The sequence below is a fragment of the Blautia sp. AM29-29 genome (assembly GCF_003480555.1).
GTDB classification, from domain to species: domain Bacteria; phylum Bacillota; class Clostridia; order Lachnospirales; family Lachnospiraceae; genus Fusicatenibacter; species Fusicatenibacter saccharivorans.
In genome coordinates this window covers 445-58,115 of the sequence record NZ_QUJD01000012.1, presented here as the reverse complement: position 1 = coordinate 58,115, position 57,671 = coordinate 445, and the positions used below count along the sequence as shown (strand labels likewise).

At 48.6% G+C, this 57,671-nt stretch carries 52 protein-coding genes, 1 tRNA gene, 2 pseudogenes, 1 CRISPR repeat array and 1 riboswitch (1 of these 57 running past the window's edge); of the genes and pseudogenes, 46 read left to right on the top strand and 9 right to left on the bottom strand.

The window, feature by feature from the left end:
• The 3 genes from DW769_RS10205 to DW769_RS10195 form a co-directional block, all read left to right on the top strand.
• A protein-coding gene (locus DW769_RS10205) for an alpha-L-fucosidase (RefSeq protein WP_273693494.1) crosses the window boundary here: on the top strand, positions 1-9 show its 3' portion. It extends 1,290 nt beyond the left edge of the window; 9 of the gene's 1,299 nt are visible here — the last part of the coding sequence; the start codon falls outside the window, past its left edge; it ends in the stop codon at positions 7-9.
• A gap of 27 nt (positions 10-36) precedes the next feature.
• A complete protein-coding gene (locus tag DW769_RS10200) occupies positions 37-1,050 on the top strand; it encodes a glycoside hydrolase family 18 protein (protein WP_118660427.1) in 1,014 nt (337 codons plus the stop codon).
• Positions 1,051-1,203: 153 nt separating this feature from the next.
• Positions 1,204-3,741, top strand: coding sequence for a transglutaminase domain-containing protein (locus tag DW769_RS10195; protein WP_118750351.1), 2,538 nt, complete (start codon positions 1,204-1,206; stop codon positions 3,739-3,741).
• A 48-nt stretch (positions 3,742-3,789) separates the two neighbouring features.
• Here DW769_RS10195 and DW769_RS10190 read toward each other — a convergent pair whose 3' ends face one another.
• Together DW769_RS10190 and DW769_RS10185 are read right to left on the bottom strand one after the other, a co-directional pair.
• On the bottom strand, positions 3,790-4,392 hold the full coding sequence (locus tag DW769_RS10190) for an HAD family hydrolase (protein ID WP_055264774.1): 603 nt from the start codon (positions 4,390-4,392) through the stop codon (positions 3,790-3,792).
• A complete protein-coding gene (locus tag DW769_RS10185) occupies positions 4,389-4,625 on the bottom strand; it encodes a hypothetical protein (protein WP_118750335.1) in 237 nt (78 codons plus the stop codon). The genes DW769_RS10190 and DW769_RS10185 overlap by 4 nt, the downstream gene beginning before the upstream one ends.
• Positions 4,626-4,816: 191 nt before the next feature.
• On the opposite strand from DW769_RS10185, the gene DW769_RS10180 reads away from it, so the two are divergent.
• The 14 genes and pseudogenes from DW769_RS10180 to DW769_RS17305 all read left to right on the top strand — a co-directional run.
• Positions 4,817-5,218 carry a hypothetical protein gene (locus DW769_RS10180; protein ID WP_022463182.1) on the top strand — a complete coding sequence of 134 codons (402 nt, stop codon included), beginning with the start codon at positions 4,817-4,819 and terminating at the stop codon, positions 5,216-5,218.
• Positions 5,219-5,239: 21 nt separating this feature from the next.
• A complete protein-coding gene (locus tag DW769_RS10175) occupies positions 5,240-6,079 on the top strand; it encodes a DUF5685 family protein (protein ID WP_022463183.1) in 840 nt (279 codons plus the stop codon).
• Between the two features lie 6 nt (positions 6,080-6,085).
• Complete coding sequence (locus tag DW769_RS10170; protein ID WP_055221390.1) at positions 6,086-6,793, top strand: DnaJ domain-containing protein; 708 nt, start codon at positions 6,086-6,088, stop codon at positions 6,791-6,793.
• 288 nt (positions 6,794-7,081) lie between these two features.
• Positions 7,082-8,461 (top strand): aminopeptidase, encoded by a 1,380-nt coding sequence (locus tag DW769_RS10165; protein ID WP_055221450.1) that lies wholly within the window; start codon positions 7,082-7,084, stop codon positions 8,459-8,461.
• Between the two features lie 25 nt (positions 8,462-8,486).
• Positions 8,487-9,836 carry a hemolysin family protein gene (locus tag DW769_RS10160; RefSeq protein ID WP_179973095.1) on the top strand — a complete coding sequence of 450 codons (1,350 nt, stop codon included), beginning with the start codon at positions 8,487-8,489 and terminating at the stop codon, positions 9,834-9,836.
• An 8-nt stretch (positions 9,837-9,844) separates the two neighbouring features.
• Positions 9,845-10,321, top strand: coding sequence for an Lrp/AsnC family transcriptional regulator (locus DW769_RS10155; protein ID WP_118750350.1), 477 nt, complete (start codon positions 9,845-9,847; stop codon positions 10,319-10,321).
• A 110-nt stretch (positions 10,322-10,431) separates the two neighbouring features.
• On the top strand, positions 10,432-10,938 hold the full coding sequence (locus DW769_RS10150) for an SEC-C metal-binding domain-containing protein (protein WP_055221393.1): 507 nt from the start codon (positions 10,432-10,434) through the stop codon (positions 10,936-10,938).
• 82 nt (positions 10,939-11,020) lie between these two features.
• Positions 11,021-11,572, top strand: a complete 552-nt coding sequence (locus DW769_RS10145) for a 4'-phosphopantetheinyl transferase family protein (RefSeq protein ID WP_022463189.1) — start codon at positions 11,021-11,023, stop codon at positions 11,570-11,572.
• A 57-nt stretch (positions 11,573-11,629) separates the two neighbouring features.
• Complete coding sequence (spoIIIAA, locus tag DW769_RS10140) at positions 11,630-12,637, top strand: stage III sporulation protein AA (protein ID WP_055228503.1); 1,008 nt, start codon at positions 11,630-11,632, stop codon at positions 12,635-12,637.
• A complete protein-coding gene (locus DW769_RS10135; protein WP_055221399.1) occupies positions 12,637-13,152 on the top strand; it encodes a stage III sporulation protein AB in 516 nt (171 codons plus the stop codon). Before spoIIIAA ends, DW769_RS10135 begins: the two co-directional genes overlap by 1 nt.
• Before the next feature lie 27 nt (positions 13,153-13,179).
• Entirely contained in the window at positions 13,180-13,374 is a 195-nt protein-coding gene (gene spoIIIAC / locus DW769_RS10130) for a stage III sporulation protein AC (protein ID WP_022463192.1), read from the top strand.
• Between the two features lie 29 nt (positions 13,375-13,403).
• A complete protein-coding gene (locus tag DW769_RS10125; protein WP_055221401.1) occupies positions 13,404-13,787 on the top strand; it encodes a SpoIIIAC/SpoIIIAD family protein in 384 nt (127 codons plus the stop codon).
• A complete protein-coding gene (locus DW769_RS10120; RefSeq protein ID WP_055221402.1) occupies positions 13,774-14,940 on the top strand; it encodes a stage III sporulation protein AE in 1,167 nt (388 codons plus the stop codon). The genes DW769_RS10125 and DW769_RS10120 overlap by 14 nt, the downstream gene beginning before the upstream one ends.
• Positions 14,912-15,043, top strand: a pseudogene (locus DW769_RS17305) (DUF6783 domain-containing protein); the annotation flags it as partial. The gene DW769_RS10120 and the pseudogene DW769_RS17305, both read left to right, overlap by 29 nt.
• Here the strand turns inward: DW769_RS17305 and DW769_RS17300 are convergent.
• A pseudogene (locus tag DW769_RS17300) lies at positions 14,993-15,121 on the bottom strand (DUF6783 domain-containing protein); the annotation flags it as partial. The pseudogenes DW769_RS17305 and DW769_RS17300 sit on opposite strands and share 51 nt — an antisense overlap.
• A gap of 14 nt (positions 15,122-15,135) precedes the next feature.
• On the opposite strand from DW769_RS17300, the gene DW769_RS10115 reads away from it, so the two are divergent.
• The 3 genes from DW769_RS10115 to DW769_RS10105 are packed head-to-tail and all read left to right on the top strand — an operon-like array spanning position 15,136 to position 16,997.
• Positions 15,136-15,690, top strand: a complete 555-nt coding sequence (locus DW769_RS10115; RefSeq protein ID WP_022463195.1) for a stage III sporulation protein AF — start codon at positions 15,136-15,138, stop codon at positions 15,688-15,690.
• Positions 15,691-15,694: 4 nt separating this feature from the next.
• A complete protein-coding gene (locus DW769_RS10110; protein ID WP_118720181.1) occupies positions 15,695-16,264 on the top strand; it encodes a stage III sporulation protein AG in 570 nt (189 codons plus the stop codon).
• Positions 16,265-16,277: 13 nt separating this feature from the next.
• Positions 16,278-16,997 (top strand): SpoIIIAH-like family protein, encoded by a 720-nt coding sequence (locus tag DW769_RS10105; protein WP_022463197.1) that lies wholly within the window; start codon positions 16,278-16,280, stop codon positions 16,995-16,997.
• Positions 16,998-17,068: 71 nt separating this feature from the next.
• On the opposite strand, the gene DW769_RS10100 is transcribed toward DW769_RS10105, so the two are convergent.
• On the bottom strand, positions 17,069-17,737 hold the full coding sequence (locus DW769_RS10100; protein WP_055221407.1) for an energy-coupled thiamine transporter ThiT: 669 nt from the start codon (positions 17,735-17,737) through the stop codon (positions 17,069-17,071).
• 65 nt (positions 17,738-17,802) lie between these two features.
• A riboswitch (TPP riboswitch) is annotated at positions 17,803-17,912 on the bottom strand.
• Between the two features lie 152 nt (positions 17,913-18,064).
• Between DW769_RS10100 and DW769_RS10095 the strand changes: the two genes are divergently transcribed.
• The 5 genes from DW769_RS10095 to DW769_RS10075 all read left to right on the top strand — a co-directional run bounded on the left by DW769_RS10095 (position 18,065) and on the right by DW769_RS10075 (position 23,156).
• Complete coding sequence (locus tag DW769_RS10095; protein WP_055221409.1) at positions 18,065-18,682, top strand: DUF4867 family protein; 618 nt, start codon at positions 18,065-18,067, stop codon at positions 18,680-18,682.
• A gap of 108 nt (positions 18,683-18,790) precedes the next feature.
• Complete coding sequence (locus DW769_RS10090; RefSeq protein ID WP_055221457.1) at positions 18,791-20,257, top strand: L-fucose/L-arabinose isomerase family protein; 1,467 nt, start codon at positions 18,791-18,793, stop codon at positions 20,255-20,257.
• 124 nt (positions 20,258-20,381) lie between these two features.
• Complete coding sequence (xylB, locus tag DW769_RS10085; protein ID WP_055264758.1) at positions 20,382-21,851, top strand: xylulokinase; 1,470 nt, start codon at positions 20,382-20,384, stop codon at positions 21,849-21,851.
• Between the two features lie 21 nt (positions 21,852-21,872).
• Positions 21,873-22,760, top strand: coding sequence for an AraC family transcriptional regulator (locus DW769_RS10080; RefSeq protein WP_118750334.1), 888 nt, complete (start codon positions 21,873-21,875; stop codon positions 22,758-22,760).
• A 96-nt stretch (positions 22,761-22,856) separates the two neighbouring features.
• Complete coding sequence (locus DW769_RS10075; RefSeq protein WP_022463203.1) at positions 22,857-23,156, top strand: YerC/YecD family TrpR-related protein; 300 nt, start codon at positions 22,857-22,859, stop codon at positions 23,154-23,156.
• A 59-nt stretch (positions 23,157-23,215) separates the two neighbouring features.
• Here the strand turns inward: DW769_RS10075 and DW769_RS10070 are convergent, their stop codons facing one another.
• Positions 23,216-23,836 (bottom strand): DUF1836 domain-containing protein, encoded by a 621-nt coding sequence (locus tag DW769_RS10070; protein ID WP_022463204.1) that lies wholly within the window; start codon positions 23,834-23,836, stop codon positions 23,216-23,218.
• A 178-nt stretch (positions 23,837-24,014) separates the two neighbouring features.
• Between DW769_RS10070 and pcrA the strand changes: the two genes are divergently transcribed.
• Positions 24,015-26,243 (top strand): DNA helicase PcrA, encoded by a 2,229-nt coding sequence (pcrA, locus tag DW769_RS10065; protein ID WP_118750333.1) that lies wholly within the window; start codon positions 24,015-24,017, stop codon positions 26,241-26,243.
• A 67-nt stretch (positions 26,244-26,310) separates the two neighbouring features.
• Here the strand turns inward: pcrA and DW769_RS10060 are convergent, their stop codons facing one another.
• Positions 26,311-27,195, bottom strand: coding sequence for an N-acetylmuramoyl-L-alanine amidase (locus DW769_RS10060; RefSeq protein ID WP_118750332.1), 885 nt, complete (start codon positions 27,193-27,195; stop codon positions 26,311-26,313).
• 190 nt (positions 27,196-27,385) lie between these two features.
• Between DW769_RS10060 and DW769_RS10055 the strand changes: the two genes are divergently transcribed.
• Positions 27,386-28,042, top strand: a complete 657-nt coding sequence (locus DW769_RS10055; RefSeq protein ID WP_147398266.1) for an NAD(P)-dependent oxidoreductase — start codon at positions 27,386-27,388, stop codon at positions 28,040-28,042.
• Between the two features lie 2 nt (positions 28,043-28,044).
• The gene (locus DW769_RS10050; RefSeq protein WP_055221420.1) at positions 28,045-28,566 is read left to right on the top strand and encodes a phosphatase PAP2 family protein; all 522 of its coding nucleotides are present in this window, start codon (positions 28,045-28,047) and stop codon (positions 28,564-28,566) included.
• Here DW769_RS10050 and DW769_RS10045 read toward each other — a convergent pair.
• On the bottom strand, positions 28,502-30,064 hold the full coding sequence (locus tag DW769_RS10045; RefSeq protein ID WP_055228513.1) for a PucR family transcriptional regulator: 1,563 nt from the start codon (positions 30,062-30,064) through the stop codon (positions 28,502-28,504). The genes DW769_RS10050 and DW769_RS10045 overlap by 65 nt on opposite strands.
• 335 nt (positions 30,065-30,399) lie before the next feature.
• Between DW769_RS10045 and DW769_RS10040 the strand changes: the two genes are divergently transcribed.
• From DW769_RS10040 to DW769_RS10015, 6 genes are all read left to right on the top strand, one after another.
• A complete protein-coding gene (locus DW769_RS10040; RefSeq protein ID WP_158568382.1) occupies positions 30,400-31,347 on the top strand; it encodes a diacylglycerol/lipid kinase family protein in 948 nt (315 codons plus the stop codon).
• Positions 31,344-32,216 carry a glycerophosphodiester phosphodiesterase family protein gene (locus DW769_RS10035; protein ID WP_022463211.1) on the top strand — a complete coding sequence of 291 codons (873 nt, stop codon included), beginning with the start codon at positions 31,344-31,346 and terminating at the stop codon, positions 32,214-32,216. The genes DW769_RS10040 and DW769_RS10035 overlap by 4 nt, the downstream gene beginning before the upstream one ends.
• A 72-nt stretch (positions 32,217-32,288) precedes the next feature.
• Positions 32,289-32,960, top strand: a complete 672-nt coding sequence (locus DW769_RS10030) for a phosphatase PAP2 family protein (protein ID WP_118750331.1) — start codon at positions 32,289-32,291, stop codon at positions 32,958-32,960.
• A 246-nt stretch (positions 32,961-33,206) separates the two neighbouring features.
• Positions 33,207-37,004 carry a phosphoribosylformylglycinamidine synthase gene (locus tag DW769_RS10025; RefSeq protein WP_118640968.1) on the top strand — a complete coding sequence of 1,266 codons (3,798 nt, stop codon included), beginning with the start codon at positions 33,207-33,209 and terminating at the stop codon, positions 37,002-37,004.
• Positions 37,005-37,282: 278 nt separating this feature from the next.
• On the top strand, positions 37,283-37,810 hold the full coding sequence (locus DW769_RS10020; RefSeq protein WP_055228517.1) for an RNA polymerase sigma factor: 528 nt from the start codon (positions 37,283-37,285) through the stop codon (positions 37,808-37,810).
• Positions 37,811-38,033: 223 nt separating this feature from the next.
• The gene (locus DW769_RS10015; RefSeq protein ID WP_118640966.1) at positions 38,034-39,092 is read left to right on the top strand and encodes a lactonase family protein; all 1,059 of its coding nucleotides are present in this window, start codon (positions 38,034-38,036) and stop codon (positions 39,090-39,092) included.
• Positions 39,093-39,176: 84 nt separating this feature from the next.
• On the opposite strand, the gene aroC is transcribed toward DW769_RS10015, so the two are convergent.
• The gene (gene aroC / locus DW769_RS10010; protein ID WP_118640964.1) at positions 39,177-40,283 is read right to left on the bottom strand and encodes a chorismate synthase; all 1,107 of its coding nucleotides are present in this window, start codon (positions 40,281-40,283) and stop codon (positions 39,177-39,179) included.
• Between the two features lie 218 nt (positions 40,284-40,501).
• On the opposite strand from aroC, the gene DW769_RS10005 reads away from it, so the two are divergent.
• Genes DW769_RS10005 through DW769_RS09995 form a run of 3 tightly spaced genes read left to right on the top strand, consistent with a single transcriptional unit; the run spans position 40,502 to position 44,118 of the window.
• Positions 40,502-41,365, top strand: coding sequence for a hypothetical protein (locus DW769_RS10005; RefSeq protein ID WP_118640962.1), 864 nt, complete (start codon positions 40,502-40,504; stop codon positions 41,363-41,365).
• Positions 41,366-41,380: 15 nt separating this feature from the next.
• The gene (pyk, locus tag DW769_RS10000; RefSeq protein WP_118750330.1) at positions 41,381-42,817 is read left to right on the top strand and encodes a pyruvate kinase; all 1,437 of its coding nucleotides are present in this window, start codon (positions 41,381-41,383) and stop codon (positions 42,815-42,817) included.
• A 23-nt stretch (positions 42,818-42,840) separates the two neighbouring features.
• Positions 42,841-44,118 carry a diaminopimelate decarboxylase gene (locus tag DW769_RS09995; protein WP_117510246.1) on the top strand — a complete coding sequence of 426 codons (1,278 nt, stop codon included), beginning with the start codon at positions 42,841-42,843 and terminating at the stop codon, positions 44,116-44,118.
• Between the two features lie 157 nt (positions 44,119-44,275).
• Here DW769_RS09995 and DW769_RS09990 read toward each other — a convergent pair.
• Positions 44,276-44,358: transfer RNA gene (locus tag DW769_RS09990), tRNA-Leu, on the bottom strand.
• A 413-nt stretch (positions 44,359-44,771) separates the two neighbouring features.
• On the opposite strand from DW769_RS09990, the gene cas9 reads away from it, so the two are divergent.
• The 9 genes from cas9 (at position 44,772) to radA (ending at position 57,409) form a co-directional block, all read left to right on the top strand.
• Positions 44,772-48,749, top strand: a complete 3,978-nt coding sequence (gene cas9, locus DW769_RS09985; RefSeq protein WP_118750329.1) for a type II CRISPR RNA-guided endonuclease Cas9 — start codon at positions 44,772-44,774, stop codon at positions 48,747-48,749.
• A complete protein-coding gene (cas1, locus tag DW769_RS09980) occupies positions 48,746-49,612 on the top strand; it encodes a type II CRISPR-associated endonuclease Cas1 (protein WP_117814296.1) in 867 nt (288 codons plus the stop codon). Before cas9 ends, cas1 begins: the two co-directional genes overlap by 4 nt.
• Before the next feature lie 11 nt (positions 49,613-49,623).
• Positions 49,624-49,929, top strand: coding sequence for a CRISPR-associated endonuclease Cas2 (gene cas2 / locus DW769_RS09975; RefSeq protein ID WP_118640958.1), 306 nt, complete (start codon positions 49,624-49,626; stop codon positions 49,927-49,929).
• Positions 49,926-50,600, top strand: coding sequence for a type II-A CRISPR-associated protein Csn2 (gene csn2 / locus DW769_RS09970; RefSeq protein WP_117510242.1), 675 nt, complete (start codon positions 49,926-49,928; stop codon positions 50,598-50,600). Before cas2 ends, csn2 begins: the two co-directional genes overlap by 4 nt.
• A 63-nt stretch (positions 50,601-50,663) precedes the next feature.
• A CRISPR array of direct repeats spans positions 50,664-51,492; the repeat unit is 36 nt; unit sequence GTTTGAGAATGATGTAAAAATGTATGGTACTCAAAC.
• Between the two features lie 225 nt (positions 51,493-51,717).
• The gene (locus tag DW769_RS09965) at positions 51,718-52,482 is read left to right on the top strand and encodes a type III pantothenate kinase (RefSeq protein WP_118595508.1); all 765 of its coding nucleotides are present in this window, start codon (positions 51,718-51,720) and stop codon (positions 52,480-52,482) included.
• A 79-nt stretch (positions 52,483-52,561) separates the two neighbouring features.
• Positions 52,562-52,948 (top strand): GntR family transcriptional regulator, encoded by a 387-nt coding sequence (locus tag DW769_RS09960; protein WP_117510240.1) that lies wholly within the window; start codon positions 52,562-52,564, stop codon positions 52,946-52,948.
• A 16-nt stretch (positions 52,949-52,964) separates the two neighbouring features.
• Positions 52,965-55,439 (top strand): ATP-dependent Clp protease ATP-binding subunit, encoded by a 2,475-nt coding sequence (locus DW769_RS09955; protein ID WP_117762143.1) that lies wholly within the window; start codon positions 52,965-52,967, stop codon positions 55,437-55,439.
• A 103-nt stretch (positions 55,440-55,542) separates the two neighbouring features.
• A complete protein-coding gene (locus DW769_RS09950; RefSeq protein WP_118640956.1) occupies positions 55,543-55,956 on the top strand; it encodes an endosialidase in 414 nt (137 codons plus the stop codon).
• 73 nt (positions 55,957-56,029) lie between these two features.
• The gene (radA, locus tag DW769_RS09945; protein WP_118640954.1) at positions 56,030-57,409 is read left to right on the top strand and encodes a DNA repair protein RadA; all 1,380 of its coding nucleotides are present in this window, start codon (positions 56,030-56,032) and stop codon (positions 57,407-57,409) included.
• Positions 57,410-57,671 lie beyond the last annotated feature (262 nt).

Sequence of the window (57,671 nt, the reverse complement as noted above, 5' to 3'; positions counted from 1 at the left end):
AATGAGTAAAACGATTCGGACAGAGGAGCTTATGAGATGAAGAGAATAATTGGCTATGTAAATACGGCGGATTTAAATCATATGCGAGAAGAGGATGTGCGGGCACTTACCGTGATCAATATTGCATTTGGTCTGATCCGGGACGGAGAAGTTGTATGGGATGCAAAGGATGCACGGGATGGAATAGTATCCATTCGGAAAAGCAACCCAGAGCTGAAAATTGTATTGTCCGTAGGAGGCTGGGGAGCAGACGGCTTTTCCCAGTCGGCGAGAACAAAAGAGGGAAGAGAGCGGTTTGCTGCGAGTGCGCTTGCAATTGTGAAGGAGTATGGTCTGGACGGTATTGATATTGACTGGGAGTATCCGGGCACATCGCTGGCAGGAATTGCGTCGGACAGATCGGATAAAGAGAATTATACGCTGCTTCTGGCGGAGCTTCGGAAGACACTGGACGCGTACAGAGAAGGCATGCTTGTAACGACAGCAGTCGGCGGAGATGTTTATTTTGCACTGCAGACAGATATGAAGGAGGCCTCCCGGTATCTGGATTATGTGCAGCTGATGACGTATGATCTGCAGGGCGGTTTCCAGAAGGTGACGGGACATCATGCGGCGCTGTATCACAGTGAGGGAAATTTGTTTGACGCATGTGTGGAGAAGGCGGTGAACGGTTTTGCAAATGCAGGCGTTCCAATGGAGAAGCTGATCCTTGGCGTACCGTTTTATTCCAGAAAATGGGATGGAGTAAAAGGCGCCGGATGCCGCAACGGGCTTGGAATGGAAGCAGAGACGGTCGGAGGATATGGCGGTGACTATGGCGAGCTCAAAGAGAGCTGGATCGGAAAGAGGGGATTTATCCGGTATTGGGATGAGCAGGCAAAGGTTCCGTATCTGTTTGACGGGGAAACATTTATCAGCTATGAGGACTGCGAGTCGCTTGGGGTGAAAATTGCGTATCTGAAAGAAAAGGGCATGGGGGGCATTATGTTCTGGGAGTATAAATGCGATCCCAGCGGAGAATTACTTTCATTTATAAAGAAAAATATGTAGCGTAGTGACCCACAGCCGGTATGTGAAAAGGCTCCTCGCTCCGGTGTTCCTGAAAAATCGCAAGGAATCCTTTTTCACATGGCGTCTGCCGCCGGTGGGCGGATGTACGTTGTGGAGACGGATAGAAAAAAAGAGGAAGGGATAGATAGAATCATGATCTCAGAAAATTTAAGAAAATATGCAACGGAAAAATTTGAGAGACGGAGAGAGCTTCTGGCTCCGGTGATGCCTGTTATCGAAGAAAAATTAAAACAGTGCAGTGAGGAAGAGGCTGTGCTGATGAAGTTTCTGTATGGTACGATGCCGGTAAGGGATGCGGGAGAATATGGATTTGACCTTTTTCTTTCGTACGTGAAGCATGCGCTGATGCTGCGGGAGAAGGTGGCATGGTGTAAGGAACTGCCGGAGGATGTGTTTGTAAACTATGTGCTGTATGACCGGATCAATTCCGAGGACATTACGGACTGCAGACCGTTTTTTTATGAGCAGATTATGGGGCGTGTAGCCGGAATGAGTCTTTTAGAGGCGATTCTGGAGATTAATTACTGGTGTGCGGAGCATGCGACGTATGAGGCGACGGACGGCAGAACGGCATCTCCGATGACAATGTATCGGAGTGGAAAGGGACGCTGCGGCGAGGAGTCTACGTTTGCAGTTACGGCGTATCGGAGTGTCGGTATTGCGGCGCGGCAGGTTTATACACCGAGATGGGCACACTGTGATGACAATCATGCCTGGGTTGAGGTGTTTGTGGACGGCGAGTGGCATTTCCTCGGCGCCTGTGAGCCGGAAGAAGTGCTGGATACCGGCTGGTTCTCGGGGCCGGCGAATCGGGCAATTCTGATTCATACGCGGAACTTCTCGGATTATGTGAAGGAAAGTAAAGAGGAGTATCTTGGAAAAGAAGGAGCGCTGTACTACTTTAACCATACGGATTTTTATGGCAGAACGAAGCTGGTGAAGATCCTTGTGAAGGATGAGAATGGAAAACCGGCTGCCGGAGCGCATGTTGCGGTTGAAATCCTGAATATGGCAGAGTTTTTCCCGGCTGCAGTGATGACGGCGGATGCGGACGGAGAAGTTCGGATGACACTTGGCCTTGGCGATATCCGGGTACGGGCATTTGACGGAATACGCCGGGCGGAAGCCATGATGCGGATTGAGGAGGAGGATTCGCTGGAACTGGTGCTGCAGGAAGAGGCGGTTCCGTCAGCGGATGATACGTGGCAGACGCTGGAAATCCGGGCACCGAAGGAAGTGCCGGTACGGAATGTCGTTGCCACAAAGGAGCAGAAGGAGCGCAATGCGGCACGGATGGCAGAGGCGGAACGGCTTCGGAAGGCACGGTTTGCAGCATGCTTTGATGAGAAAAAGGCTGCTGCGTATCCGGAAGCGGAAGAGATTTTCCACCGGGCAGGAGAGAATTTTGAGGAGGTTTATACATTCCTTTCCAAAGATGAAAATCCGAACCGGAAGAAGCTGCTGTTTTCGCTGGCTTTAAAGGATGCGAAGGACTTGAAGGCATCCGTTTTAGAGGATCATCTCGACTGCGAGCAGGGGGATCTGCCGGAGGAGATTTTCAGGAAGGATCTTCTTTGCCCGCGTATTTTCCTCGAGGAGCTGACGCCGTATCGGAGCATGATCCGCGGATTTTTTGAAGAGGAGACAAAACGCAGCTTTGTGGAGCAGCCGGAACGGATTCTGGATTATCTTAAGAAGAATATTACCTTCCATGCAGAAGAAGAGTATGACACGATCATGGCAACACCGGTCGGCGTCCTTACGATGAAACAGGGAAGTCCTCTGGCGCAGAAGATTCTGTTTGTGGCAATCTGCCGGAGTCTCAATGTAGCGGCAAGACTGAATCCGGTGACCCTGGAGCCGGAGTATTACCGTGATGGGGCATTCCACAGTGTGGAAACAGAAGCTGCTGTTTTGAAGGATGAAACGGAAAGTGCGGTTCTGACACTGAATGCGGAGGATGGAAGCGCATGGAAGTATTATCAGACGTGGACCATCGGAAAGTGGAACGGAACAGTGTTTGAGACGCTGAATTACGAAGAAACCGCATTCAATGGCAAAACACTGGCTCTGACCCTGGAGCCGGGCTGCTATCGTCTGATTACAAGTATGCGTATGCCGAACGGTGACCAGCATGCCGCATACCGCGTGTTTGAACTGAAGGCGGGAGAAGCAAAAGAGATTTATCTGGAAACCGTGAAAAAAGAGCTGGATGAGCTGTTAGAGCACATCGAACTGCCGGAGATCACGCTGGAGGATCTGGATGGAAAGGCGCATACCCTGAACGATCTCACCAAAGACGGCCCGATCCTTCTGGCCTTCCTCGGAACCGGAGAGGAGCCGACCGAGCATGTTCTGAATGAGCTGATCGAAATCGCAGAGAAGTGGAACGCAAAAGACGCTGCCATGGCAGCCGTGCTCCGCACGAAAGCCGACCTGGAAAACACGACTTTCCAGAAAGCCCGCGCAGCAATCCACAACATGTCCCTCTACCTCGACCCATCCGACGACGCCCCGGCGATCGCCGAAAAAATGGGAATCGACGCAGAAAAACTCCCACTGCTGATCCTCGCATTGCCGGGAAACATCGGCGGACGCGCTTATGCCGGATATAACGTCGGCAGCGTCGGACTGATGCTGCGGCTGATGGAAGAGGCGGCGAAAGCGTAAGTTAATACTAAAAAACAGGCTGACGCACGAATGCGGCAGCCTGTTTTTTTAAAGAACGCCCAGTTTTTTCAACTGTGCTACGCCATCTTCATATCCCATAAAATGAATTCCATGAATCCCTGCCTGCTCTGCGGCCTCGACGTTTGCTTTGGTGTCGTCGAGGAATACGCAGCGGTCCGGGGTGAGGGAGAATTTCTGGATCAGGTGCTGGTAGATCTCCGGTTCCGGTTTTGTTAAATGGCAGGTGTAGGAGAAGAGGGTTCCGTCCATGTAGGGGAGGAAGGGCATTTTCTCTTTGGTGCGCTCGAAGAGGTCTCCGGAGTAGTTGGAGAGGATGTAGAGGCGGTAGCCTTTTTCTTTTAAGGAGCGTACCCAGCTTTCTGCATACGGCAGCGGGGTGATGGTTTCCTCGCAGTGGGCGAAAACCTCTTTGATTTCTTCGGTGTATTCCGGGGCGAGGGAGCAGAATCCTTTTACAATCTCCTCTGGTGCGAGAATTCCGCGGTCGAACTGGCGCCAGTAAGGGCCTTCGAAGGTTGCGGCGGCGATTGCTTTCGTCTTTTCCGGACCGAAAGCAAAGCGTTTCAGATAGGACTCGTAGTCCCAGTTGACGAGTACGCGGCCTACATCAAAAATAATGGTATCAATCATGACTGTTTTTCTCCTTTGTCTGATTTGTCGTTCTCATCGCGGTGCGACAGAACCTTGGCAACCAGCATCATGGCATAGATGAGCACTGGTGCGGTAATTGCACAGTAGAGGCAGACCGTCAGCGCCTTGTGTGCAAACGGCGTGTCGATAAACGCAAAAATCATGGCGCCAAGCCCGAATCCGATCAGGACCGCGATGGCGAGAAGGGCGCCGATCTGTTTGAGTCGTTTCATAAAAATCTCCGATCGTTTACTGAAAATAAAATATAAAGAAACATAACCAAGTGTAGCACAGTTGAAAAGAAACATCCACCGCAAGTTTTAAGAATTTTTTAGAAAAAATTAATGGCGCTTTCGATTGCTTTTTTCCCTCAAAAGGGATAGAGTATTGGCATATACTTTGAAAAAGGAGAAACGAGAACAAAATGGATAAACTGAAAGAAAAACTTTCCCGCCTGATGTACGGCCGCTACGGCATCGATCAGCTGGGCAATTTTATGATGTGGGCGGCAGTTGCCATGATGATTTTCGGGGCGGTTGTACGGAGCTCCCTTATCTACACCCTGGCACTCGTCCTGATCGTCTGGGCGGATGTGCGCATCATGTCCAAGAACCATTCCAAACGGTATGCGGAAAACCAGAAATTCCTGGAACTGAAAAACCGCGTCGTCGGATTCTTCCGAGGCGGAACCCGTGCATTCAAGGATAAAGAGCACTGCTACTTCCGCTGCCCGTCCTGCCATCAGCAGGTGCGTGTGCCGAAAGGAAAAGGGCACATCGAGATCCGCTGCCCGAAATGCGGAACAAAATTCATCAAAAACACCTGATAAAAAGGAGCAGTGCGATTCATGTTTGGTTATGTGACCATCCGAAAGGATGACCTGAAAGTCAAAGATTACAATAAATATCAGGCATACTACTGCGGTCTGTGTCAGGATATCAAAGAGGCGTATGGAAAAAAGGGTCAGGCGATGCTGACGTTTGATATGACATTTCTTTCCATCCTGCTGACCGGGCTTTATGAGTGTGAGACAAAAGAAGAGGAGCATTACTGCTTTCTTCATCCCGGCAAAAAACATAAATGCCTGCGGAACAAATACACAAAATACTGCGCAGACATGAACGTGCTGCTCGCCTATTACAATCTGCTGGATGACTGGGAGGACGAGAAAAACTACGCGGCGTTTACAGTGGCAAAGGCTTTGAAAAAATCTGTGACACGCATCGAGGCATCGTATCCGCGCCAGACGAAAGCAGTGCAGGATTACCTCGAAAAGCTGCATGCATGCGAGAAGGAAAACAATCCAGACCTCGATCTTGCGGCGGGCTATACCGGAGAGGTGATGGCGGAGATCTATATTCCGGAGGAGGACATCTGGAGCGATGATCTGCGCCAGGTCGGCTTTTACATCGGAAAATTCATTTACCTGATGGATGCGCTTGATGACGTGGAAAAAGATAAAAAGAGCGGAAACTACAACCCGTTTCTGTCCATCGCAGATCAGCCGGACTTCGAGGAAACCGCAGAAAAAATCCTGCTGATGATGACGGCGGAAGCGTCGCGTGCATTTGAAAAACTTCCGATCCTGGAAAATGTAGACATTCTGCGAAATATATTGTATGCTGGTATCTGGGAAAAATACGAAATGCGAAAAAGCGCAAAAGAGCGCCAAAAAGAGGAGAAATAAAGACTGATGACAGATCCATATGAGGTGCTGGGCGTGTCCCGCGGGGCTTCGGACGATGAAATCAAAAAAGCATACCGAAAACTCAGCCGGACGTATCACCCGGATGCCAATATCAATAATCCGAATAAAGCAGAAGCAGAAGAAAAATTCAAACAGGTGCAGCAGGCGTACAAACAGATCATGGATGAACGCGAGCACGGCACCTCGTACCAGAGCGGAGGTTCGTCGTATGGCGGAGATGCTTACGGCGGCTATGGCCCGTTCGGCGGCTTCGACCCATTCGGCGGCGCGTACGGAAACGGCGGCTCCGCACGGAATGATTATGGAAATTCCGAGCAGGAAATGCGGCTGCAGGCGGCAGCCAACTACATCAACAGCGGCCACTTCCGCGAGGCGATGAACGTGCTGAACGACATTTCCGACCGCAGCGGAAAATGGTATTTCCTGCATGCGATCGCAAATTCGCGCCTCGGCAACAACATCAATGCCGTGCAGGATGCCGAGATGGCAGTCAAATTAGAACCGCAGAATCTGCAGTACCAGCAGCTTTTAAACCAGCTCCAGGGCAGCGGCCAGTGGTATTCCGACATGGGAAGCGGTTACGGCTATGAGAGAAGTGCAGGTGATCTCGGAAAATGGTGCTGTGAATGTATGGCAATCAATGCCATCTGCAATTGCTGTTGCTGCGGCGGAAGAGGATTTTTCTGCTGTTGATCAAAAAATAATTACAAGAAATGTATAAAAGTGAACATTCAGGGGAGAATAACAGTGTCATCGAAATTCCCCTGTTCGATGATACAAAAGAAAAATAAGGAAATACTTATCCTCCCCTTAAAAGCCCCGCTGCAACCGAAAAAACGGTTCGCTGTGGGGCTTTTTTCTAACAGCCGAAAGTCCTTGTTTTTCCCATCAAAACAGATTATAATGAAAGAGATCGCAATTATGACCGGAGCAAAAAAATACGAACGGATCATAGAAAGAAAACAGAAAGAGAGAAAAGCTATGGAACGAAAAACAGCATGGAATGAGTACAAGAAAAAAGATATGAAAAAGCTGGAAAAATTAAACGCCGGCTACCGCGCATTCCTGGATCACGGAAAAACGGAGCGCGAGTGTGTAAAGGAAAGTGTACGTCAGGCAGAAGAGGCCGGATACGTAAGCCTCGACACCTATGTAAAAGAAAATCGTGCGTTAAAACCGGGTGACAAGGTTTATGCTGTATGCATGAAGAAGGCCATTGCCCTGTTCCAGATCGGAACAAAGCCTCTGACAGAGGGTATGAATATTCTCGGTGCGCACATCGATTCTCCGCGTCTTGACGTAAAACAGAATCCACTGTATGAGGACAACGGATTTACATATCTTGATACCCATTATTACGGTGGCATCAAAAAATGGCAGTGGGTAACGCTTCCGCTTGCAATCCACGGTGTTGTAGCCAAGAAGGATGGCGAAGTAGTGGATGTAGTCATCGGCGAGGATGATAACGATCCGGTATTCTGTGTGACAGATCTCCTGATTCACCTTTCCAGAGAGCAGCAGACCAAACCGGCAAGTACGGTAGTAGAGGGCGAGAACCTCGATCTTCTGATCGGAAGCCAGCCGCTGGAAGGAACAGAGAAAGATGCAGTGAAAGCCATGACCTTAAAGCTCTTAAACGACAAGTATGGCATCGAAGAAGAGGATTTCCTCTCCGCAGAGCTTGAAATTGTACCGGCAGGAAAAGCGCGTGAGCTTGGTATGGATGCCAGCATGATTCTTGCATACGGCCAGGATGACCGTGTATGCGCATACACTTCTCTTGTCGCAATGCTCGAGGTGGAAGCACCGGAGAAGACATCCTGCTGCCTGCTCGTAGACAAAGAGGAGATCGGAAGCGTCGGAGCAACCGGCATGCAGTCTCATTTCTTCGAAAACACCATGGCAGAGCTGCTTGCACTTGCAGGTGAGGGAACGGAGCTTGCACTTCGGAGATGTCTGGCTTCTTCCAGAATGCTTTCTTCCGATGTAAGTGCAGCGTTTGATCCGTTGTATGCAGCAGCATTTGAGAAGAAAAACGCTGCATTTTTCGGAAAAGGTATCGTAATTAACAAATTTACAGGAGCAGGCGGAAAGAGTGGCTCAAACGATGCCAATGCAGAGTACGTCGGAGCTCTTCGCGCTATCTTTGATGATGCAAAAGTAAATTGGCAGACAGCAGAGCTTGGTAAAGTTGATGTCGGAGGCGGCGGAACCATCGCCTACATCATGTCTCTGTACGGTATGGAAGTGATTGATTCCGGTGTACCGGTTCTCAGCATGCATGCTCCATGGGAAGTAACCAGCAAAGCAGATGTTTACGAGGCCAAGAAGGCCTATGTGGCATTTTTGAAAAACGCATAAATAATATTGAGGAGGTTTGAAACGTTTGGACAGTGACATAGTCGGCAGTATTCTTTTGCAGGTCGTATTGATAGCGGTCAATGCGGTATTTGCCTGCGCGGAGATCGCTGTGGTCTCCTGTAACGACGCTAAACTGGAAAAAATGGCACAGGAGGGAAACAAGAAAGCGGCAAAGCTGTTCCGTCTGACGGAGCAGCCGTCGCGTTTCCTCGCAACCATACAGGTTGTCATCACTCTCTCCGGATTTTTAGGAAGTGCTTTTGCGGCAGAAAACTTTTCGGGCAGATTCGTCTCGGTCCTGGTGGATGCGGGCGTGCAGATCCCGGAAAAGACGCTGGATGCCATTGCCGTCGTGCTGATTACGCTGCTTTTATCCTATATTACCCTGATTTTCGGTGAACTCGTGCCAAAGCGTCTTGCGATGCACAACTCTGAGAAAATCGCACTTGGCGTATCCGGTCTTGTGACCACCGCCTCGAAAATTTTTGCCCCGCTGGTCGGACTTTTAACGGTATCGACAAACGGTATCCTGCGCCTTTTCGGCATTGACCCGAACGAGGACGATGATCAGGTAACAGAGGAAGAAATCCGGATGATGGTAGATGCCGGCAGCGAAAAAGGTACCATCGACAACGAAGAAAAAGATATGATTCAGAACGTATTTGAGTTCGATGATCTGACGATCGACGAAATCTGCGTCCACAGGACCGATGTGGATCTTCTGTGGGTGGAGGATTCGATTGAGGAGTGGGAGCAGCTCATCCATGAGAGCCGCCACTCGTATTACCCGGTCTGCGGCGAAACTGTGGACGATATCATCGGCGTTCTGGATGCCAAGGATTATTTCCGGCTTCGCACCAAGGACCGCGATCATGTCATGAAAGAAGCAATCAAACAGCCTTATTTTGTTCCTGAAAACATCAAGGCTGCCACGCTGTTCCAGAACATGAAAAAGACCGGCAACTATTTTGCCGTGGTTCTGGATGAGTACGGCGGCATGGATGGAATTATCACCGTGCGTAACCTGATCGAGCAGCTTGTCGGGGACTTGAATGATGAGGCGGAGATCGGGCAGCCATCGGAAATTGAGCTGATTTCCACAGACACCTGGAAAATCATGGGAAGTGCCTCGTTGGATGATGTGGCGGAGGAACTGAAGATCAAACTGCCGGTCGATGAATATGAAACGTTCGGCGGCTACATTTTCGGCGAACTCGGTGCGGTTCCGGATGACGGCAGCCAGTTTGAACTCGAGACCGACGATCTCTGGATCAAGGTCATGCGGGTCAAAGAACACCGCGTGGAAAATACGGTGGTAAAGAAACTGCCTCCGAAAGAAAAAGGAGAGCAGGAGGAACGTAAGGAGAGGGAATGAAACGTGAATTGGATACAGCAGACCGGAAAATTGTGGAACTGCTGCAGGAAGATGCAAGGCTTCCGCTCAAAAGTATTGCAGACAAGGTAAGTCTCACTTCGCCGACGGTTTCGGCGAGAATCGACCGCCTGGAAAAGGACGGGGTGATCACCGGCTACCGCGCGAGTGTGAACCCGGAGGTTTTCGACTATCGGATCAAGGCATTCATCAATCTGGAGGTTGAGCCGGTGCGGAAAAAGGAATTCTATCCGTACATCACTAACTGCCCGAATGTGATCGAGTGCAACTGCGTGACCGGCGACTATTCGATGCTGATGGAGGTTGTGTTCCACACGACATCTGAGCTGGATCAGTTTATCGGCCAGCTTCAGCATTTTGGAAGAACGAAGACGCAGATCGTGTTCTCTACATCGGTGGAACACAGAGGAATTCCGCTCGGCGATACCAGAATCCCGATTCTGGAGCAGGAAGAAGAAAAAGGTTGATTTTCTGCGGACTTTCCGATATACTAAAGCGTGTTACAAAAACCGGAATCCCGCTAGGGGACGGCGCGAAAAAACGTGCTCAGAGAAACAGATAAAGGATGGATAATAACATGAGTTTATTACAGAATTGGCGTGATATCGCCTATAATCAGGAAGCAGACAAAAAACAGCTCCAGCAGTTCTGGACCAATTATTTCCTGATTGAGAAAAACATTTACGAGCAGCTTCTTTCCAACCCGGATGAAGTGGTAAAAGGAACCGTAAAAGAGCTGGCAGAGAAATACAAAGTGGACGTTATGACCATGGTTGGTTTCCTGGACGGCATCAACGACAGCCTTGTGATCCCGAACCCGATCGAGGAGATGGAAGAGGATACCGTTGTTACACTGGCTTACGATAAAGAGCTTCTGTACAAAAACATGGTAGACGCAAAAGCAGACTGGCTGTACAACCTGCCGATGTGGGATGAGATCTTCACAGAAGAGCAGAAGAAAACGCTTTACATGGAGCAGAAAAAATCCGGCACTGTAATCAAGGGCAAAAAAATCGGAAGAAATGATCCATGCCCGTGCGGAAGCGGAAAGAAATACAAATACTGCTGCGGTAAAAACGCATAAGAAAGAATTTTCGAGAAGAGACCGGGGAGCCGAAAGTTGAAAGGCTTCGCGGTCTCTTTTTCTATGAAGAGGGAGAAGCAGGATGCAGGAGACGGTAGTTTATCTGAAAAAAATTACACAGCCGGAGGGCGAAAAAAAAGAGCTGGAACGGGAACTCTCGCAGTGCGGATGGGAGCTGTTCCGGATGGGAATGCAGGAACAGTATGGGCTGGATGGAGAAAAGATAACGATCGAACGGAATGCGCACGGAAAACCGTACCTGCCAGGGCATCCGCAGATCTGTTTTAATATTTCTCATTCGGGGGAATACGCTGCCTGCGCTTTTGCTTCCATTCCGATCGGCATGGATCTGCAGCAGCACCGCCGCGCTGCCTGGGAGCGTATGGCAGAACGGTATTTTTCCGCCGAAGACCAGAAACGCCTTGCCGCAGCGGAGAATGCTGAAACGCTGTTTTTCCGGATCTGGACCGAGGAGGAGAGCTACGGCAAGTGGAGGGGAACCGGTCTTTCGGGTTCTCTTGGAACGGAAAAGAAAGAGGGCTTCTGCACACATTTCAGTCCGGAGAAAGGATATGAAGGCGCCGTCTGGGCAGCGGAGCCTGTGAAAATCTGCATGAAAAGAATAGAACCATAAAAACCGTGCATAACCTGTCCCGCCATCTCATATATATAACGATAAGAGGTGGTGAAGATGAAAAGGACAGGAAGACAAAAGGATATTGTTACGCCAGAGAAAAAACAGGAGCAAAGGGAACTTTTGCGCCTGTTTTCTGCGAATATACGGAAAATTCTGAAAAACACAGATCTGCTGGCCGATGACCTGCAGGAAATCCGTCTGCGGACCGGCGCGCCGCTTCTGGTGGTCGCAAAGGATCAGGAGTACTTTCTGACCCCGGACGGAGCACTGACCGGGGAGTGGGAGAAAGGTTATCCCGTCTCACCGACGGATATCCGCGATACGATGGATTACATAGGAAGTTTTTCCCTCTACGCCTACGAGGATGAACTGCGGCAGGGTTTTCTGACCGTGGAGGGCGGCCACCGGATCGGCATTGCCGGAAAGACGGTAATCGAAGGGGAAAAGGTGAAAGGCATCAGCCATATATCCTGCATCAACGTGCGGGTTGCTCATGAGAAAAAGGGCTGCGCGGACCGAGTGATGCCGTACCTTTGGGAAGACGGCCGTTTCCTGCACACCCTGATTGTCTCCGCACCCGGCTGCGGCAAAACGACGATGCTGCGCGATATCATCCGCCAGATTTCGGACGGGGAGTCGCCATATCCGGGGTTGACCGTCGGTGTGGTCGATGAACGGAGCGAGATCGCAGGCTGCTATCTCGGCGTTGCGCAGAATGATGTCGGCATCCGCACCGATGTGCTCGACTGCTGTCCGAAGGCGGAGGGCATGATGATGCTGATCCGCGCCATGTCGCCCGATGTGGTGGCAGTCGATGAGATCGGAACGGGCGAGGACATCCGTGCGATCGAGTCCGTCGTTAACTGTGGGTGCAAGCTGCTCGCGACCGTGCATGGCAATTCCATGGAGGATATGAAGCAGAAGCCTCTCCTGAACCGCCTCGTGGAATCCCACGTTTTCGAGCGGTACATCGTGCTGGATGCGAAACCCCACGCCGGAAGTGTACAGGCTATTTTTGACGGAAGAGGAACGACACTGTACCGAAGGGAGGCGTTTCTGTGATGCGGCTTGCAGTTTTACTGGCGGCTTCTCTTGCCTGCGTCGGGATCGGCTTTGCAAAGAGTGCGGCGCTGTCGGCCCATGTGAAAGATCTGGAAACACTGCAGAAAATTATCCAGTATCTGCGTGGAGAGATTGTGACGGCGGCTTCCCCGCTGCCGGATGCGTTCTGGGAGACGGGAAGGCGGATGCGGGATCCGTACCGGGATTTTTTACAGGATATTTCTGAGGATATGCGCCGCCCGGACGGAAAGACACTGCCGGCGATTCTGGAAGAGAATACGGCAGTCCACCTGGCGGACACACGCCTTACAAAAGAAGAAAAAGAAGAGCTGCAGGAGGCCGGATGCAGCCTTGGCACTGGGGACCGCGCCATGCAGAAGGCGAATCTGGACCGGTATGAGGCACGCCTTGTGCAGCGGATCGCGGAACTGCAGAAAGGATTGCCGGAAAGGAAGAGGCTCTGTCAGAGTCTTGGAATCATGGGAGGCCTTTTTTTATTTTTGATTCTGGTTTAGGGCGTGTCTGAAAATGGAGGAGCAGGCGTGGAGGTCGGGATTCTATTTAAAATCGGGGCAGTCGGGATTCTGGTATCGGTCCTGTGCCAGGTATTAAAACACAGCGGCCGGGAAGAACAGGCATTTCTTGCAAGCCTTGCCGGTCTTGTGCTGGTGCTGTTCTGGATTCTTCCCTATATTTCCGCGCTGTTTGAGGACATCAAACAACTGTTTACAATTTAAGAGCAGGGAGAAAAAACGGAGGGGATCATATGGATATACTTCGGATCGCTGCGCTTGGCACGGCGGGCGTGCTGCTTGGAATCACAGTAAAGGGAGCAAAGCCGGAATTTGCCCTTCTTGTGACGGTCGGTGCCGGCCTCTGCATTCTTGCCGGGACCGTCGGAAAAATGCAGTATCTGCTCGGCATGCTCGCACAAATGAAATCGTATCTCCCGGTGGACTCATCGTATCTGAATACGCTGCTGAAAATGCTTGGGATCACGTATGTGGGACAGTTTTCCGCCGGGATCTGTAAGGATGCGGGCTATTCTTCCATTGCAGGGCAGATTGAACTGTTCGCCCGCCTGGCGGTCCTTGCCGTCAGTATGCCAGTGCTGCTCGCTCTGCTGGAAACGGTTCATGATTTTCTGTAAAAAAGCCGGATGGGGCATGGCGCTGCTTTTTCTGTGTCTCATTTTCGGAACGGGAAGAACGCAGAAAATCGAAGCAGCGGATACCGAAACGGATCAGGCAGCAGCAGCGCAGGACGAACTTCTTGCAGAACTCGACTTCGATGCAATCCAGCAGGAAGTGGACAGCCTGCTGTCCAGCCAGCAGTTTTCTTTTGCCGGTACGGTGCGTTCTCTTTTGCAGGATGGCGATCCCTTCCGCACCTTCCGTGCCGGAAATGCCGTTCTCTCCTGTGCCAAAACAGCATTCCTTGCGCAGAAGGGGCTGATGAAGGAGCTGTTTCTCCTCGTTCTGGCAGGCGCGGTGCTCGGCAGTTTTTCCTCTCTCTTTGAAGGAAAACAGGTCAGGGACGCCAGTTTTTATATGGTCTATCTGCTTGCGCTTGCACTGATTCTGAAAAATTTCCAGTCGAGCGGGGAAAACCTGAAAGCTGTCATCACATCGCTGGTCGCTTTTATGCGGATCCTGACGCCATCCTACTATCTGGCGGCCGCGGCCGCCGGGGGCGCATCATCAGCCGTGATGTTTTATCAGATGCTCCTTCTAGTGATTCTAGCTGTCGAAAAGCTTCTGCTCGCCCTCGTCCTCCCGATGATCCATATCTATCTGCTCATCGCCCTTGTAAACGATCTTTCCGGCGAGGAGATTTTGTCCCATATGACAGAGCTGCTGGAAACCTGCGTGAACGGCCTTTTAAAATCGTCGCTCGGCGTACTTGTGGGAATGCAGATGATCCGGAATCTGATCGCACCGGCGCTCGATTCCCTGCGGCAGATGGCACTCTGGCGGACTGCCGGAATGATTCCTGGCATCGGAAATGCGGTGAATGCTGTAACCGAGTTGGTGGCAGGATCCGCGGTGCTGATCCGCAACTGCTTTGGCGTGACGGCAATGCTGGTACTGCTCGCAGCAGGCATGGTCCCCGCCGTTCAGCTTCTCGTTTCGGGTCTTTCCTTCCGCCTTCTCGCCGCGGCGGCGCAGCCCGTCTCGGACAAGCGGATCGCGGGATGTCTTGCGGCGGCAGGAAAAGGATATGCGATGCTTCTGCGTCTCCTTCTGACCGTAGAAGTCCTGTTTCTGCTGACGATTGCAATCCTGGCGGGAACTTTTTCCTAGAGCTTGTCTGAAAAAGGCTTTTCGTGAGCTGCGAGTCCCAGTTTGTGGGAGATTTTATCCGAATGAGGGCGGCGTAGCGGGCTACGGCAACCGAATGAGGGTAAAATATACCGCAAAGTGGGGCTTGCAGCTTGCGGAAATGGTTTTTCAGACACGCTCTAGCGTGTAGTTGGGCAGGCAGCGGCGGGAGGCGGCATGGTAGAAGAGATTCTGCAGTGGCTTAAGAATATTTCAATTTTTCTGATTTTTATGACAACTGTGCTGAACCTGATCCCGGAGAAGGAGGACAAGAAGCCGGTTCAGTTTTTTCTTGGAATTGTGATGGTACTGATTTTTTTCCAGCCCGTGCTAAAAGCGGGAGGTTTGGAGCAGAAAATGGCGCAGACGCTCGACCGTCTGACGCTGGAAGAGGAGGCAGCAGCAATGGAAAATGTACAGATTCGTGCAGAAAGCTTTGAAAAACAGTATTACGTGGGCGCCTGGGAAAAAGAGACGGAGCGCCAGATCCGGATGTATCTGTCAGAGAGCGGCATTCCGGGGGCAGCCGTTTCGGTAACGCTGGAGCCGGGAAACACCGGTGAGGCAAAAGAGATCCGCATTGAAGCGCCGATGCGGCAGACGAGCATTTACCGCGAAGAACAGAAAAAACAGCGGGAAATGCTCGATGAAAAGCTGACAGAGATCAAAAGTGTTTTAAGTGAGGTCTACGGAACCGATCCGGCGCATATTATGGTAGAGATTTCGGAATAGGCCTATGAGGGAAAAGGCAGCGGCGTTTTTCCGGAAACAGAAAAAGGAGCAGTGGATGCTGTACTTCCTGCTGGCGGCAATCGGCGTTGTCCTGCTGCTGCCGACGGGAACAAAAAAGACCGGTGAGGAGACAGAACAGCCGCAGGAGACGGCTGCGCGTCCGGCGGGAGATGCGGGAGCATCGGTGCAGGAGGAGATGGAACAGCGCCTTTGTGACGCACTTTCCCAGATGGACGGTGTGGGCGCAGTGCACGTCGTGGTGACGCTGGAATCCACAGGAAAAAAGATTGTGGAAAAAGATGTTCCAACGCGGAGCACAACGGAGGAAAACAAGAAGGGAGAGGAGACCGGAAGCGTTACATCCTCGTCGCAGGATGAGGCAACTGTCTATGAAAAGACACAGAACGGGGCCGAGACACCGTATGTGGTTTCCGAGGAGTACCCGGCAGTGCGCGGCGTGCTCGTTATCGCAGAAGGCGGGGGAAACCCGGTGACGATACAGGAGATTCAGGAGGCCGTGATGGCATTATTTCAGGTGGGCGCAAATAAGATTAAAGTAGTCAAAATGAAGTAAAGGAGTCAAATGCGTGGAAAAATTAGAACAGGAAATGAATGCACCTGAGAAAATGGCAGAGACACCATCGCCGAAAAAGACGGCCGGGAAAAAGAAAAAATTCCGGAAAAACCAGGTCATCATCACCGCCCTTGCGATCATGATCGCCGTTGCCGGATACATCAACTATGCGGACAGCACCCTGTCCACCAAAGGAACGGCAGACGGAACCACCGCAGACACAAGCACCGTATTAAAAGACATCTCCAGCCTTGACACCGACATCACCGATGAGGTGGACGCCGGAGCCGCTGGCGATTCCTCGCGGACCATCACAGAAACACCGGGAGAGGCTGTCCTTGCCGGGGCATCTACATACATGGCCCAGGCCAGAATCGACCGGGAACAGATCCGTTCCCAGAATAAAGACACCTTAAACGAAATCATCAACAACACCAACCTCTCCGAAACCGAGCGCCAGAGCGCCGTCCAGAGCATGGTGGAAATGACGGAACTCGTAGAAAAAGAGTCGGCAACCGAACTCCTCCTCGAAGCCAAAGGCTTCACCGACGTCGTCGTAAACCTGACCGGCGAAACCGCCGACATCGTCGTTCCGATGAAAGAAGTAACCGAGGAACAGCGTGCCCAGATCGAAGACATCGTAACCCGCAAAACCGGAATCGGCGTAGAAAACATCGTCATCACCCCCATGAGCTCCGCCGCCGACACAGCCGCAGAGGAGAGTGCTCAGTAAATTTTGATATCCACGTAAAAAATCCGGAAACGCAAAATCATGCGTTCCCGGATTTTTTTACGTAATTCTATTTAATTTGCACCATGTGCCGTTCTTGCAACCGTCTGCAGTGCTTTCTTCACCGGCGGCAGCGAGATCAGAATCACCGTCAGCACACCTTCAGCCAGCAGATAGCTGTAGTTGTAAATAATCGGATACAGCGCCTTCAAAGACTGCGGGAAATTCTCCGGCATATAATCCATCCAGTACAGATACCCGCCTAACGTATGGAAAAATCCCCTCGCCAGCACAGCCACAATATACCCGATCAGCAGCCCGTTTTTCTTCTTTCCAAAGAATCCGGCCACACCCAGCGCCGCAAACGCAAACACATAATCACAGCACACCTGGAATAGCGACAGCACATACGGCCCCTGGATAAACTGCAGCAGTCCATAAGCAAAACCAACGAGAATACCCGTCTTCGCCCCATACCAGTTCGCAATCAGCACAATAAACAGCATCGAAAACAACGTAACCGATCCCCCGTACGGCAGCTCAAACACCTTCACATACGAAGTCACAAACGCCAGCGCCATCCCCATCGCACAAAACGCCAGCTTCCTTGCATCCATTCCCGTCCCCTTACTCTTCTGAGCAGAAAGAACCGAAGCAATCACCACCAGCGCCACCATCAGCACCACGCATCCAACATAACCGGCCGTCGTCAGTCCGCCGTCAGCAGTAACAAAAAAACTCATAAAAAAACCTCCTTCGCATTCCGCTTGGAGGGGCTCACATAAAAACACAGTCCCGAATCACCTCCGAAACCACGTTCCAGCTTCCCTACGCAGGAATTATCCCGTTCAGGTAGTGAGGGTCCGTGAGCTTATCCCTGTCCCACGTTCTCAGCCAAAGGCTCCCCTAGCGTCTTATTATTTTAACGTATTAAAGTATACCAACCTCCCCCTTATTTGTCAACCCGTCCGTTTTTTCATCCAAATACATGTTGACAAGAAGTACATACAAGTGCTATATTACAATTAGTTCAATCATTAAACTAATTGTACGAAAGGAGCACCAACACAATGCAGATTCTGAAAGTAACAGACGAAGCATTCCGCCAGTACGGCAAAGTCATCAAAGACCTCGACGTCAGCGACATCATCACCGCCATGTCCGAGACCCCATGTCCCGACGACGTAGTCTACGAGCCTTCCATTGAAAGCCTCGAAGCCTGCAAAAGCGCCCAGTCCGTATCCGACAGCCTCTACGGCGGCATGCCGATCCAGATCGGCTACTGCAACGGCCACAACCATTTACTGAACGCCGTAGAATACCACCGCGACAGCGAAATCAACATCGCCGTAACCGACCTGATCCTGATCCTCGGAAAAGAACAGGACATCACCGAAGACCACACCTACGACTCATCCAAAATGGAGGCCTTCTTAATCCCGGCCGGAACCACCATTGAAGTCTACGCAACCACCCTCCACTACGCACCATGCAACGTGGCAGCCAGCGGCTTCAAATGCGTCGTAGTCCTTCCAAAAGGAACCAATACCGACATCACCCTGGAAGAAAAACACACCCCGGAAGACGACCTGCTCTTCGCCAGAAACAAATGGCTCTTAAGCCACCCGGATGCAAACATCGCTGGAAGCGTAGCAGGCATCAAAGGAGAAAACCTCTCGGTAAAATAAAACCAGAGACAAAACCAGAAATCAGAAACACTGCCCCAAAAGAGCAGTTCTGAACATAAAAAGAAACCAAAAACCAAGAAAACCCAAAAAGGAGGATCTTCAAAAATGATCAACAATACACCGGAAATCAAATTAGGTATCGTTGCAGTAAGCCGTGACTGCTTCCCGAACAGCCTTTCCGAGAACAGAAGAAAAGCAGTCGTAAAAGCATACGACGGAGAAATCTACGAATGTCCAATCATCGTCGAGAATGAAATCGACATGATGAACGCACTCGAAGACCTGAAAAAAGCAGAGTGTGATGCACTTGTTGTGTACCTTGGAAACTTCGGACCGGAGACCGAGGAAACCCTGCTTGTAAAATACTTCGACGGACCTTGCATGGTAGTAGCAGCAGCAGAAGAGACCGGCGACGACCTTGTAGGCGGACGCGGCGATGCATACTGCGGCGTTCTGAACGCAAGCTACAACCTGAAACTGCGCAACCTGCACGCATACATTCCGGAGTACCCGGTTGGCGATGCAGAAGACGTAGCAGCCATGATCAAAGATTTCGTACCGGTTGCAACTGCAGTTGTAGCTGTTAAGAACCTGAAAATCATCAGCTTCGGACCGCGTCCGACCAACTTCCTGGCATGTAACGCACCGATCAAACAGCTGTACAACCTCGGCGTAGAAATCGAAGAGAACTCCGAGCTTGACCTGTTTGAAGCATTCAACAAACACGCAGGCGACGAGAGAATCCCGGCAGTCGTAGAAGATATGGCAAAAGAGCTCGGCGAAGGAAACCTGAAACCGGAAATCCTGCCGAAACTGGCTCAGTACGAGATCACCCTGTTAGACTGGATCGAAGCACACAAAGGCTCCAGAAAATACGTAACCCTGACCGGAAAATGCTGGCCGGCATTCCAGACACAGTTCGGATTCGTTCCTTGCTATGTCAACAGCCGTCTGACCAAGATGGGCATCCCGGTATCCTGTGAGGTAGATATCTACGGAACACTGTCCGAGTTCATCGGAACCGTTGTATCCAAAGACACCGTAACACTCCTCGACATCAACAACACCGTTCCGAAGGATATGTATGAGAGCGAAATCAAAGGCAAATTTGATTACACCCTAAAAGATACCTTCATGGGATTCCACTGCGGAAATACCGCTTCCACCAAACTGGCATTCTGCTCTATGAAATATCAGATGATCATGGCAAGAACCCTTCCGGAAGAAGTAACACAGGGTACCCTCGAGGGAGATATCGTTCCTGGAGACATCACCTTCTATCGTCTGCAGAGCACATCTGACGCAAAACTGCGCGGATACATCGCAGAGGGCGAGGTTCTTCCTGTAGCAACACGTTCCTTCGGAAGCATCGGTATCTTCGCTATTCCGGAGATGGGCAGATTCTACCGTCACGTACTGGTAGAGAAAAACTATCCGCATCACGGCGCAGTAGCATTCGGACACTTCGGAAAACCGTTATTCGAAGTATTCAAAATGCTCGGTGTCGAAGTAGATGAGATCGGCTACAACCAGCCGAAGGGTGTTCGTTACCCGACAGAGAATCCGTGGGGCTAATCCGTTCCGGAAGATTCACTGAAAAATAAGAAAGATATGCAGTAACGCATAAGCAAAAGGGCGGAGCAGAGATCTAGGTCTGCTGCCGCCCTTTTTGAAAAAGAGTAGAAAAAGGAGATTCGACATGTATTTTATTGGTGTTGACCTTGGTACTTCCGCTGTCAAACTGCTTCTGATGGACGAGGAAGGCAAAATTGTAAATATTGTATCGAGAGAGTACCCGCTGTATTTCCCGCATCCAGGCTGGTCTGAGCAGAAACCGGAAGACTGGTGGGAGCAGAGTAAAGAGGGAATCCGCGAGCTGGTAAAAGACGTAGACAAATCCCAGGTAGCCGGCATCAGCTTCGGCGGCCAGATGCATGGCCTTGTCATCCTGGATGAGAACGATAACGTCATCCGCCCGGCGATCCTCTGGAACGACGGCCGTACCGCAAAACAGACCGATTATCTGAACACCGTAATCGGAAAAGAAAAACTCTCCGAGTACACCGCAAACATTGCATTTGCAGGCTTTACCGCACCGAAGATTCTCTGGGTGAAAGAAAATGAGCCGGATAACTTCGCAAAAATCTGCAAAATCATGCTTCCAAAAGATTACCTGGCATACCGTCTCTCCGGCGCATTCGTAAGCGACTACTCCGATGCATCGGGCATGCTTCTGATGGATGTCAAGAACAAATGCTGGTCAAAAGAGATGGCAGAAATCTGCGGTATTTCCCTGGAGATGCTTCCGGAGCTCCATGAGAGCTTTGACGCTGTCGGAACCTTAAAACCGGAAGTAGCAGCAGAACTTGGACTGCCGGAGACCTGTAAAGTTGTAGCAGGAGCCGGAGACAACGCAGCAGCCGCAGTCGGAACCGGAACCGTAGGCGACGGCATGTGCAACGTTTCCCTTGGTACAAGCGGAACCGTATTCATTTCCAGCAGCAAATTCGGCGTAGACAGCCACAATGCCCTGCACGCATTCGCACACGCAGACGGCCACTATCACCTGATGGGATGCATGCTGAGTGCAGCTTCCTGCAACAAATGGTGGATGGATGAAATCATCCGCACAAAAGAATATACAAAAGAGCAGGAGAACATCACAAAACTTGGCGAGAATAATGTCTTCTTCCTGCCGTATCTGATGGGCGAGCGTTCCCCGCACAACAACCCGGATGCAAGAGGAACCTTCATCGGCCTGACTATGGACACCACAAGAGAGGATATGACCCAGGCTGTTCTCGAGGGCGTTGCCTTTGCGATCCGCGATTCCTTTGAGGTAGCAAAATCCCTCGGCATCCAGATCGAGAGAACGAAAATCTGCGGAGGCGGTGCAAAGAGCCCGCTGTGGAGACGCATGATCGCAAACGTGCTGAACATCAAAGTGGACCGTATTGAGTCCGAGGAAGGCCCGGCACTTGGCGGAGCCATGCTGGCAGCCGTTGCCTGCGGTGTCTTTTCATCCGTAGAAGAGGCGGCAGAAAAAATTGTTCGTGTGACAGAGACCATCGAGCCGGAACCGGAACTGGTTGAGAAATATGAGCACCAGTATCAGAAATTTGCAAAGATTTATCCGACCGTAAAAGATCTGTTTACAGAGCTGCTGTAATAAAAAGAGGTAAGAAATAAGATGAAGAAAGTGGAACATGGGAAAACATTTGACCGGAATGCAGCAAACCCGCCGGCGTTTGAAATCTTTCACAACACCGTGACAGAAGGCTATCCGGAGCACTGGCATACCGCAATTGAAATTATCATGCCGACCAGAGGTGAATATGAGGTTGTTGTCGGAAAAGACAGCTATAATCTGAAAGAGGGCGACATCATTATGATCAATTCCGGCGTTGTACACGGAATGAGATTCGTATCCCAGGGAGAACGGATTGTCATGCTGGTGGAACCGGGCTGTGTGGAGAATCAGGAAGAAATGGAAACGATTTTCCTGCGGCTTCCGGCCATCTACTTCAAAAAAGAGGATGAGGAAGATCCCTTCTATCTGTTTCTACGCAGCCAGATTCTGGAACTGGTGCGGGAATACGATAATGAGGGCGCAGTGATGACGCACAGAATCTGCACCGGCCTCAAAGAGCTTTTTTCAGAGTTTGGCCGCAAGGGCTTTTCGGATGCCAACGCGCAGAATACGTTCGGGGCAATGAAGCAGCAGGAATATATAGAGACTGTTTTAAGCGCCTGCCGTTATATCAATGTCCATTACATGGAGAATCTTTCTCTCGAGGAAGTAGCTGCGGTCAGCGGATTTTCCAAGTTCCACTTTACCAGAATTTTCAAGCAGTACATGAACATGACATTCTATGAGTACCTCAATTCTAAACGCGTCAAACGCGCAGAGGAGCTTCTGTACGACAAAAAGATGAGTATCACGGATGTGGCGATGAATTCCGGATTCTCTTCTTTAAGTGCCTTCAACCGTACCTTCAAGACGGTAAAGGCCTGTTCGCCGAGCGATTACCGCAGACAGCGGGAGTCGATGGTACAGGCTTTGCTGATGCAGGGATAAAAGGACTTGTATTTCACACTTTACTGTGCTAAAATGGTAGTATTCCGAGTTATAAGAATGAGATGGGGGCTTAATTTTCGTACAGGAGGGTTTGAAATGAACAAGAAACTTCATTCAGAAGCAGTAGACCAGCTTTTTGAGGCAATTTTGTGTCTGAAGAATAAGGAAGAATGCTATACTTTTTTTGAGGATGTATGCACCATCAATGAACTGCTTTCGCTGTCGCAGCGGTTTGAAGTGGCGAAAATGCTGCGGGAGAAGAGAACGTATCTGGAAATCTCCGAAAAGACGGGAGCATCCACGGCGACGATCAGCCGCGTGAACCGTTCCTTAAGCTATGGAAACGACGGATATGAGATGGTGTTTGAACGGATGGAAAAGAAAGAAAATGTGTAAAATCAAAAAAGACGGTGCGATTCCAACGCAGCCGTCTTTTTTTGATTACACATTTGTTCTTAATTTTTCTTTTTCGGATCAGAAGGCGCCGCGAGGGATGCCAGTTCATCCACCATGTGCTCGAGCATCTGTTTTTTCAGATAGACATCGAAACTCAGCAGACAGATAAACGAAAAGAGCTGGAGAAATTCCCGGTCCTCCTCCGGTGAGCTGCCGAACATGGACTTGGATACATCCGCTTTTTTCAGAAGATCTTCTTTTACGGATGCAATTTCTTCTTTTTCCATCTGGAAAATTTCGTCGTAGATATCTTTGATGGAAAAGCCGCTCTCCGTGCCGAAATACCGATCGGTGATCGGGGCGAGCAGTGTCTGGATATCCGTGATCGAGAGGATGTTTTTAAAGTAGTAAATAAAAACCAGAAGCATCATGTGCTCCGGCGAATATTTCTTTTTGACCGGCGGCGGGAGCAGCTTGTTTTTTGCATAGTTGTTGATCATTGTTTTTGTCAGAACCTTATCGGACTCGAAGCGGCGCGAAGAAGCGAGCTGTGCGTCCATAAAGGTCGTGACCTGGTCCATATATAAAGCAATGTTCGGGATTTCCCCCGGGCGGATGCCTTCGAGAGAATCCAGTGAATTCAGTAAATCATGAAGAATTTTATCTGAGTCTATCGTCATTTGTTATCACCTCACTGTTCCCATTATATAGTTTTTAATACCAGATAGCAAGGACTTTGCGAAAAAAGTTTCCATGATAAAAATGCAACGTATGTTCGTTCTTACTTGTAACCGGGGCGGATTTGTTATATACTGAGATGCATGTGAAAAGATTCGAAGCAGATGAAGGAGAAAGAACATGAATCAGACAGAAACAGGATTAAACCCGATGCAGATGGAAGCTGTGGAGTACACCGAAGGGCCGCTTCTGATCCTTGCAGGTGCCGGTTCGGGAAAGACGAGGGTACTGACGCACCGCATCGCCTCCCTGATCCGGGACAAAGGCGTCAATCCGTGGAATATTATGGCGATCACCTTTACGAACAAGGCCGCCGGAGAAATGCGTGAGCGTGTCGATAAAATCGTGGGATACGGATCGGAGCGGATCTGGGTCAGCACCTTCCATTCCAGCTGCGTGCGGATTCTGCGCCGCCATGCTGAACGTCTGGGATACGCCAACAATTTTGCAATTTACGATACCGATGACCAGAAATCGCTGATCAAGGACATCATGAAACGGCTCCAGATGGATCCGAAACTGTACCGCGACCGTGCGATCATGGCGGCAATTTCGTCCGCAAAGGATGAGATGATCGAGCCGGACCAGTACCGGATTGACGCGGGAATCGACTGGAAGCTGCAGAAGTATGCGGCAGTTTATGCGGAGTATCAGGCAGAGTTAAAGAAAAACAATGCGATGGACTTCGATGATCTGCTGGTACAGACCGTAAAATTATTCCAGCAGTTCCCGGAAGTGCTCGACTATTATCAGGAGCAGTTCCGCTATATCATGGTCGATGAGTATCAGGATACCAACACGGTTCAGTTCCGCTTTGTGAGCCTTCTGGCGGCAAAATACCGCAATCTCTGCGTTGTCGGCGATGATGACCAGTCGATCTACAAATTCCGCGGGGCGAATATTGAAAATATTCTGAGTTTTGAGCATGTATTCCCGGATGCGAAGGTCATTAAACTGGAGCAGAATTACCGTTCTACGCAGAATATTCTGAATGCGGCAAATGAAGTGATTGCGAATAACCAGGGACGAAAAGCAAAACGCCTGTGGACAGAGAACCCGGAGGGTGACCTGATCGATCTGCGGCAGTTCCAGAGCGGTTTTGAGGAGGCGGAGTACGTAGCAGGAGAAATCACGCGCGGCGTCCGCACGGAGGGAAAGAAGTACCGTGATTATGCAATTCTCTACCGTACCAACGCACAGTCCCGTCTTTTTGAGGAGAAACTGCTGCTTGCAAATGTTCCATATAAAATCGTGGGCGGTGTTAACTTCTATGCGAGACGCGAGATCAAGGATCTGCTGGCGTATCTGCGTGTGATCGAGAACCCGGAGGATGACCTTGCGGTACTGCGTATCATCAACGTTCCGCGGCGCGGTATCGGAGCGGCGACGATCAACAAAGTGCAGGACTGGGAGGCAGAGCAGGGCATCCGTTTCTACGATGCGCTTCTCGAGGCCGAGTATGTGCCGGGGCTGATGCGGTCTTTAAATAAGATTAAATCCTTCACGTCCTTTTTACAGGTACTCCGCGCGAAAGCAGATTATCTGTCGGTCAAAGAGCTGCTGAATGAAATCATCGAGGAGACCGGCTATGTAGCAGATCTGCAGGCGGAGGGAACCGAAGAAGCGGCAGCCCGCATCGAGAACATCGACGAGCTGATTTCAAAGATTGCGGATTATGAGGAGAGCGCCGAACAGCCATCTCTCGGTGGTTTTCTGCAGGAGGTTGCGCTGGTGTCTGATATCGACTCGGTGGATGAGGAGAGCGATTACGTGCTGTTGATGACACTGCATTCCGCAAAAGGACTGGAGTTCCCGAACGTATTCCTTGCCGGCATGGAGGATGGCATTTTCCCGAGCTACATGACGATCACCGGAGATGATCCGTCGGAGCTGGAGGAGGAGCGCCGTCTCTGCTACGTGGGCATCACGCGTGCGATGCAGCATCTGACATTGACGTGTGCGCGCCAGAGAATGATCCGCGGCGAAGTGCAGTACAACAAGATGTCCCGTTTTGTCAAAGAGATTCCGCGGGAGTTGATTTCCCTGGAGCGGGAGCGCGGGGAGATCGAAGACCGGAAGCCGAAGATGGACATTCCGACGAGAGGCAGCGTCTATGCGGCGATGAAGCAGGCATTTCGCGAGAAGCCGCAGCAGGCGAAAACCTTCAGCGCGCAGAAGGCGACGAAACTCAATTACGAAATCGGGGATACGGTGCGCCATATCAAGTTCGGTGTCGGCATTGTCACGGATATCGTGGACGGCGGAAGAGATTATGAAGTTACCGTCAACTTCGACCAGGCTGGTACAAAGAAAATGTTTGCTTCGTTTGCAAAACTGAAAAAGTTATAAGGAGAACGAGAGCGTGTCGGAAAACAAAATTCCGGCACGCTCTTTTTTCGACTGATGCGTCAGACGCTCAGGTGGTAATCAGGGTGGAATAGCCGTCGCGGCGCAGGCGGCGTTCCATCAGAATGGCATTTCCGAGCTGGCGGTAAGCGCCGACCTGGACCTTGAAAAAGCCGTCCTCGGCGAGAAGAAAAGCGGGATAGCCCTGGTCGAGAAGGTCGTAAAGCATACGGTCGGCATTCTGGCGGATGCGGAAAAGGCCGGTCTGGACACGGTAGAAGGTTTCTGGTGTGTCGGAAGGATTTTCCTGTTCCGGCGACGTGGGACGGGGCGAAGCGGAAGCAGTGACGGTATCTGTTGTTGAAACGGACGGACGGGCGGCTTCCGTTTCCGCAGCGCGCCGGTCAGCCTCCGTGACCGTCTCGAGATCCAGCGTTCCAAGCACTGCATCCGCGATGGCGCGGGCGATTTCTTCCTGCTTTTCATCGTAGAGCGTATTGTCCTGCTCATTGTTCAGAAAGCCGGTTTCAATCAGAAGAGCCGGCATTTTCGTCCGCCGCAGAACAACAAGCCCTGGCCGTGCCTTGACACCGAGATTCCGGAATCCCAGCTCCGAGAGCGCGCCGTTAATGTTTTCTGCCATTGTCTGTTTGATGCCGGAGTTGTCATAGACAAGCGTTTCCACGCCGGTATACTGGTTCGGTTCCTCCGAAGAATTCCGGTGAAAAGAAATAAAAAAGTCGGCATCCGCCTGATTGGCCATCTGCGCCTTTTCAAACGGCGTCTGATAAACATCGGTTGTGCGGGTATAAATGACAGAGACACCCTGCCGGGAAAGAAGCTCGCCGACCGCGATGGCGAGGGAAAGATTGTCATCCTTTTCCCTGCGTCCCTCATAGACAGCGCCCGGATCACTTCCCCCGTGTCCGGCATCGATTACGATAGTATAGGGCATAAGATCAAAGCTCCTGAAAATACGGTTCTACTTACGATATGAAGAAAGGACGAAAAAGGTTATACTTTTTTTAGTTTTATTTCATTGTATCGTATACGGGCGGTGTGTTAGAATAGGAGATAACATTAGGAAAGTGTGTCAAAAAATCTGCGGAGGATACAAAAGACACACAGATGAGAGTGAGGATTTCATGAAAATTACAATATTCAGTCTGGGGGGACTGCTTGGGCAGTATGTGACCAACACGGCGCTTCTTCACGGCGCACAGGTGACCGCCTACGTGCCGGATGCAAAAGCGATCTGGCCGAGAAAAAATCTGACCGTGATTGAGGGAAGCCTTCAGAACCGGGAACGCGTACTGGAGGCACTGCTGGAAGCGGATGCAGTCATCAGCGTGCTGACTCCGATGCGTGTGAAACATGTAAAAGAAGAAGAGACACCGCTGGCTGACGGAAACGCGATGATTCTCTCGGCCATGAAGCAGCTTGGAAAAACGCGGTTTGTGACGGTAGGCCATGTCTGCATTCATGCGTTTGGAGACTGCGAGGACAAATACCAGAGAATGAGTACGAAATTCATGCAGATTTTCTGGCCAGGTGTCTATAAAGATATGCAGAAGATGGGACAGGTTCTGGCACGGAGCGATCTGAACTGGACACTGGTGCGGACGTGTCCGGGAAGAGACGGGAAAGTGAAAAAGGTAGGGCAGAACTGCAGTATTTCGCTGGACGGCAGCCAGTTCCGGCCTGGATACTCGAGAGAGGCCCTAGCGGAATTTCTGTACGAGGCGGCCGCCGATCAGCAGATGTACAGCAGAAAAATGCCCATTTTTTACAGAGAGGGGTAAGAATGGATTTTTCAATTTTATATGCACTGCAGCATCTTCACAATGCAGTGCTCGATCGGGTGATGGTGGGAATCACTTCACTTGGAAATGCGGGATGGATCTGGATTGCGCTGACCGCCGTTTTCTTAATCCTTCCGAAATACCGGAAATGCGGTGTAAGAATGGCGATCGCGCTGATTTTAGATTTGATTTTATGTAATCTGGTGTTAAAGCCGCTGGCAGCGCGCCCGCGTCCGTGCTGGATTGACGAGCAGGTAAAGCTGCTGGTTGCCGCTCCGAAGGACTATTCCTTCCCATCGGGCCATTCGGCAGCCTCGTTTGCGGCGGCAGTCTCTATTTTTGTGATGCACAAAAAAGAAGGAGCTGCCGCACTGATTCTGGCCTGCCTGATTGCATTTTCCAGACTGTATCTGTTTGTGCATTTCCCGACCGATGTCCTAGCGGGAATTGCGGTTGGTTTTATCTGTGCTTTTCTGGCTGCGAAGATCCAGAACGGTTTTCTTCTTCATTCTCGAGGTCGATAAAACGGAACGAAAGCATCAGATACAGAATTTCATCCGGGCTGGAAAGATCAGATTCTAAAATTTCCTTGATCTTTTCCAGGCGGTAGAGCAGGGTACTGCGGTGGATAAAAAGCTCACGCGCCGTCTGGACGACATTGCAGTGGTTGTCCAGATAGCAGCGGAGCGTCCGCATATAGTCACTGCCGGAGCTGTCGTCGTGCTCCTGCAGAAAGAGAAGTCTCTCATGGCACAGCATGTAGCCTGGGAGCTTTTTTGTTGCCTGATCGAGGATGTAGTCAAACGAGATATCGTTGAACGGATGCATCCGCTTGTCCGGGTATTTTCGCGTGCCGAACTGCAGGGCGATTTTTGCCTGGATATACTGGCGGCGCAGATTCATGTGGCCGTTCATGCAGCGCGAAAAGCCGGCATTTAAGGAGCTGTCCTCCACAAAGTGCACCATGCGTTCCATCAGATCGGTCATGGAAAAATCGGACAGCGTGAGGTTAAAGAACGCAACGATACCGCCGCCGTGTGGAAACGCGGAGCAGCCGGTCAGAATATTTTCCAGATAGGCGCAGACCGAGTTTGCCGTCAGGTTTTTCTGATCCATATCGGAGAGCTGCAGATAGAGGCAGCAGTAGGTGTGGCGGGAATGCCAGCCGAGCGCATCGAGAGCCTGGCTGACCGCAATATAGTCGGCCATCCGGTCGTCGAGGGTACGGAGCAGCACGGTGTGAAGCGACTGCGCCGGCGAGGTTTTCTGCATCACATTGTGCAGGAAGGCGTGATGGATCATTTCTGCAAGAAATTCAAGAAGAAAGCCTTCGGAATCAGAAAGATCCTTTTTCGTGTCGAGGAGCAGCAGGCGGTAGGCGCTCTGACCATGCTGCGTGATGTTGACGCAGAGGGAACCAAGTCCCGTTACGTGATCCGGAAAGCGGAACCATCCATCGAGATCGCGGACGGACGCGTATTCGCTGCTTTCTGTCAAGGAGAGCAGAAGCGGGCGCGTTGCATCGAGGGAGCCAAACACCTTCTCGGGAAAAAAGGAAGGTTCTTCGGACGCTGCGGCGATGATGGAAAAATCCATGCCGACCACCATCAGCGGGTGGGCAAAAACAGGCAGGGAGAGATTTAAAAGATGCTGGATCGATTTTCCGTCGAGCCGTGCCTGCATCAGCTCCTTCTGCCAGGAATCGTACGTCCAGAAAAGCTCCTGCAGGAACGAAAAAACAGCGGATACGCTGCTCTTAACGGCGATCGAAACCGGAGCCGGAAGTTCCTCCGGCAGTTCTTCGGTACAGAGAAGAAAAAGGGAGCTGCTTTCTTCCGGGAGGGAGGAAAGAGAGCCGATCTGTTCTTCTGTGCAGAGAAAGACACGGTGCGCAGTGGCTGCGGAGCCTGTCTGATAAAGAACAGGCAGCTCCAGTGTGCCGGAGAGCGGCAGGTTTTCCGGTGCAAGAACCGAAAAAGCGCTGCTTAGTTTATAAGCGAGAAATGCGGGGGAGAGCTTCATCTTATCATCCTCCCTGCGCGTGTCATATCGTAAAAATTCATAAAAACCTCCTCAGAAATGAGTGACGTTCTGCGGACGAAACCGCGGTACTTTTTATTTTAGCAGAACAAAAAGGTCTGTCAAGAAAGAAAAGACAGGGGTGCGGGAATTTTTACGGCGGCAACAAGTTAAGATTTTGTGAAGATAGTTGTGGTTTGCGGGGAAAACTGCTACAATATGGCTGATTTGGTTACTGTTCACTCAGCAGTGAAACACTTGTTGTTTCGCTGCGTAAGAACATGATTCAGGTGATTTGAAGTGGTTTTTTACAGAAGAAAAAGGAAGGTATGACTTTGATGTATCATATTATAGTAAATAAAAAATCGCGGTCGGGGCGCGGCGAGAAGCTGTGGCCGGTGATTGAGGGCGAGCTTGAGCGGCGCAGGACGGAATTTCGTGTATATCCGACAAAGTATCACGGAAGCGCACGGGAGACGGCAGCACGGCTGACCGCGAAAGGGGTATGGAATCCCGATGATGTCCTTCTGGTGATCGGCGGAGACGGTACGGCGAATGAGGCGGTCGATGGAATCACCAGCCTGTCGGATGTAAAGTTCGGTTATATTCCAACGGGAAGCGGCAACGATTTTGCGCGCGGTGCCGGAATTCCCTCCGATCCGCTGCAGGCGCTGGAAGCTGTGCTGAAAGGGGAGGAAAAGGAGATCAACATTGGAACGGCGCTTCTTGGCAGCCAAAAGCGGAGATTTCTCGTCAGCACCGGCATCGGTTTTGATGCAGGCATCTGCCACGAGGCGCTGGCATCAAAAATCAAGAATACGCTGAACCGGCTGCATCTGGGAAAACTTACGTATGTGATGATTGCACTGCGGCAGCTCTTTTATCTCGAACCGTTCACGCTGGATGCAGCTCTGGAAAACGGAGAACACCGTTCGTTTGAAAATGTTCTTTTTGCAGTGGCAATGAATTTTCCGTACGAAGGCGGCGGCTTCTGCTTCTGCCCGGAGGCGGACGGGACGGATGATCTGCTCGACGTGATGGTGGTTTCCAATCTTGCCAAATGGAAAGTCAGCTATCTTCTGCCGATGGCGCTGTTTGGACGCCACACGGGATTTCCTGAGGTACATATGGAGCGGTGCAGCAGCCTTTCCTTTCAGACAGACCGCGCGGAACCGGTCCACCTGGACGGAGAATCGGGCGGACACCGCACGGAGGAAAGGATCGGACTGGAAACGGAGCGTCTCCGCCTTTTGGGCGGCTGGGTGAAAGAAGGGATGGAAAGATGATGTTCTGGATCATATTTTTTGCAGTGCTTGCCGTCCTGGCAGCAGGTTATTTCTTTTCCATTCTGCCGGCTACATCGAGACGGCAGGAATGTCTGAAATTTGCGGAATGGAATTATGCGCACCGCGGTCTGTGGAACGCGGCGGAGGGAGTTCCGGAGAATTCTCTTCCGGCTTTTGCCCGCGCGGCAGAGCAGGGATATGCCATCGAGCTGGATATTCAGATCACAAAGGATGGCCGGATTGTGGTGTTCCACGACGACACGATGAAGCGGATGTGTGGAAACGAGGGAAAAATCAGCGATTATACGTATGAGGAACTCCAGCAGTTCCATCTGGGCGACAGCACGGAAAAGATTCCGCTGCTTCGTGAGGTACTGCAGACGGTAGACGGCCGCGTGCCGCTTTTAATCGAAATCAAGATGCCGGGACTTTCCACGGCGGTCTGTGCGGGATTTCAGAAGGAGATGGAGGGGTACACCGGTATGTTCTGCATGGAATCCTTCAACAGCCTGGCCCTCCGCTGGTGCCGCCGCCACATGCCGCAGACGTTGCGCGGCCAGCTTTCCGGCCGTTTTTCAAAGGATGATAAGGTGCATCTGATCCTGCGGATAATGGCGCGTCATCTGATGCTGAATTTTATCGGGAAACCGGATTTTATCGCCTACGACCACCGCTATGCCGACTGCCCGGGCTTCCTGATCGACCGTATGCTGTTTCGGACACCGGCATTTGCATGGACGGTAAAAGATGAGCATGTATATAACCGGACACGGAAAAAATTCGACGCGGCGATCTTTGAACATTTCCATCCCAAGGACGGTTTTCAGAAACCGATGAATTGTTTCTTAAAAAATAATAAAGCTTATTGACTTCGGTTTTCGGTGTGCTATAATTTCAGCAGGTTGAAGAGAAAAACCTCGTCAGAAAAGTGGAGGGAAACTATGAAGATAATAAAAAAATATAAGCATTTTCTTCCGGTAGTGGTTTATGGTATTTTCTATCTGAAATGTTTTCAATATCTGGAAACTCACATTACGAAAGGTTATCATCTGATTCATACTCCGTTTGATGATATGATTCCGTTCTGTGAGTTTTTTGTGATTCCTTATTTTATGTGGTTTGGATATATTGCATGGTCTGTCCTTTATTTCGGCTTCTGCAACAAGAACCGCAGAGAATATTATCAGCTGATTATCAACCTGGGAATCGGAATGACGGCGTTCCTCGTGATCTCCTATCTGTACCCGAACGGCCAGAACCTGCGCCCGACGGTATTCCCACGGGAGAACATTTTCACGGATCTGGTCAGAGGCCTTTACCTGACAGACACACCGACCAACGTATTCCCAAGTATTCACGTATATAATTCCGTAGCCGTAGCTGTTGCCGTAGAACACAGCGAGCAGCTCAAAAACCGCCCGGTATTCCGAAACGTCTGCCTGGGCCTGACGGTGCTGATTGTGTTTTCGACCATGTTTTTAAAACAGCACTCCGTATTGGATGTGTGCTGTGCGCTTGTTATGAATGCGGGAACCTGTATGCTGCTGTACCGGCCGGCAAAGGCGGGAAATGCATTGCGGACACGGGAGAAAAAAGCGAAATATAGAATGTAAAAACGGAAACGGACGGCCCGCGCACCAGAAAGTGCGCGGGCCTGACGGTTTAGGACGGGAGAGAATGGGTGATGAGTGGGATGGTAGTGCAGGAAAAATGAAATGCGTCCGTCTATTAAGAAACAAAACTTATAAAACATATAAGATATATTAATTTCATTTATAAAGATAAATATGCTATTCTGTAAGTAACGAAAGATTGTCCCGTTTTTGGGGGACTATGATTCAGACAAATGGAGGATAAAAATGAGTACAGTCAGACGCGTTTATGTGGAGAAAAAGCCGGAATTTGCGATTAAGGCGAAAGATCTGAAGCATGAAATCAAGCACTATCTGAACATCCAGACCGTAACCAACGTACGGGAGCTGATCCGGTACGATGTAGAAAATATCAGTGATGAGACATATGAGAAAGCATGTAAAGTAGTCTTTGCAGAGCCGCCGGTTGATATCTGCTATCAGGAAGATTTCCCGCGTGCAGAAGGTGCGAGAGTATTTTCCGTAGAATTCCTTCCGGGACAGTTTGATCAGAGAGCCGATTCTGCCGTACAGTGCGTGCAGTTCTTAAAAGAAGACGAGCAGCCGATCATCCGCTCCGCCGTTACGTATGTTATCGAAGGAGAGATGACTGATGAGCAGTTTGACGCAGTCAAAGCACACTGCATCAATCCAGTAGACTCCAGAGAGACAGGACTTGAAAAACCGGAAACCCTCGTGACAAAATTTGAAGAGCCGGCAGACGTCAAAATCTTCGACGGATTCATCGACATGCCGGAGGCAGAATTAAAAGCCCTGTACGATTCCCTCGGCCTTGCCATGACCTTCAAAGACTTCCTGCATATCCAGAACTACTTCCGCGGCGAAGAAAAACGCAATCCATCCATGACCGAGATCCGCGTACTCGATACCTACTGGTCCGATCACTGCCGCCATACCACCTTCTCCACCGAGCTTACCAACGTGACCTTCGGCGAAGGCGACTACTACGAGCCGATGAAAAAAAGCTACGACCGCTACTTAAGCGACCGTGAGGTACTCTACAAAGGCCGTGACGACAAATTCATCTGCCTTATGGACCTTGCCCTTCTGGCAATGAAAAAACTGAAATCCGAAGGAAAACTCGCAGATCAGGAAGAGTCTGATGAAATCAACGCATGCTCCATCGTCGTACCGGTAGATGTAGACGGAAAAGACGAAGAGTGGCTGATCAACTTCAAAAACGAGACCCACAACCACCCGACCGAGATCGAGCCGTTCGGTGGTGCAGCAACCTGCCTTGGCGGTGCAATCCGTGATCCGCTTTCTGGCAGAACCTATGTATATCAGGCAATGCGTGTGACCGGAGCCGCAGATCCGACCCGTCCGCAGAGCGAGACACTCGAAGGAAAACTTCCGCAGAAAAAACTCGTAAGAGAAGCAGCACACGGCTACAGCTCCTATGGAAACCAGATCGGTCTTGCAACCGGCTATGTCAAAGAAGTTTACCATCCGGACTACGTGGCAAAACGTATGGAGATCGGAGCTGTCCTTGGAGCAGCACCGCGCCGTGCCGTTGTCCGTGAAAATTCCGATCCGGGCGATATCATCATCCTGCTCGGCGGCCGTACTGGAAGAGACGGCTGCGGCGGTGCAACCGGTTCCTCCAAAGTACATACGACAGAATCCATCGAGACCTGCGGTGCAGAGGTACAGAAAGGAAACGCACCGACTGAGCGTAAACTGCAGAGACTGTTCCGCCGCGAGGAAGTCAGCCTTCTGATTAAAAAATGCAACGACTTCGGTGCAGGCGGAGTTTCCGTTGCCATCGGCGAGCTGGCACCGGGCCTTAAGATCAATCTGGACAAAGTACCGAAAAAATATGCCGGCCTCGACGGAACCGAGATCGCCATCTCCGAGTCCCAGGAGCGTATGGCCGTTGTCATCGACCCGAAAGACCGTGAGCAGTTCCTGAAATATGCCGCAGAAGAGAACCTGGAGGCAACCGAAGTTGCAGTCGTAACCGAGGACCCGCGTCTGGTACTCTCCTGGAGAGGAAAAGAGATTGTCAATATTTCCCGTGCATTCCTGGATACCAACGGAGCACACCAGGAGAATGATGTCTTCGTAGAGATTCCAAAAGCAGAGGACACCCCGTTAAAAAGAAGCGGTGACATTGCCGACGTGAAAGAAAAATGGCTGTCCACCCTGTCAGACCTCAACGCATGCTCCCAGAAAGGTCTTGTCGAGATGTTTGACTCCTCCATCGGAGCAGCCAGCGTGCTGATGCCGTACGGTGGAAAATATCAGCTGACTGAAACTCAGGCCATGGTTGCAAAAGTGCCGGTTCCGGATGGAAAAACCAACACCGTTACCATGATGAGCTACGGCTTTGATCCATACGTATCGAGCTGGAGCCCGTATCACGGAGCAGTCTATGCCGTAACCGAGTCCCTGTCCCGCATCGTGGCAGTCGGCGGCGATTACAGCAAAGTCCGCTTCACCTTCCAGGAATATTTCCGCAGAATGACTGAGGATCCGCACCGCTGGAGCCAGCCGTTCGCAGCACTTCTTGGTGCATACGACGCACAGATGGGCTACGGCCTGCCGTCTATCGGAGGAAAAGACAGTATGTCCGGTACCTTCAACCATATCGATGTACCGCCGACACTCGTATCCTTCGCGGTTGACGTTGCAAAATTAAAAGATGTAGTATCTCCGGAGCTGAAAAACACAGGAGACAAACTCGTGTGGATCCACCTTCCAGTCGATGCACATCTGCTTCCAGAGTACGAAGGCGTCATGGAAACCTACAGAAAACTGCATGAGGATATGCAGAACGGCCGTGTGAAAGCCGCTTATGTCGTAGACCGTCAGGGTATCGTAGCAGCCGTATCCAAGATGGCATTCGGTAATGCTCTCGGCGTAACCATCGAGCACAATGTAGACGAGAGAGATCTCTTTACTCCATATATTGCAGATCTGATCTGCGAAGTTCCGGCTGAAAAAGTCGGAGAGCTGGCAAGCACCTACACCGTCATCGGTGAAGTGACAGACAAACCGGTTCTTTCCTATAAAGACACCGAAATCACCATCCGCGAGGCCGTTTCCGCATGGAACAAACCGCTGGAAAAAGTATTCAAGACCGTATCCGGTGCAGAGCTTCCGGATGTAGATGCCCTGAATGTGGCAGCAGCAGACGAAAACGGAATTGTTGCAGACAGCTGCTATCAGGCAAAGAGCATCCACGTATGCTCCCACAAGCTGGCACAGCCGACCGTATTCATTCCGGTCTTCCCGGGAACGAACTGTGAGTATGACAGCACCAGAGCTTTCGAGCGTGCCGGTGCAAAAGTTATCACTCAGGTATTCAGCAACCTTTCCGCAGAAGACATCCGCGGTTCTGTCGATGCCTTTGAAAAAGCCATCAACCAGGCGCAGATCATCATGTTCCCTGGCGGATTCTCCGCAGGTGATGAGCCGGATGGATCAGCAAAATTCTTTGCAACCGCATTCCAGAATGCGAAGATCAAAGAAGCTGTTACCAAACTGCTGAATGAGAGAGACGGACTTGCCCTTGGTATCTGCAACGGATTCCAGGCACTGATCAAATTGGGACTCGTTCCGTACGGTGAGATTCTCGGACAGACGGAAGATTCCCCGACTCTGACCTTCAACACCATCGGACGCCATATTTCCAAGATGGTTTACACGAAGGTTGTGACCAACAAATCCCCATGGCTGGCAGGCGCCGAGCTTGGCGGTGTTTACACCAACCCGGCATCCCACGGAGAGGGACGTTTCGTAGCATCGAAAGAGTGGATCGACAAGCTGATGGCAAACGGCCAGATTGCAACCCGCTACTGCGATGTCAACGGAAACCTGACCAACGACGAGTACTGGAATGTCAACGGTTCCTACTGCGGAATCGAGAGTATCACCAGCCCGGACGGCCGTGTCTTTGGTAAGATGGCACACGCAGAGCGCCGCGACAACGGCGTAGCAGTCAACATCTACGGAGAGCAGGATCTGAAGATCTTTGAGTCCGGTGTTGCTTACTTTAAATAAAATAAAACCAAAATAGAAGATTCCCGCAGAGAGGAAGAAAGCTCCTTTCTGCGGGAATTTTTTTGTCAGAACAGTAATTTCTGGTTTCGAAAGAAAAAATTTGATTATGCGCCGCGGTGCAGTTATAACGCAATATTTTGCTTTATTAACAAAAGTAATAAGGTCAAGTAGTAGAAATATTCTGAAAAAACGAAAGATTTCGATAGTCTCAACACATTACATATATGACGGGCCCGGAAGAGAAGGACAGCGAAATAACAGGAGGGAGAAAGAAGTGTATGAGACAAGAGGAGGAACGATTTTTTCAGATCATATTCGAGAAAAACAGTCATGTGCTGTTCCGTTATATCTGCGGTCAGTTGAACAATGACCGGGAGACGGCGAAGGATGTGCTGAACGATGTATGGGAGGTATTGGTGGTAAAATTTGAAACCGTTGCCGATCTCGAAGGAGAAGAGATGACGAAATGGCTGTTCTGTGTGGCAAAAAACAAGATCAAGAATCAGCGCAGAAAACATTATTATCAGAATGAAGTTTCCTATACACAGTATCAGAAAGAGAACAGAAATGAAGGGGAGGCGGGCGCGACAGCCGAGATTGAGGAACGAATGGTGATGCAGAACTGCATCCAGAACCTGAATCCGATGGATCAGCGCATTTTCTGGGGGAGAGCATATGGATTCAGCTACAAAGAGCTCAGCGGATTCTGCAAGAAAAGCGAGCAGGCGCTGCAGTGCCAGTACAGCCGCGCAATCAAGAAACTGCAGGGAATGATGAGTCAGGAAATCAGTCTGACGAGAGCGTAGAAAATGAAAATGGTATGCAGCGGAAACCTCAACTCTTACAATCTAAAAACAATAGAAATATCTAAAAAATTCTCTGCAGGAGAATATCCTGTGTCTAAAAATAAAGTGTTACCGTTTACATATCAAAAATCCGTTTTCCTCGTTGTCGTGGCGCGGAAATTGTGTTAAAATATTTTTAGAAAATTCACACGATGTGCGAGAAGGCAGAAAGGATGAAAACAACATGAAGGATGAGTACGTAGCCTATGTAGGCACTTATACCCATGGAAGCAGCATTGGTATTCATTTATATGATGTAAATGTAGAAGAAGGCACTCTGACAGAGCGAAAAGTCATACCGGTCAACAACTCTTCCCACATTGCCCGTTCCTTAAACGGCAAATACCTGTATTCGATTGCAGATGAAGGCGTTGCAGTGTTTGCAGTGGAGGATGACGGAGACCTGACCCCGATCAACAAAGTAGACATCGACGGCATGCGCGGCTGCTATCTGTCGGTGGACAAAACCGGAAGATACCTGTTCGTGGCAGGCTATCATGACGGAAAAGTAACCGTTGTACATACCCATAAGGACGGCCGCCTCGGAAGTCTGATGGACGGCGTGTTTCACAAGGGCCTTGGCAGTGTGGCAGAGCGTAACTTCCGCCCGCATGTCAGCTGTGTCGTTCCTACACCGGACAACAAATATGTCTGCGCAGTCGACAACGGCATTGACCAGATCAAAATGTACAAGCTGAACACACAGCGTGACCGCCTGAAACTGGTGGATATCCTGCGCTGTGAGCGTGAATCCGGTCCGAGAGAGATCGTTTTCAGTGAATCCGGAAAATACGCGTATGTCATTTACGAGCTGATGAACAAAGTCGATGTATTCAGCTACCGTGATACGGGAAACGGACCGGAATTTGAAAAACTGCAGTCGATCAGCACCACATCCGCGAACGTGGACCAGGCGCACGACGCTGCATCCGGCATGTGCCTTTCCCCGGATCACCACTACCTGTTTACTTCTACAGCCGGAGACAATACCGTAGCAATGTTCCATATCGACCCGGAGACCGGCTGCCTGGAGAAGAAGTTTGCACTTCCGATCAGCGGCGAATATCCAAAGGATATTGCAATGTTCCCGGACGGAAAACATATCGCAGTGGCAAACCATGAGTCCAACACGATCACAACATTTACTATTGATTATGAGAAAAACGTGCTGGTTCAGAAAGGCCGCCCGATGAAAGTGGAGACGCCGAACTGTATTCTGATTACGAAAAAAGGCGTTCACTAAAAAAATAACGCAAAAATGCCTGCAGGAAGAACTGTATCCCGCAGGCATTTTTTGTGCTGAAGCCAGAAAGAAGCAGTCCGGCCTTTATTTCTCGTCCAGAGCCCAGACTTTCTTTACATTGTCCAGTTTGGCGCTCATGCCGACGAGCAGTGCGTCCGCCAGGACAAGAGCGGTCATGCATTCCACGACAACAACGGCGCGTGCAACGACGATCGGGTCGTGGCGGCCTTTGATTTCGATGGCAATGTTTTCACCATCTTTGTTGATGGTCTGCTGGGAAGCAGCAACGGACGGGGTCGGTTTGAAACCAGCCCGGACAACGATATCGCTTCCGTCGCTGATACCGCCTAAAATACCGCCGGCGTGGTTGGTCAGCTTGACAATGGAGCCGTCCGCATTTACATGGAAGGCATCGTTATTGGTAAGCCCGGTAGCTGTGCAGACCGAGAAACCGTCTCCGATTTCCACGCCTTTTACGGCGCCGATGGAGACGAGTGCTTTTGCAAGGTTGGCATCGAGCTTTTCAAACACCGGATCGCCGACACCGGCCGGCATATGGTGAACGACACATTCGACCACACCGCCGACGGAATTTTTTTCCGCCATGGCTTTTGTTAAAAGCTCGGAAGCCTTTTCGGCAGCCTCTGCATCCGGCATATTCAGGGCGTTATTCGCGATTTCAGCGGCATCAAAAGACTGGATTTCCACGTCACCGATGGAGCGGGTGTAGGCGGAAACGGTGATGCCAAGCTCAGAGAGCATTTTTAAGGCAATGGCACCTGCAGCCACGCGTGCGATCGTCTCGCGTCCTGAGGAGCGTCCGCCGCCGCGGTAGTCGCGGAAACCGTATTTTGCATCAAACGTATAGTCGGCGTGGCCCGGTCTGTAATAGGAAGCAATGTCGCTGTAATCTTTGGAATGCTGATCCTCATTCCATACCACCATGGAAATCGGGGTACCGGTCGTTTTTCCTTCGAAAGTGCCGGATAAAAGCTGAACGGTATCGGATTCTTTCCGTTTTGTGGTAAAGCGGTTCTGTCCCGGCTTCCTGCGGTCGAGGTAAACCTGAATATCCTCCTCGGAAAGCGAAAGGCCGGCCGGCACTCCGTCCACAACAACGCCCACGCCTTTTCCATGAGACTCTCCCCAGGTGGTCAGTCTGAAGATAGTACCAAATGATGATCCTGCCATATATAAAGTCCTCCTGAATTTTTTCGTATATTTATAAAATAACTGGAAAAGATTTCTAATAAATTATACCGGAAAGTAAAACATTCGTAAAGCTCTTTTTCAGAGACGAAATTCACCGTTATACCGTTTGACAAACGAAAAGGCAGCACGTATAATGAGAATGTATTTTCGGGCAGTGAAAGCCGGTGAAATAAAACAAACAAAAAGGAAGAGTGTGCATGAATTTTTTAGACAAAATGGAGCGAAAATATGGGAGATATGCGTTAAGCCATCTGACGATGTACATTATCGTAACGTACATTGCGGGATATATCATTGCGCTTGCGGCTCCCATCATGAGACAGTATCTGACGCTGGAACCATACTATATTCTGCATGGCCAGATCTGGCGTCTGGTGAGCTGGATTCTGATTCCGCCGAGCAGTCTCGACATCTTTACGATCATTATGCTGTTTTTCTACTACTCAATCGGAACGAGTCTTGAAAGAGCCTGGGGAGATTTCAAATATAACGTTTATATCTTTTCGGGTATTCTGATGACGATCCTCGGTTCCTTCCTGCTGTATGGAATCGAGTACGCAGTGAATGGGTATCCGGCGCTGATGGGAACTGCATTCAGCACCTATTATATCAGCCTTTCTATTTTCCTTGGCTTTGCGATCAGTTTTCCGGATATGCAGGTGCTTCTGTACTTTATTATCCCGATCAAGATCAAATGGCTGGCGTATCTTGATGTAGCGCTTCTTGCTTATAGCATGATTACCAGCATTCTGAGCGGAAACTGGGCAGGATGTGTTGTTATTTTGTGTTCCTTGGCAAACGTCCTGGTGTTTTTCCTGATGACAAGAAAAGGAAAACATAACTCTTTCCGGCAGAACAGACGCAGGAAAGAATTTAAAAAAGCCGTATCAAGAGGAGAAGCCGAATACCGCAATCCAAATGGAATCACAAAACACAAATGTGCGATTTGCGGGCGGACTGAAAAGGATGATCCGAATCTGGAGTTCCGTTTCTGCTCCAGATGCAACGGAAATTATGAATACTGCCAGGATCACCTGTTTACGCATGAACATGTAAAATAAAGAAGGAGAGAAAGTATGAGAAGAACGAAAATTGTCTGCACCATGGGACCAAATACCAACTCCCGTGACCTGATGAAAAAACTGATTGAAACCGGAATGGATGTTGCTCGTTTTAATTTTTCTCATGGAGACCACGAAGAGCAGAAAATGCGTATGAATATGCTGAAAGAGCTTCGAAAAGAGCTGAAAACTCCTGTGGCAATCCTTCTGGATACCAAAGGACCGGAAATCCGTACCGGCGTTTTGAAAGATGGCAAAAAAGTAAATCTGGTAACCGGACAGACCTTCACCCTGACAACCGTTCAGGAGACCGGAGATGAAAATCACTGTTCTGTCAGCTACACAGGCCTTACGGAAGATATCAAAGAGGGAGACACAATTCTGATCGATGATGGTCTGATCGGCCTGCGCGTAGAAAAAGTAAATGCACCGGAAATTGTCTGTACCGTAGTAAATGGCGGCGAGCTCGGAGAAAAAAAGGGTGTGAATGTACCAAACGTTTCGATCAATCTTCCGAACCTGACGGAGAAAGACAAAGGAGATCTTCTCTTTGGTATTGAACAGGATATTGATTTTGTAGCGGCTTCTTTTATCCGGAATGCAGAGGCAATTAACGAAATCCGTGAGTTCCTTGTGGCAAACGGAGGAGAGCGTATTGATATCATTGCCAAGATCGAAAATGCGGAGGGTGTGCAGAACATCGACAGCATCATCGATGCGGCAGATGGTGTGATGGTTGCAAGGGGAGACCTTGGTGTAGAGATTCCGGCGTGCCAGGTACCGCATGTACAGAAAATCATCATTGAAAAATGCAATCATAAATACAAACCGGTTATCACAGCAACCCAGATGCTGGATTCCATGATCCGGAATCCGCGCCCGACCCGTGCAGAGGTAGCCGATGTTGCAAATGCAATTTATGATGGAACGGATGCGATCATGCTCTCCGGCGAAACAGCAGCCGGAAAATATCCGGTCGAGGCAGTTACCATGATGGGAGAGATTGCCGAGCAGACGGAGCGTTATCTGAAATTCGAAGATTACCGCGATGGAAAAGCGCTGGAAGGAAAGCTGAATGTTTCCGCGGCAGTCGGAAGTGCAGCCGTTTCTATGGTAGAACACATCAAAGCAGCCTGCATTGTGACCCCGACGATGTCCGGTCAGACCGCAAGACTGATCTCCAACCTTCGTCCGAGCGTACCGATTTACGGCGTTACCCCATATGAATGGGCAAGAAGAAAAATGCAGCTCTACTGGGGCGTTCGTCCGGTGACCGGATACGAGGAAGATTCTACGGAGAACATCATTTCCCATGCTATGTATATGGTGCGCCGTGAGGAGCTTGTAGAACGCGGCGATATGGTTATTTTTACGGCCGGAGACCCTGCTACTAACGAGGTGACGGGTGAAGGATATATGACAAACATGCTTCACATTATTCAGGCAAAATAAGCAGAAGAAGGAGACAAAAGAGAATGACGAAGAAGCCTTTTGTAACAAAAGAAAAACTGGAAGAAATCGCAGCAGCAGTACCAACTCCGTTTCACATTTACGATGAAAAAGGAATTCGTGAGAATGCGAAAGCAGTAAAGGAAGCTTTTTCCTGGAATCCGGGATTTCGTGAGTATTTTGCTGTAAAAGCGAACCCAAACCCGACACTGATCAAAATGCTGGGTGAATATGACTGCGGATGCGACTGCTCTTCTTACACGGAGCTGATGCTTTCCGATGCGATGGGATTTGAGAAAGATAAAATCATGTTTTCATCCAACGTAACACCGGCTGCAGAGTATCAACTGGCTGCAGAGCTTGGTGCGATCATTAACCTTGATGATATTACGCATATTGATTTTCTTGAGAAAACATTGGGTTACATTCCGAAGAAAATCTGCTGCCGTTATAACCCGGGCGGACTGTTTAAAATCAGCACCGACATCATGGATAATCCGGGAGATGCCAAATACGGTATGACAACCGAGCAGATTTTTGAGGCATTCCGCATTCTGAAGGCAAAAGGGGCAGAAGAGTTCGGCATCCATTCCTTCCTTGCAAGTAATACCGTAACCAACGATTACTACCCGGTTCTGGCAAAAACACTGTTTGAGCTGGCTGTAAAGCTGCAGAAAGAGACAGGCGTAAAAATCAAATTCATCAATCTTTCCGGCGGTGTCGGAATCCCGTACAAACCAGGTCAGGAAGGCAATGACATCCGCGTGATTGGTGAGGGTGTACATAAAGTGTACGATGAAGTCCTCGTTCCGGCCGGCATGGGCGATGTTGCAATTTACACGGAGATGGGCCGTTTCATGATGGGACCGTACGGCGGACTCGTTACCCGCGCCATCCATCAGAAACACATTTACAAAGAGTATATCGGCTGTGATGCATGCGCGGTCAATCTGATGCGGCCGGCAATGTACGGCGCTTACCACCACATCACGGTGATGGGAAAAGAAGATCAGCCGTGCGACCACAAATATGACGTAACAGGTTCCCTGTGCGAAAACAACGATAAATTCGCGATCGACCGCATGCTTCCGGAAGTGGAAGTCGGAGACCTCCTCTTCATCCACGACACCGGCGCACATGGATTTTCCATGGGATACAACTACAACGGAAAATTAAAATCTGCAGAGGTTCTGTTAAAAGAGGACGGCAGCTTTGAAGTCATCCGCCGCGCAGAAACCCCGAAGGATTACTTCGCTACACTGGATGGAACACCGGAATATGAAAAGATGTTTGGAAATAAATAAGAGATAACAACAGTAAAACCCCTTTCAAAAAGAACCATGCGGCAGATGGCCGGTTCTTCGAAAGGGGTTTTCTTTCTTTCAAAAGCTGTTTTTTTGAAGGGAAGACAATAAAAAAAGATCTGCATCAACGTTCGTTTTTGCAGATCTTTTTTAGCTATGCCGCTGGCCGGACTCGAACCGGCACGGTTATTCACCGCTTGATTTTGAGTCAAGTGCGTCTACCAATTCCGCCACAGCGGCAGTGTTCGTAATCAGAACAAGATATATTTTACCATAAAAACAAGAAGGACGCAAGAGAAAAAAATGGAATAATTATCATAAAAACTTTCTAAAAAAGATTGACGAAAGGAAAAAATAGAAGTATAGTGTAGATAGTTTAGTACCATACTAAATTTTACATCATAAGTTCAAATAACGATTTATCGAAAACGCCATCGTTAGATGGTCCACAGTGTGTGGAACGAAAACTGTTGTCTTCATGGACAGCAGTTTTTTTGTTGTCTAAAATTAGAAATGAAACATGGTTATGATTCAGTACCGTGGGAACAGCAAGAACCAGGAAGTAGAATTGTTGAAAATAGGAAAGAAAAGATGTAAAAAATCAAAATATATGGTAAAATTAGATAAAATGTAGAAAATGGAGGAAAGAACAGATGAAAGGGGAATATTATCTCGGACTTGATATGGGAAGCAGTTCGGTTGGATGGGCTGTGACAAATGAGAAGTACGAAATTTTGCGCGCACATGGAAAAACACTTTGGGGTGCACGGCTATTTGACAGTGCACAGACTGCAGAAGAGAGAAGAGGGTTTCGGACAGCAAAACGAAGATTGGATCGTCGTAATTGGAGAATAGAATTGCTGCAGAAAATTTTTGCGGAAGAAGTAGAAAAGATAGATGATGGATTTTTTCGCAGAATGAAAGAGAGTCGTTACTGGCCAGAGGATAAGCGTGACAGGCAGGGAAAGTGTCCGGAACTTCCCTATGCATTGTTTGCGGATGATGATTACACAGACAAAGAATATCATAAACAGTTTCCAACCATCTATCATCTGAGAAAATGGTTAATGGAAACTGACGAAACGCTTGATATTCGCCTGATATATCTTGCTCTGCATCATATGATGAAACACAGAGGCCATTTTCTATTAAACGGAAATATCGAACAGGTAAGAGAATTTCAGACAACATTTGAACAGTTCCTTGAAGCAGTGAGGGCAGAAGAACTTGGCTTTTCTTCCGAGATTGGAGTGGAAAGAAGCAAGGAAATAGAGGCAATTTTAAAAGACCGAACATTGACCAAATCTGCGAAAAAGACAAAAGCAGTAAAAGCAATGCGGGCAGAAACATCCTGTGAAAAAGAGTGGCTGGGATTGATTACCGGTGGAACAGCAAAACTGGGAAATCTGTTTGGGGAAAAACAGATGGATACACTGGAACGGCCAAAACTTTGCTTCGCAGATGCAGGTTATGAAGAATACGCTGGAGAGATCGAAGCAGAGCTGGGAGAAAAATATGTATTAATTGAACACGCAAAAGCAGTGTACGATTGGGCTGTTCTGGCTGATATTTTGCAGAACTATTCTTCTCTTTCAGAGGCAAAAGTGGCACTTTATGAAAAGCATAAAAAAGATCTGAAAGATCTGAAAAAGCTGGTCAGAGAGAATCTTTCAAGGGAAGAATATCAGAGACTGTTTGCAAAAAAGGATGAAAAAGCTAATTATTATGCGTATATCAAGGCACCAAAACAATGTAGTCAGGAAGACTTTTACGGTTATCTGAAAAAGAATATTCTGGGCAAGATATCAGATGTGACGAAAGCATCCTGCATGCAGAAGGAAATGGAAATGGGAACGTTTCTTCCGAAACAGACTGTAAAAGACAACAGTGTCATTCCATATCAGATTCATTTATATGAATTAAATGCAATCCTGAAAAATCTGGAAGATAAAGTTCCGCTACTGAAAGAGAATGGAGAGAAGATTCAAAAGATTTTCACATTCCGCATTCCGTACTACGTAGGACCCTTAAACGGAATTCGAAAAAAAGGGGAGAAGAGTAACTGGGCGGTACGAAAAGAAGGCAAAATATATCCATGGAACTTCGATGAGATGGTAGATTTGGAAGCAAGTGCAGAGCAGTTTATTCGAAGAATGACGAATAAATGTACTTATCTGCCAAGTGAAGATGTTTTACCAAAGTATTCTCTGCTGTACAGCAAATACGAAGTTTTAAATGAATTAAATAATCTGCGTTTGGATGGAGAAAAGATATCTGTAGAGCAGAAACAGAAAATATATGAAGAAGTATTCCAGAAAAGCAGAAAAGTTACACAGAAAAAACTGAAAAACTATTTAGTGAAAGAAGGAATTACCGGAAAAGAAGTTGAAATTACCGGAATTGATGGTGATTTCAAGAGTTCTCTTACGGCATACCATGACTTTAAAGAGAAATTAACAAATTTGTCACTGAACCAGGCGGAAAAAGAATGCATCATCCTGAACGTAACGCTGTTTGGAGATGATAAAGCGATACTGAAACAGAGATTAAAGAAACTGTTTCCGGAGTTGACAGAAAAACAAAGAGACAGCATAAGTAAACTGCCGTATCGTGGTTGGGGAAGACTCTCAAAAGCGTTTTTGGAAGAGACGGAAGCACCGGCACCGGAAACGGGAGAGGCATGGTCTATTATTCGGGCTTTGTGGGAGACGAATGACAATCTGATGCAACTGCTTAGCGAAAAATATTTGTTTGCATCGGCAATCGAAGAAAAGAATGGAAACGAACAGAAAAAACGGGATATTTCGTATGAATTAGTCGAGGAACTTTACGTATCACCGGCAGTGAAGCGGCAGATTTGGCAGAGCCTTTTGATTGTAAAGGAAATCTGTAAAGTAATGGGAAACCCACCGAAACGTGTTTTTATAGAAATGGCAAGAGAAAAAACCGATCAGGGAAGAACCTCTTCAAGAAAAAAGAAACTGCTGGAACTCTATAAAAAATGTAAAGCGGAAGAAAAAGACTGGATAGATGAGATTGAAAAACGTTCCGATGCGGAAATGAGAAGAGACAAGCTGTATTTGTATTATACGCAAAAAGGAAAATGCATGTATTCCGGTGAAACAATTGAACTGGAGGAATTGTGGGATAATCAGAAGTATGACATTGATCATATTTTTCCACAGTCCAAAGTGATGGATGATAGCCTGGATAACCGGGTACTTGTAAAGAAAAAGTGTAATCAGATGAAAGAGGATAAATATCCGATCGATGAAACAGTTCGGAAAAAAATGCAGCCATTCTGGAAATCTTTAGTGGATGCCGGATTGATCAGTGAAGAAAAATATAAACGGCTGATAAGAAGAAACGGATTTGAACCGTCTGAATTGGCTGGATTTATTTCCAGGCAGCTGGTGGAAACTCGTCAGAGTACAAAAGCGGCAGCAAGTATTCTGCAGCAGGTGATCCCGGATACACAGATTGTTTATGTGAAAGCGCCAACCGTTTCAAAGTTCCGTAAGGATTTTAAATTTCTGAAGGTACGGGAGATGAATGATTATCATCATGCGAAGGATGCTTATTTGAATATTGTCGTTGGCAACGCATATTTTGTAAAATTCACATCAAATCCGATTCACTTCATTAAGGAAAATCCGGGAAGAAGTTATAATCTGAAGAAGATGTTTGAACAGGAAAGAATTGAACGAAACGGAGAAATTGCCTGGGAAGGCGGGAACGGAACCATTGTGACAGTTCGAAAGTTTATGGAAAAGAACAACATTCTTGTGACGCGAAGATCGTATGAGGCAACAGGTGCATTGTTTGACCAGCAGATTGTCAAAAAAGGAAAAGGTCAGGTTCCGATCAAGAGCAGTGATGAACGGCTTTGTGATATACAGAAGTATGGAGGATATAACAAAGAGGCGGGAGCTTACTTTGTACTGGCAGAATCGGAGGGCAAAAAGGGAAAGAAAATACGAACAATCGAGTATGTGCCGATTCGTCTGAAAAAGGAAATTCAGAAGTCAGAAGAAAATATAATTCGGTATCTGGAAGAGGAAAGACAGTTAAAGAATCCGCGAGTGCTGGTGCCGGAAATCAAAATAGATACTCTGTTTTGTGTGGACGGATTTTATATGTGGGTTTCCGGAAGATCAGGAGATCAGCTATTGATGCAAGGTGCAAATCAGCTGGTACTTTCCCAGGAAGAAATGGAAATACTGAAAAAAATAGTACAGTACGTGGAACGTAAAAAACAGAATAAAGAACTGAAAATTTACGATTCCGACCATTTAGAAGAAAAGAAGGTGGTGATGCAGTATGAAACCTTTTTAAATAAATTAACAAATACGGTATATGCAAAAAAACTTGGAGCACAGGCAAAGACATTAACGGAAAAAAGAGAAAAATTTAAAGAATTATGCATAGAAGAAAAGTGTATCGTTTTGTATGAAATTTTACATTTTTTCCAGTGCCAGAGTGTTACCGCTGATTTGAAATTAATTGGAGGATCTGGAAGAGCAGGAATTTTGTATCTCAACAAAAATATAACCGATTGCAGTCGAATCGAAATGATTCATCAATCGCCAACCGGTATTTACGAGCAGGCAGTAGACCTGAATGCATTATGAGCTGGCGGATTGTGGTTATTTCCAAACGGGCAAAGCTGGACTATCAGCTTGGTTATCTTGTGGTGCGAAATGAGGAAGTAACAAAAATACATTTAAGTGAAATATCAACCATTCTGATTGAGTCAACAGCAGCAACAGTCACAACAAGTCTGCTGGCAGAGCTGACAAAAAAGAAAATAAAAGTGATTTTTTGCGATGAAAAGAGAAATCCATCGTCGGAACTGGTTGGGTATTACGGAAGTCATGATACCAGCAATAAGGTCAGAAAGCAGATTCAGTGGAGCCGGCACAGTAAAGAAGCGATCTGGACAGAGATTGTGACGGAAAAAATACGAAAACAGAAGGAACTGTTAAAAAATCTGGGAAAGGAAGAAGCGGGTCTGTTAGAAGCATATTTACAGGAGATTGGCTGGAACGATGAGACAAACCGGGAAGGGCATGCGGCAAAGGTATATTTTAATGCGTTGTTCGGTATGACATTTACCAGAACTGCGGATTGTCCGGAAAATGCAGCGCTGAATTACGGATATAGCATTTTGTTGTCTGCGTTTGCGAGAGAAATTGTAGCGAGCGGTTATATTACACAGCTCGGACTCTTTCATGATAATATGTTTAATCAGTTTAATCTGGCGTCCGATTTGATGGAACCGTTCCGTGTCCTGATTGACCGGGAAGTAATCCAAATGCAGAGGAAAGAATTTACGCATGAGGAAAAAATACAATTGGTCAATGTATTAAACAACGAAGTCATGATAGACGGGAAAACACAGTATGTGAATAATGCCATAAAAATTTACTGTAAAAGTGTATTTGATGCCTTAAATGAGAATGACAGTGCATTGATCCGGTTTTACGGCCTATGAGTTATCGTTTTATGAGAGTATTGGTACTGTTTGATCTTCCGGTGCTGACGGGCGATCAGAGAAGAGAATATGCGAGATTTCAAAAGTTTTTATTGAAAAGCGGATTCCTGATGCTCCAGGAATCCGTATACTGTAAGCTTGCGTTAAATACAACTGCAGTGAATGGAATCGTGGATCAGATTCATAAAAATAAGCCGGAAGAAGGCCTGCTACAGCTTTTAACGGTGACTGAGAAGCAGTATGCGAAAATGGATCTGATTGTTGGGAACGTAAAGAGCGAAGTGTTGAATACGGATGAAAGGCTGGTGATTTTATGAAACTGGTACATGTGGACTTGGAAAAACCTATTGCGATTCATCGGAACTGTCCCACGGAATGGATTATAGAATCACCGGAGCTGTTTTTAAAATATGTGGAGCAGCTGCAAAAACAAAATCAGGGAGAGGAGGGAAATTTCGTACTTTCTAAAGCTGACACAGAGCTGAATATGAAAAGAGATGTGGAATTGGTATTAACGCCCTTTTCTCTTGATTTTGCGGATCACAGAATACAAAAACGGTTATTTACAGAGCTGGTCAAAAGTGCGCAAAATGAAGAAATGTTTCTGGAAACACAGAGAATTATTGCGGAACTGAAGAAATACATCTATCAATTGGAAGCTGTCAGTGGGTACGAATTGGAACAAAATGAGGAAATCGATTTGAGCGCACTCCTAAAATTGATGGGAGTTCAGACAGAAACCGAAAAAGAGATGGGACTTCTGGAAAAATTAACGCAATATATCAAAGTTATGGCCGAACTTCTCCAAAAAGAACTGGTGATTTTAGTCAATATTCGATCCTATCTGAACGAAACACAAATAAACAAACTCTCCCAAATGGCATGCTACTATGAAATATCCTTGCTTTTCATAGAAAATATACAAAGGGACTTTTCGAATCAGAGAGAATATTATATAATTGACAAAGATGGATGTGATGTCTATTAATATCCATCGGATGTTTGAGTACCTGTTTTGTGCAGATGAAAGCAGTTCATTTTTAAATTTGAGGTTTGAGAATGATGTAAAAATGTATGGTACTCAAACAAATGCCGTCAGAGTCCCAATTTGCCGCCTGTTTGAGAATGATGTAAAAATGTATGGTACTCAAACAAGGAGTAGTGAGCAATGAGAACAGAAAGCGTTTGAGAATGATGTAAAAATGTATGGTACTCAAACCTTCCATGAGGGCGACTGTCTTGCAACACTGTTTGAGAATGATGTAAAAATGTATGGTACTCAAACTTCAGTGTCACGGCGTCGTGTGTCTGCTGGGTTTGAGAATGATGTAAAAATGTATGGTACTCAAACCTTGTACATCGGCTGTCCGTCAACTTCCATGTTTGAGAATGATGTAAAAATGTATGGTACTCAAACTATTTTGTGCGCTTTTGGGCATCCCGGATCAGTTTGAGAATGATGTAAAAATGTATGGTACTCAAACAGAAATCTGGCCGATCTGGTGAAGATCTCGGTTTGAGAATGATGTAAAAATGTATGGTACTCAAACAGGACGCAAGCGTCGCCATTCATCAGCCAGGTTTGAGAATGATGTAAAAATGTATGGTACTCAAACAGTATTACGAAGAGGGTTATATTTATATTAGTTTGAGAATGATGTAAAAATGTATGGTACTCAAACAATCCGATAACCCTCCAATGTCGTTTCCGGGTTTGAGAATGATGTAAAAATGTATGGTACTCAAACTTTTTCTTGTTGTTGTCCAGTCGTGTTGTCGTTTGAGAATGATGTAAAAATGTATGGTACTCAAACTTTCCACCTCCCCTAAATCTGTAAGTAATGGTTTGAGAATGATGTAAAAATGTATAGTACTCAAACATTTTCAGGGCAAATTCTGCTAAATCGTACGTTTGAGAATGATGTAAAATTTATTTTTGTGAACAACAAGAATAGATAATTCAAAATGAAATATTCAGAAGACAGTATGAAATCGACTTAATTGTCTTTTTCTTGCTGTCTTTTTCCTTGTCTCAAAGCGCCGCACCATGTATAATAAAACCACAAGAATTTCATTTCATAGTTTTTACAGGAGGAACCTGAATCATGATCCTTGCAATAGACATCGGCAACACGAACATCGTCCTTGGGTGTGTGGAAGGGAAAAAAACATACTTCATCGAAAGACTCTCCACGGACAAGGCAAAAACAGAGCTGGAATACGCAGTCAGCCTGAAAAATGTACTGGAACTGTATGAGATTCCGGTGGAGCAGATCGAAGGAGGTATCATCTCTTCCGTTGTTCCGCAGGTGACAGAGCTCTGCCGGAGTGCGGCAGAAAAAGTGATTAAAAAGCCGGTCAAAGTTGTCGGCCCCGGTGTGAAGACCGGACTTAATATCAAACTGGACGACCCCGCAACGGCAGGAAGCGATCTTGTTGTTGTAGCAGTAGCAGCGCTGAATGAATACACATGTCCGCAGATTCTTATCGATATGGGAACTGCCACGACGATGAGTGTACTTGATCAGAAAGGAAGCTTCATCGGAGGCGTGATTCTTCCGGGACTTCGTACTTCGCTGGATGCTCTCGTATCAAATGCCGCGCAGCTTAGCCAGACCAGTCTGACAGCACCGAAAAAAGTCATTGGCAAAAATACGCTGGACTGTATGAAAGGCGGTATGATTTATGGAAACGCTGCCAGCATCGACGGCATGATCGAACGGATGGAAGAAGAACTTGGCTGCAAATGCACGATTGTGGCTACCGGAGGTCTGGCGAAAGCTGTGATTCCGCACTGCAGACATGACATCATCATCGATGAGAATCTGCTCCTGAAAGGTCTTCAGATCATCTACGAGAAAAACAGGTAGGGAAACCGTTTGTTGACAAAGTTTGCGAATTGTTATAACATATGTATAACAAAACGATACGAGAAAGCAGGGTGTAACTATGTATTATGAGACAATACAGATCGATTTCAACAGCGATGAAGCGATCTATATCCAGCTGAGAAATCAGATTATTCTGGGTATTGCCACTTCCAGAATTCAGGAAGGAGATACTCTACCTTCGGTAAGACAGCTCGCAGACAATATCGGTATCAACATGCATACCGTAAATAAGGCCTACAGCGTACTCCGGCAGGAGGGGCTTCTTTCGATTGACCGAAGAAAAGGAGCCGTTATCTCTATCGATGCGGATAAACTGTATGCCATGCAGGAACTGCGCGAAGATCTGCAGGTGATTCTTGCAAAAGCCGTCTGCAAAAATATATCAAAAGAAGAAGTACATCAGCTTGTAGATGAAATTTACAGCAATTACGCAGACGAAACATGAAGGAGACAATAGTATTATGAGAGAAGGATATACCAGTCAGGCAAAAAAAGCACTGGCATATGCGGTTAGGACAGCTGAAAAATGTGGACATAATTACGTAGGAACCGAACACCTTCTGATCGGACTTCTGAACGTGGAGGATGGCACAGCAGGCATGGTGCTTTCTGAGTTTCACGTAGATGCCGGACAGCTTACCGAACTGATTGACCGTCTGATTGCACCAGGCGGAAACACCGTGACCGAATCCCGACCGGGCTATACTCCGCGGGTACGCAGAGTGCTTGAAAATGCAGAAGCGGAGGCAGCGCGTTTTAAGAGCAGAGCTGTGGGAACCGAGCATCTGCTGATCGCAATCTTAAAAGAAAGTGACTGTGTTGCTACCCGTTTGCTTTTTACCATGGGGATCAACATTCAGAAACTATATGGAGCAATCCTTACTGCCATGGGCGAGGCACCGCTGCAGGGCGGTGCAAGCGGAAATGCAAATACCGGCCGCGGACCGCAGACAAGAGGTGGAGCGCAGACCAGCGAAACGCCGGCACTGGACCAGTACAGCCGGGATCTAACTGAGCTTGCGCGCGAAGGAAAACTCGATCCGGTTGTCGGCCGTGGGCAGGAAATTGAGCGTGTCATTCAGATCTTAAGTCGCCGGACAAAAAACAACCCGTGTCTGATCGGAGAGCCGGGTGTCGGAAAAACGGCGATTGCGGAAGGTCTGGCGCAGCGGATTGCCCTTGGCATTGTGCCGGAAACGATCCGCGATAAGCGAGTTGTTGTCCTTGACCTTTCCGGAATGGTAGCCGGAAGCAAATACCGCGGTGAGTTCGAAGAACGTATCAAACGTGTCGTCAAGGAAGTGACGGACAATGAAAATATTCTGCTGTTCATCGATGAACTTCACACCATCATCGGGGCCGGCGGTGCAGAGGGAGCACTCGATGCATCCAATATCTTAAAACCGTCCCTTTCCCGCGGAGAAATTCAGCTCATCGGTGCAACCACGCTCGAAGAATACCGTAAATACATCGAAAAAGATGCCGCATTGGAGCGCCGTTTCCAGCCGGTGAAAGTAGAAGAACCGACAGAAAGCGAAGCACTTGATATCTTAAAAGGCCTGCGCCCATACTACGAACGCCACCACGGCGTGGAAATCACCGATGAAGCACTGGAAGCAGCCGTAAAAATGAGCGTCCGCTACATCAACGACCGTTTCCTGCCGGATAAAGCCATCGATCTGATCGATGAGGCATCCGCAGGCGTACAGCTCGCCGGCTACCAGGTGCCGGACAACATGGCAAAAGAGGAGCAGACACTGTTCGAAGTACAGAAAGAAAAAGAATCCGCGATCAGTACCGGCGATTTTGAGCAGGCAAAAGAACTGCAGGCGCGCCAGCAGGAGCTCGAAAAAGATCTGGAGCAGATCCGAAAACGCTTTGAACGCCGTTGCAAAAACAAAAAACTGCAGGTAACAGAAGAAGAAATCGCAAAAACCGTATCCACCTGGACGAAAATTCCGGTACAGCGTCTCGCGGAAGGAGAATCGAAACGTCTGGCAAGACTGGAGCAGACACTCCATAAACGCGTTGTCGGCCAGGAAGAAGCCGTGACAGCTGTGGCAAAAGCCGTAAAACGAGGCAGAGTCGGATTAAAAGACCCGAACCGTCCGACAGGATCCTTCCTGTTTCTTGGACCGACCGGTGTCGGAAAAACAGAACTTTCCAAAGCACTCGCCGAGGCAGTTTTCGGTACAGAGCAGGCCCTGATCCGCGTTGATATGTCGGAATACATGGAGAAACACAGCGTTTCCAAGCTGATCGGTTCCCCTCCGGGATACGTTGGCTACGAGGAAGGCGGCCAGCTCTCTGAAAAAGTGCGCCGCAACCCGTACAGTGTGATCCTGTTCGATGAGATCGAGAAAGCTCACCCGGATGTGTTCAACATTCTGCTGCAGGTACTTGATGATGGCCATATCACCGACGCGCAGGGCAGAAAAGTTGATTTCAAACAGACCTGCATTATCATGACATCCAATGCCGGAGCACAGAACATTGTAGCGCCGAAACGCCTTGGATTCCTTTCGACAGAAGATGAGCGGAAAGACTACGAATACATGAAGGGCCAGGTGATGGAAGAAGTCAAACGGATGTTTAAGCCGGAATTCCTGAACCGAATCGACGAGATTATTGTATTCCATCAGCTTACCAAGGCGGATATGAAGAAGATTCTGCAGATTCTGCTCAAAGATCTGGAGCGCCGCTGCAAGGAGCAGATGGACATTGAATTGAAAGTCCGTGACACCGTGAAAGAATATCTCGTGGAAAACAGCTTCGACAGCAAGTACGGTGCCCGCCCGTTAAAACGCGCGATCCAGAGCAAAATTGAGGATCCGCTCGCAGAAGCCATCCTGAACGGAGAAGTGAAAAAAGGCGATACCGTTGCGGCTGGAATGAATAAGAAAGAGATTACATTTAAGGTTCTTGAGAAAAAATAATATAAAATTCCATAAATTATATGGTAAAATCTTTTCGATTATGGTATGATTTTCACAAACAAACGAAACACCACAAAAGACAAGACCAGGAGGGCATTTACAAATGTCAGTAGTAAAAGAATTAATCCGCACAGAGGCAGACGGAGGCATCAGCTTCGGAGATTATGAGCTTGCGGCAAAGGCAAAAAAATCTGATTTTGAGCACAGAGGAGATCTGTATAAAGTAAAAACCTTTAAGGAAATCACAAAGCTGGAGAGAAACGGACTGTTCGTATACGAATCTGTTCCGGGAACCGCAGTTACCGATCTGAACGTATTCGACGGCGGCATGACCTTCAAAGTAGAAGGACCGGAGGATGCACAGATCACCGTTGAAATGGAAGCAGAGACCGAATACAAGGTGCTGCTCGACGGTGTAAACGTTGGCCACATGACCACAAACCTCGGCGGAAAACTTTCCTTCAGCGTAGAGCTGGAAAAAGCAGAGAATGTAGCAGTAGAAATCGTAAAAGCATGATGAAATAAGAAAAGAAGGCTGTCGCAGAACGTGTGCGGCAGCTTTTTTTGACAATTATAAGGGAGACACAACTATGGCAAAAGCAAAAAAAACAGCCTTTTTCTGCCAGAACTGCGGATATGAGTCAGCAAAATGGATGGGCCAGTGTCCGGCGTGCAGAGAATGGAATACGTTTGTGGAGGAACCGACGGCGGCCAAAACACCGGCGGGAAACCAGGGGCTCGGAAGCCACAGCGCAGCGGGCAGAAAGCCGGTGCATCTGACGGAAATTTCAACAGGAAAAGAAGAGCGTATCCCGACGGGAATCGGAGAACTCGACCGGGTGCTCGGCGGAGGAATCGTGCCGGGTTCCCTGACACTGGTCGGCGGCGATCCGGGAATTGGAAAATCCACACTCCTTCTGCAGGTGTGCCGCATGCTGTCCACAGCAGGACATCAGGTTTTATACATTTCCGGCGAGGAGTCCCTGCGCCAGATCAAACTGCGCGCCGTGCGGATCGGAGAATTTAATGAAAATCTGTCCCTGCTCTGTGAGACGAATCTTGACATCATCCGCGCCGTCATGGAAAAAGAGAAGCCGGAGATTGCCGTCATCGACTCGATCCAGACCATGTACAACGAGGAGGTCAGCTCCGCGCCGGGCAGTGTATCCCAGGTCCGGGAATCGACGAATGTGCTGATGCAGATTGCAAAGGGAATGGGAATTTCGATCTTTATCGTCGGTCATGTGACAAAAGACGGTAATGTGGCCGGCCCACGTGTGCTGGAACACATGGTAGATACCGTGCTGTACTTCGAGGGCGACCGTCATGCGTCCTACCGGATTCTACGCGGCGTCAAAAACCGTTTTGGTTCTACAAATGAGATCGGCGTCTTCGAAATGCAGACAGAGGGACTCGTGGAAGTGAAAAATCCATCGGAGTACATGCTGAACGGACGGCCGGAGGGAGCTTCCGGTTCGGTTGTCGCATGCTCCATGGAGGGAACGCGCCCGATCCTGATCGAGATTCAGGCACTGGTCTGCCACAGTAATTTCGGAATCCCGCGCCGCACCGCAGCAGGATGCGATTTCAACCGTGTGAACCTGCTGATGGCAGTGCTGGAAAAACGCGCAAGAGTCAATCTTTCGACAAGCGATGCCTACGTCAACATCGCAGGCGGAATCAAGATGAATGAGCCGGCGATCGATCTTGGCATCGCACTTGCCGTCGTATCGAGCTACAAAGATCAGGTGATCGATGAGAAAACGGTCGTATTTGGCGAGGTCGGCTTAAGCGGTGAGGTCCGCGCCGTCAGCATGGCGGAACAGCGTGTACTGGAAGCAAAAAAACTGGGCTTCGAGCGGGTGATTTTACCTGCTGTCTGCATGAAGTCCGTGGAGAAAATCGGTGGAATCGCACTGATTCCGGTGGAAAATATTCAGGATGCGATTCTGCGCGTGGGGAAAAATTAGAAGGAAGTTGTGGAAAAAGGACCGGCGTGTGATGCGTACGGTCTTTTTTAAAAAATTCAGATAAAATATAAAATATGCAGAATTAACTATATTTTTCTAAAAATAAGAAAATTCGAAAAAAGGTGTTGACTTTTGCTTTTGGCGGTGTTATTATAACTAAGCTGTCAGCGAGAGCTGATGCGAATGAGTTCTTTTGAAACAGAAAAACTTAGTTCGGAGCCGGGTGGCTGCCGCGGGTTGCAAAAACTGCTTCAAAAAAACC

Coding starts and splice junctions, on each gene's coding strand:
- DW769_RS10200 (WP_118660427.1), top strand. CDS start 37: ATGAAGAGAATAATTGGCTATGTAAATACGGCGGATTTAAATCATATG.
- DW769_RS10195 (WP_118750351.1), top strand. CDS start 1,204: ATGATCTCAGAAAATTTAAGAAAATATGCAACGGAAAAATTTGAGAGA.
- DW769_RS10190 (WP_055264774.1), bottom strand. CDS start 4,392: ATGATTGATACCATTATTTTTGATGTAGGCCGCGTACTCGTCAACTGG.
- DW769_RS10185 (WP_118750335.1), bottom strand. CDS start 4,625: ATGAAACGACTCAAACAGATCGGCGCCCTTCTCGCCATCGCGGTCCTG.
- DW769_RS10180 (WP_022463182.1), top strand. CDS start 4,817: ATGGATAAACTGAAAGAAAAACTTTCCCGCCTGATGTACGGCCGCTAC.
- DW769_RS10175 (WP_022463183.1), top strand. CDS start 5,240: ATGTTTGGTTATGTGACCATCCGAAAGGATGACCTGAAAGTCAAAGAT.
- DW769_RS10170 (WP_055221390.1), top strand. CDS start 6,086: ATGACAGATCCATATGAGGTGCTGGGCGTGTCCCGCGGGGCTTCGGAC.
- DW769_RS10165 (WP_055221450.1), top strand. CDS start 7,082: ATGGAACGAAAAACAGCATGGAATGAGTACAAGAAAAAAGATATGAAA.
- DW769_RS10150 (WP_055221393.1), top strand. CDS start 10,432: ATGAGTTTATTACAGAATTGGCGTGATATCGCCTATAATCAGGAAGCA.
- DW769_RS10145 (WP_022463189.1), top strand. CDS start 11,021: ATGCAGGAGACGGTAGTTTATCTGAAAAAAATTACACAGCCGGAGGGC.
- spoIIIAA (WP_055228503.1), top strand. CDS start 11,630: ATGAAAAGGACAGGAAGACAAAAGGATATTGTTACGCCAGAGAAAAAA.
- DW769_RS10135 (WP_055221399.1), top strand. CDS start 12,637: ATGCGGCTTGCAGTTTTACTGGCGGCTTCTCTTGCCTGCGTCGGGATC.
- DW769_RS10125 (WP_055221401.1), top strand. CDS start 13,404: ATGGATATACTTCGGATCGCTGCGCTTGGCACGGCGGGCGTGCTGCTT.
- DW769_RS10120 (WP_055221402.1), top strand. CDS start 13,774: ATGATTTTCTGTAAAAAAGCCGGATGGGGCATGGCGCTGCTTTTTCTG.
- DW769_RS10115 (WP_022463195.1), top strand. CDS start 15,136: ATGGTAGAAGAGATTCTGCAGTGGCTTAAGAATATTTCAATTTTTCTG.
- DW769_RS10110 (WP_118720181.1), top strand. CDS start 15,695: ATGAGGGAAAAGGCAGCGGCGTTTTTCCGGAAACAGAAAAAGGAGCAG.
- DW769_RS10100 (WP_055221407.1), bottom strand. CDS start 17,737: ATGAGTTTTTTTGTTACTGCTGACGGCGGACTGACGACGGCCGGTTAT.
- DW769_RS10095 (WP_055221409.1), top strand. CDS start 18,065: ATGCAGATTCTGAAAGTAACAGACGAAGCATTCCGCCAGTACGGCAAA.
- xylB (WP_055264758.1), top strand. CDS start 20,382: ATGTATTTTATTGGTGTTGACCTTGGTACTTCCGCTGTCAAACTGCTT.
- DW769_RS10080 (WP_118750334.1), top strand. CDS start 21,873: ATGAAGAAAGTGGAACATGGGAAAACATTTGACCGGAATGCAGCAAAC.
- DW769_RS10075 (WP_022463203.1), top strand. CDS start 22,857: ATGAACAAGAAACTTCATTCAGAAGCAGTAGACCAGCTTTTTGAGGCA.
- DW769_RS10070 (WP_022463204.1), bottom strand. CDS start 23,836: ATGACGATAGACTCAGATAAAATTCTTCATGATTTACTGAATTCACTG.
- pcrA (WP_118750333.1), top strand. CDS start 24,015: ATGAATCAGACAGAAACAGGATTAAACCCGATGCAGATGGAAGCTGTG.
- DW769_RS10060 (WP_118750332.1), bottom strand. CDS start 27,195: ATGCCCTATACTATCGTAATCGATGCCGGACACGGGGGAAGTGATCCG.
- DW769_RS10055 (WP_147398266.1), top strand. CDS start 27,386: ATGAAAATTACAATATTCAGTCTGGGGGGACTGCTTGGGCAGTATGTG.
- DW769_RS10050 (WP_055221420.1), top strand. CDS start 28,045: ATGGATTTTTCAATTTTATATGCACTGCAGCATCTTCACAATGCAGTG.
- DW769_RS10045 (WP_055228513.1), bottom strand. CDS start 30,064: ATGAAGCTCTCCCCCGCATTTCTCGCTTATAAACTAAGCAGCGCTTTT.
- DW769_RS10040 (WP_158568382.1), top strand. CDS start 30,400: ATGTATCATATTATAGTAAATAAAAAATCGCGGTCGGGGCGCGGCGAG.
- DW769_RS10035 (WP_022463211.1), top strand. CDS start 31,344: ATGATGTTCTGGATCATATTTTTTGCAGTGCTTGCCGTCCTGGCAGCA.
- DW769_RS10030 (WP_118750331.1), top strand. CDS start 32,289: ATGAAGATAATAAAAAAATATAAGCATTTTCTTCCGGTAGTGGTTTAT.
- DW769_RS10025 (WP_118640968.1), top strand. CDS start 33,207: ATGAGTACAGTCAGACGCGTTTATGTGGAGAAAAAGCCGGAATTTGCG.
- DW769_RS10020 (WP_055228517.1), top strand. CDS start 37,283: ATGAGACAAGAGGAGGAACGATTTTTTCAGATCATATTCGAGAAAAAC.
- DW769_RS10015 (WP_118640966.1), top strand. CDS start 38,034: ATGAAGGATGAGTACGTAGCCTATGTAGGCACTTATACCCATGGAAGC.
- aroC (WP_118640964.1), bottom strand. CDS start 40,283: ATGGCAGGATCATCATTTGGTACTATCTTCAGACTGACCACCTGGGGA.
- DW769_RS10005 (WP_118640962.1), top strand. CDS start 40,502: ATGAATTTTTTAGACAAAATGGAGCGAAAATATGGGAGATATGCGTTA.
- pyk (WP_118750330.1), top strand. CDS start 41,381: ATGAGAAGAACGAAAATTGTCTGCACCATGGGACCAAATACCAACTCC.
- DW769_RS09995 (WP_117510246.1), top strand. CDS start 42,841: ATGACGAAGAAGCCTTTTGTAACAAAAGAAAAACTGGAAGAAATCGCA.
- cas9 (WP_118750329.1), top strand. CDS start 44,772: ATGAAAGGGGAATATTATCTCGGACTTGATATGGGAAGCAGTTCGGTT.
- cas1 (WP_117814296.1), top strand. CDS start 48,746: ATGAGCTGGCGGATTGTGGTTATTTCCAAACGGGCAAAGCTGGACTAT.
- cas2 (WP_118640958.1), top strand. CDS start 49,624: ATGAGAGTATTGGTACTGTTTGATCTTCCGGTGCTGACGGGCGATCAG.
- csn2 (WP_117510242.1), top strand. CDS start 49,926: ATGAAACTGGTACATGTGGACTTGGAAAAACCTATTGCGATTCATCGG.
- DW769_RS09965 (WP_118595508.1), top strand. CDS start 51,718: ATGATCCTTGCAATAGACATCGGCAACACGAACATCGTCCTTGGGTGT.
- DW769_RS09960 (WP_117510240.1), top strand. CDS start 52,562: ATGTATTATGAGACAATACAGATCGATTTCAACAGCGATGAAGCGATC.
- DW769_RS09955 (WP_117762143.1), top strand. CDS start 52,965: ATGAGAGAAGGATATACCAGTCAGGCAAAAAAAGCACTGGCATATGCG.
- DW769_RS09950 (WP_118640956.1), top strand. CDS start 55,543: ATGTCAGTAGTAAAAGAATTAATCCGCACAGAGGCAGACGGAGGCATC.
- radA (WP_118640954.1), top strand. CDS start 56,030: ATGGCAAAAGCAAAAAAAACAGCCTTTTTCTGCCAGAACTGCGGATAT.